The sequence below is a fragment of the Amycolatopsis sp. NPDC051903 genome (assembly GCF_044452505.1).
In the GTDB taxonomy this organism is placed as follows: Bacteria; Actinomycetota; Actinomycetes; order Mycobacteriales; family Pseudonocardiaceae; genus Amycolatopsis.
Window position 1 is genome coordinate 247,674 of sequence record NZ_JBITBT010000007.1, and the last position, 55,661, is coordinate 303,334.

Consider the following 55,661-nt stretch of genomic DNA (forward strand, 5'->3'; position numbering starts at 1 on the left):
ATCGCGCCGGTGTTTGGCTCGGGCGGTGCGATCGGCCCCCGGCCGATCCGACCGCCCGAGCCAAACACCGGCTCAAAGGCGATCTCGCCCGCCTCGGCGGAGCCGAGGCCATAAGCACAGCGATCTCGCCCGCCTCGGCGGAGCCGAGGCAGAAAATCCAGCTACGATCGCTGTCCAGCCCGGGGTGTGTGAAAGGGGAAGAGGACAGCGTGGACGTCGCCGGTGCGGCGCTGCCCGCGACCGCCGAGGGGGTTCGGTGGCGGCAGGTGGCGCTGCGGTGGAGCGCGCACGCCGCGTGGGTGCTCGTGCTCGCGGTGGCGACCGAGTTGCGCGTGGGCCGGTTCGGCTTCCACCCCACCGATCAGGGATTCATCCTCGCGCAGGCCTGGCGTGTGCTGCAGGGCGAAGTGCCGCACGCCGACATCATTTCCGCGCGCCCGCTCGGTTCGGCGATCCTGCACGTGGTCGACTTCGCCTTGCCCGGGCCGTTGTTCTTCGCGTCGAGCTGCCTCGCGATGGTGCAGATCGCGGTGACGACGATCGCGTTCGCCGCGCTGGTGATGCGCCGGCCGGTGTTGTCGTGGGGGCCGGGCCGCACGGCGCTCGTCGCGGCGACGGCTTTGCTGAACCTCAACGGGTTTCCGCTCATGGCGTGGCACACCGTCGACGGGATCACGCTCACCGCGTGCGGCGCGTGGGCCTTGGACTCGGGGCTGCGCAAGGGAAATCCGTACGCACGGCTCGGCGGGCTGGCACTGCTGGGCGCGGCCGCGTTCATGAAGCAGAGCTTCGCGCTCGCCGCGGTGATCGGGCTGGTCTGGACGCTGTGCTACCCGAACCGTTCCCGGCGCCTCGCCGGTGATCTGGCGGCGCTCGGCGCGTTCGGGATCGCTTACGTGGCTTGGGTGAGCGCGAGCGGCGGGTTCGGCGAGATGGTGAGCCAGGTCACCGGCGGCGCGCCCGCGTACGGCGAGCGGTTGCTGGATCTGTGGCTCGCGGACCCGGAGGCGCTGCTGCGGCCGCCGGTGCGGGGTCTGACGTTCTTCGTCGTGGTCTGCGTGGTGCTGCTGGGCGTGCAGTTGGCCGGTGACCGGCTCGGCGTGGCCGCGCGGTGGGCGTCGTGGCTGCTCGCGCTCGGTGGCGTGGCCGCGGTGGTGGGGACCGTGGCGGACGGGCGGCTCACCGGTTCCTCGCGCTGGGCCGACGTGCTGTGGTGGATCCTCGCCGTGGCTGTGGTGGTGCACGCGGTCGTGCGGCGGCGCGGGTCCTGGCCCGCGCTGCTGGTGCTCGCGACCGGGTTCATGGCGAGCCTGTCGTGGGGCAACGACACCCCGACGCTGCTCACCGGTTCCCTGGCGCTCACCGCGGTGCTGCTGCTCGCTTCGGTGGTGCCGGAGCTCACGCCGGTGGTGCGCCGCACGTGGCTCACCGCGACGGCGGGGCTGGTGACCGTGGCCGTGTGCGGCTGGACGGTGGTGGCGCACCACGACGAAGCCGCGTACCTCGACTTGTCGCACGACGAGCTGACGGCCGACCTCGGCACCGTCACGCCCGCGTTGACCGGGATCCGGACGAACCCGAGCACGTTCGCCTACGTCGCCCAGATCCGCGACTGCCTCCAGCGCTACCCGGCCGCGCGCACCGCCGTGCTGCCCGACAACCCGTTCGCCTACCCCGCGTTCGGGTTGCGCAACCCGTTCCCGCTGGAGTGGCCGCTGCCGCTGGAGATCGTCGGGGACGCACCGCAGCGGATGCTCGCGACGGCCGACGCGCTCAACCGCCAGGGTGGCTACCTGGTGTTGTTCGAGACCGTGGCGAACCAGACGCTCGCCACGGGCGGCCCGGTCCCCGCGCAGGTGCCGGCGGCCGCGCCGAACGTCGACTACCTGGGCCTGGAGAACGCGGTGCGCACGAGGCTGACCGGGCAGCCGGTGGTGTGCGGGAGCTTCGTCGGCAAATGGGCTCGCTGAGGTTCAGTCCAGCAGCGTGTCGTCGGGTGAACCGGCCGCCAGCGTGGCGAGCACGTCGAGCGCGGCGACGAGGATTTCCTTCGGTGGCGCGGAAACCGCGAGCCGCACGGCGTTGGGCGCGTGGCCGGGCAGCACGGCGAACGACGCGGCGGGCGAGAGCGCGATGCCGTGGCGCGCGGCCGCGGCGACGAACGTCTCGGCGCGCCACTGCTCCGGCAGCTGCCACCAGCGGTGGTACGCGGCGGGGTCGCCGGCGACGGTGAACCCGGCGAGGCACTCGTCGACGATCGCGGCGCGTTCGGCCGCGTCGGCGCGCTTCGCGGCTTCCACTTCGGCCAGCGCGCCACCGGTGATCCAGCGCGTGGCGGCCTCCATCGCGAACCGCGTGGCACCCCAGCCACCCGAGCGGATCGCGCCGGCGAGCCGCGGCGTCCAGGCGGCGGGCGGTGCCACGAACCCGGCGGTGAGGCCGGGTGCGACCCGTTTCGAGAGGCTGTCGACGAAGACCGTGCGCTCGGGCACGAGTGCGGCGAGTGGTTCGACCTCGGGCCGGAGGAACGTGTAGATGCCGTCCTCGATCACGGGCAGGTCGAGCCGCCGGACGGTGGCGGCCAGTTCGGCGCGGCGCGCGGGCGGCATCGTCGGCCCGAGCGGGTTGTGGAGCGTCGGCTGGACGTACAGCGCGCGGACGGGCGCGGCTGCGTGGGCGGCTTCGAGCGCGGCGGGCACGAGCCCGTTTTCGTCGGTTTCGATCGGCACCAGCTCGGCGCCGAGCCGCGTGGCCAGTGCTTTCACAACGGGGTAGGTGAGGGCTTCGACGGCGAGCCGCTCCCCGAGCGGCACGAAGGCCGAGATCGCGGCGGCGATGCCCTGGCGGCCGTTGCCGGCCACGAGGAGCGTCGCCGGGTCCGGCGTCCACGATCCGCGGCTCAGGAGCGTCGCGGCGGCTTCGCGGACGGCTTTCGTGCCGGCGGCACCGACGGGGTGCAGCGCGTCGGTGAACACGTCGGCACGCAGCAACGGCTCGAGCGCGTACGCGAGCTTCGCCGATTGGCTCGGCAGCACGGCGAAGTTGAGTTCGAGGTCCACGCGGGCGTCGCCGGGTTCGGCGAGCGCGGGTTCGGGCGCGGGGCGCGCGGCCCGCACGAACGTGCCGCGGCCGACCTCGCCGACCGCGAGGCCGCGGCGGATCAGCTCGCCGTACACGCGGGCGGCGGTGGAGCCGGCGATGCCGCGGTCGCGGGCGAAGCGGCGTTGCGGCGGGAGCCGGTCGCCGGGCCTCAGCCGGCCCGCTTCGATGTCGGCGGCGAGCTCGTCCGCGACGACCCGGTAGTCGTCCATCGCCACCTTCGTTCCCGCCGGAAGAACGCCCGTACCCCTCGTCCGCATGATGGCACCGGCTGGTCACGTTCGGCGAATGCGACCCACGGAACTCCCCGAACGAGGGTCACTAGGTTAGCCTAACCTGCGTGGAACAGACGATCGCGGAAGCACCGACCCGGACCGAGCCCCGTCTGCACGCCGAGGAACTGACCCTCGCCTACGACGGGCGAACCGTCGCCGAAGACCTCGGCGTCGTCATCCCGGACAAGTCGTTCACGGTCATCGTCGGCCCCAACGCGTGCGGCAAGACCACGCTCCTGCGCGCGCTCGCGCGGATGCTCAAGCCGCGCAAGGGCTCCGTGTACCTCGACGGCGCGGTGATCTCCAGCTACGGCGCCAAGGAGGTCGCACGGCGGCTGGGGCTGCTGCCGCAGAGCTCCGTGGCGCCCGACGGCATCACCGTCGCCGACCTCGTCGCGCGGGGGCGCTACCCACACCAGCGCCTGCTGCGCCAGTGGTCCCGCGAGGACGCGGCGGTGGTCGCCGAGTCGATGCGGGCCACCGGCGTCGCGGACCTCGCCGAGCGGCTCGTGGACGAGCTGTCCGGCGGGCAGCGCCAGCGCGTCTGGCTGGCGATGGCCCTGGCCCAGCAGACGGATCTGCTGCTGCTCGACGAACCCACGACGTACCTGGACATCGCGCACCAGATGGACATCCTCGACCTGTGCGCGCAGCTGCACGCCGAGCAGGGCCGCACCCTCGTCGCGGTCCTGCACGACCTCAACCACGCGGCCCGCTACGCCACCCACATGATCGCCATGCGCGACGGCCGCGTGCTCGCCACCGGCACGCCCGACGAGGTCGTGACCGCGGAGAACGTGGAGAAGATCTTCGAGCTGCCGTGCCGGGTGATGCCGTGCCCGGAGACGGGGACGCCGCTGGTGATCCCGAAGGCGGGCCGCCGGGCCGCGTAGATTGGCCACGGAGGTGCCATGACTCAAGAACTCTGGACCGCGGTCGACGACTACCTGGGCGACGCGCTGCTGCCCGCCGACCCGGTGCTCGACGCCGCCCTCGCCGACTCCGACGCGGCCGGCCTGCCGGCGATCGCAGTGTCCCCCACGCAGGGCCGCTTGCTGAACCTGCTGGCCCGCACCGCGGGCGCGAGAACCATCCTCGAACTCGGCACCCTGGCCGGCTACAGCACGATCTGGCTCGCCCGCGCCCTGCCCACCGGCGGCCGGCTCGTGACGTGCGAGTACGACCCGAAGCACGCCGCCGTGGCCCGCAAGAACCTCGACCGCGCCGGCTTCGGCCCGGACGTCGCGGAAATCCTCGTCGGCGCCGCCCTCGACACCCTGCCGCGCCTGCACGACCCCTTCGACTTCATCTTCATCGACGCCGACAAAGCCAACCTCGCCGCCTACGTGGACCACTCCCTGCGCCTCTCCCACCCCGGCACCACGATCCTCGTCGACAACGTCGTCCGCGACGGCGAAATCATCGACGCCACCACCACCGCCCCCGCCGTCCACGGCGTCCGCACCATGCTCGACGCACTGCGAACCGACGACCGCCTCGACGCCACCGCCATCCAAACCGTCGGCACCAAGGGCTACGACGGCTTCCTCCTGGCCCGCGTCCGCTGACAGCCGTCACCAAGCCAGAACGCCATCACTGCCAGGGCAGCAAAGCCACCGACGCGCCACAACTCACCAACGCAACGAGGTCACGCCCAGCCCCTGCCCGCCACCTCGACCCGCGGCCCACCACACGCACACGACACCGCCGCCCAACCACCCCACTGAGGATGCACCCAGCCCCCGCCCCGCACCCCGAACGGCGGCCCACCACACGCATACGCAACCGCCGCCCAACCACCCCACTGAGGATGCGCCCAGCCCCTGCCCGGCACCTCGATCCGAAGCCTCCACACGGCCGCCGACCCCGTGTCAAGGCACGCTTTCCCGCCTTGACACGGGGTCAGCGGCCGTAGTCACACTCAAGCTTCGGGGTGCCTACGCCCCGCAACACGCCCCCGCGCAGGACCGCATCCCCACCACAACGCAACGCAACACGCCCAGCGACGGCCAGCCCCACCCTCACCGACCACCACCCCCAGAAAACCCCTCCACAACCATCCCCCGAGAAGCCTCCACCATGAACCCCCTCCAAACATCCGCCGGCACCGAAGCCCCCACCACCTTCTTCCCCTCCGCATCGAACAACCGCCGCTCATCATCCGACCCGACCCACACCGCCGTGGCCAGCTGAGGCGTATACCCCACCGCCCAAGCATCCTGGTTGTCGGCGGAATTCCCGTGCTGGAACTCCCCCGTCCGCAACGCCGCCGGCCGCCCGTCCGGCAGGAACGTCTGCAACACGTTCGTCACCCCCGCCGCGACCTTCGCACTCACCCCCTCGTCCTCGGAAAACGCCGGCCGCGGATCGGAATCGTGCTCCCACACCACATTCCCCTCCCGATCGAGCACCTTGTCCACCAGGTGCGGCGCCACCTTCACCCCGTGATCGGCGAACGTCGCATACGCACCCGCCACGTCCAACGGCCGCAACGGATACCGCCCCACCGCGATCCCGGACCCGATCAGGTACCCGTCCTTCTCCCGCAACGTCGGCGTCCCATCGACCTCCGCCGGAATCCCCGCGTCCCGAGCCGCCGCGCTCACCGCGTCGGGCCCGAGCCGTTTCGCCAACCCGATGTACGGCGTGTCCGCACCCGACGTCATCGCCGTCCGCAGCGTGCACGTCGACGGGCATCGGGCCGGGTACGAGAAGTCCTCACCGAGGAAGTCGAGCTGCGGCGGCGCCGGCACGGGCTGGTCGGGCGACACGCCGGCCCGGAGCCCGCCCGCGAGCGTGAACGGGTAGAACGCCGACCCGAGGGCGTGAGCGGTCCCGGCGTAGTCGCGCACGCCGTTGTCGCCGCCGTCGTACGCGCGCACCGCGCCGGTCGCCGGATCCACCGACACGAGCGCGCCGCGGAACTCCTTCGGCTCGCCCTTGAGCCGGCCGGCGAGCGCCGAGCGCGCCGCGGCTTGGGCGGTGCGGTCCAAAGTGGTCTGCACGACGAGGTTTCCCTGCTGCAGCCGGGAAAGGGGGAACCCGTCCTGTTCGAGCTCGCTGAGCACCTGCTGCTTCACGTGGTATTCGTCGTACGTCACGCTCGCGCGCGTCTCCGACGGCGGCAGGATCTCCTTGCCGGGATAGGCCATCGCGGCGGCGTCGGCGCCCTTCACGTAACCGCGTGCCACGAGTTTGTCGCGCACGTACTGCCAGCGCTTGGCCGCGTGCGCGTCACCGGACACCGCCGGGTCGTGCACCGACGGCGACTGGATCATGCCGGCCAGGAACGCCGCTTCGCTCCAGGTCAGGCCGTTGTCGAGCGGGCGGCCGAAGAACGCGTTCATCGCGGCGGCCGGGCCGAACGTGCCGCGGCCGAACGAGATGATGTTCACGTAGCTGGTGAAGATCTGCTCCTTGCTCTGCTGCTGCGTGACCTTCGTGGCCAGCACCAGCTCCTGGAGCTTGCGGGTGATCGTGGCGTCGTCGTCGCCGGTCGATTTCTTGATGTACTGCTGCGTGATCCCCGAACCACCGCCGACGCCGGTGAGCAGCGCGCGGCCGATGCCGGTGGGGTCGAAGCCCGCGTTGTCCCAGAACGTCGGGTCTTCCGTGGCGATGATCGCGTCGCGCAGCTTCGCGGGCACCTTGTCGTAGGGCACGAACGAGCGGTCGCCGTCGGCGGGCAGCACCTTCAGGAGCTCGCTGCCGTCGGAGTAGTTCAGCACCACGGTTTTGTCGAGCGACGCGAGCACGTCCTGCGGGCTGCGGACGTCGAGCAGCAGGTAGGCGATCCAGAACGCGATCAGCGGCAGTCCGACCAGGACACCGAAGCAGCCGTACGCGATCCGCCGGATCTTGCGCAAGCGGCCGCGACGGCGGGCGCGGGTGGCGTCGAGCGGCTCGGGCGTGGCACTGGCTGGGTCTCCATCCGGGGCGGCGTCCGTATCGGGTTGCACGAATGGTCGACGGCCGGACGGGTGAAAAGGTTGAGAGTTCCGGTCAGAAATTCACGGAGTGCCGGTCAGGCCAGGAAGGCGCGAAGCAGCGAGGCGGTGCCCTCGATGTGCTCGGCCATCGCCTGGCGCGCCGCGACGGGGTCGCCCGCGAGGATGGCGTCGACGATGGCCGCGTGCTGGGCGTTGGAGTGCTCCAGGTTGGGCTCGAGCAAGGGGATGCGGTCGAGCAGCTGGTTCACGCGCGTGCGGGCGTCGGCCATGGCCGTGGTGAGCGAGCCCGACGCTGTGACCTCCGCGATCGCGAGGTGCAGGCGCGAGTCCTTGCGGCGGTAGTCGGTGAGGTCGGCGGCCGCGGCCTCGGCGAGCGTGCTCGTGAGGTGCCGGCGGTCGGCCGGGCTGAGCGTGCGCGCGGCGGCGGCCTCGGCGGCGCCCGTCTCCAGCACGTAGCGCAGGCAGAGCGCGTCTTCGAACGCGGCGGCGTCGACCTCACCGGTGGCGCGCTCGCCCGGCTCGGGGAGGCGCTCGTTCACGAACGTGCCGCCGTAGCGGCCTCGGCGCGACTCGACGTACCCGGCGTCCGCCAGCGCCCGGATGGCCTCCCGCAACGTCACGCGGCTGACCCCGAGGCGCTCGGCCAGCTCCCGCTCCGACGGCAGCCGCTCTCCCGCGCCGACGACCCCGAGGCGGATCGCCTGCAGCAGCCGTTCCACGGTCTCCTCGAAGGCGTTGCCGGCGCGCACCGGCCGGAACAGCGCCTCGTTCGCGCTCGCCACCGAGGTCTCCACGGGACCGAGTCTAGGCCTCCTCATTGCAGAGAACTCTTTGCAAAGAACTCTCTGCGGTCTACAGTGGTGGGCATGAGCCGCCAGGAACGCACCGAACGGATCCTCGACGCACGCACCCTGCGCGCGCTCGCCCACCCGCTGCGGATGCGCCTGCTGGGCCTCCTCGAACGCGATGGCCCCGCCACGGCGACCGGCCTCGGCAAGCGCGTCGGCGAGAGCTCCGGCACCACGTCCTGGCACCTGCGCCAGCTGGCCGACGCCGGCCTGGTCGCGGAAGAGCCCGGCCTGGGCTCAAAACGCGAACGCTGGTGGAAAGCCGCGCAGGACTCGACGACCATGCGCGCCGGCGACTTCACGGGTGACCCGGAGCTGGCCGGACACCTGTCTTCGTTCCTGCACCAGCTCGTGGTGCAGCGCTACGAAGAGGAGGCCCGGTTCGTCGCCGAGCTTCCGCGCTGGCAGGACCGCTGGGAACGGAACGCCTCGATGGCCAGCAACCAGCTCTCCCTCACGCCCGAAGAAGCCCGGCGAATGTCCGACGACATCCTCGCCGTGGTCGACCGCTACCGCCGCCCCGCCCGCCCGGGCGACGACGCCGTGGTCACCCACTGGGCCGCGTTCCCGCGCACCGCCCACCCGGAACCCGAACCCGACGCCACCGAAGAACTGGGGACACCATGATTCCGCATGACTTCACCGAACACTTCGTCCGGGCCCGCCGAGCCGACCTGCTCGCCTCCGCCGCCCGCCACCGCACGCGGCCCCCGCAGCCCGCACACACCCCGCCAACGCCTCGGCTGGCTCCTCGTCCACGCCGGCCTCCGCCTGGTGACCGCCCACGGCGACCGCCCCCAGCTCACCCTCCCCGCCTGACCCAGCACGAAAACAGGCGCCCACAACACATCGCGCGTCAGCGCGCCCCCACCAACAAACCGCCAGCCGACAACGCACCAGCGGAACCACCCAACCCCCTCGACAGCCCCCAACAAACCGCCGCCCACAACGCACCGCGCGTCAGCGCGCCCCCACCAACAAACCGCCAGCCGACAACGCCCCTCGTGGGACCGCCCAGCCCCCTCCCTGCCGCCCCGATCCGCAGCCGCCACACGTTTTGGGGCCGTTCGTCAAGGTACGCTTTCCCGCCTTGACGAACGGCCCCAAAACGTAGTCACACTCGGCTGTCGGGGTGCCGTCCCACGCCCACCCGAACCCCCACGGCCACCGCCGCCCGAACCCCCACGGCCACCGCCGGCCGAACACCACCCACTCACCGCCGGCCAAAAACCCCACAGCCAGACGACGAAACACCCGAAGTCACCACCAGGCCCAACGCCCACCAATCACCGCGACCCGAACACCCTCAACACTCGATCACGTTCACCGCAAGTCCACCCCTCGCAGTCTCCTTGTACTTCACCGACATATCAGCGCCGGTCTCCCGCATCGTCTTGATCGCCTTGTCCAGCGTCACCACATGGCTACCATCGCCACGCATCGCCATCCGCGCCGCGTGAATCGCCTTCGACGCGCCCACCGCATTCCGCTCGATACAAGGAATCTGCACCAGCCCGCCCACCGGATCACACGTCAACCCGAGGTGGTGCTCAACCCCGATCTCCGCGGCGTTCTCGACCTGAGCCGGCGAGCCACCCAGCACCTCCGTCAACCCGGCCGCCGCCATCGCCGACGCGGAGCCGACTTCACCCTGGCAGCCGACTTCGGCGCCGGAGATCGACCCGGTCTGCTTGAGGATCGAGCCGAGCGCGCCGGCCGTGAGCAGGAACGTGACGATGCCGTCGTCCGACGCGCCGCGGATGAAGCGCTGGTAGTAGTGCAGCACGGCCGGAATGATGCCCGCGGCGCCGTTCGTCGGGGCGGTGACCACGCGGCCGCCCGCGGCGTTCTCCTCGTTGACCGCCAGCGCGTACAGGCTGACCCAGTCCATGGCGTACAACGGATCGTCCGCGCCGTCTTCGGCGATCAGCTTGTCGTGCAACGCCTTCGCGCGCCGCGGGACCTTCAGGCCGCCCGGGAGCACACCCTCGTGGTGGATGCCGGCCTCGACGCACGAAGCCATCACGGCCCAGATCTCCAGGAGACCCGCACGCACCTCGGACTCGGAGCGCCACGACAGCTCGTTCGCCAGCATGACCTCGCTGACCGACAACCCCGTCGCCGCGCAGTGGCCCAGCAGGTCCGCGCCCGTCCGGAACGGGTACGGCACCGGCGTCGCGTCCTCGACGAACACCGCGTCCGTCTCGTACGACTCGTCCCGCACGAACCCGCCGCCGACGGAGTAGTACGTGCGCGAACGCACCTCCGCCGAGCCCGCGAACGCCCGGAACACCATCCCGTTCGGGTGCGCCGGCAGCGATTTGCGCCGGTGCATCGTCAGGTCGGCGTCCTCGTCGAACGCGATCTCCCGCGTCCCGCCGAGCAGCAGCCGACCCGACGCCCGGATCTCGGAGACCCGAGCGTGCACCGTCTCGGTGTCCACCGACTCCGGACGCTCGCCCGAAAGCCCCAGCAGCACGGCCTTGTCGCTGCCGTGGCCGAAGCCGGTGGCGCCGAGCGAGCCGAACAGCTCGGCCCGCACCCGCGTCACGCGGTCCAGGACGCCCTCGTCGGCGAGACCGTCCACAAAGGTCCGCGCGGCCCGCATCGGCCCGACGGTGTGCGAGCTCGACGGCCCGATGCCGATGGAGAACAGGTCGAAGACGCTGATCGCCATTGATCCGCCCCTTCTCTCTAGTGTCTGGCCAGCAGGGAGCTGGCTTCCTGCGCGGCGGGCCCCGCGGCGGCGAGGTGCGCCAGGTTTTCCGGCAGTTCTTCGCCGCGGTGGGCCTTGGTCTGGGCGTACAGGCGGCCGGCGCGGTAGGAGGAGCGCACGAGCGGTCCCGCCATCACCCCGGGGAACCCGATTGCTTCGGCGGCGTTCGCGTGCTCCACGAACTCCTCGGGCTTGACCCACCGATCCACCGGGTGATGCCGCGGCGACGGCCGCAAGTACTGCGTGATCGTCAAGATCTCGCAGCCCGCGTTGTACAAGTCGCGCATCGCCGGCTCGACTTCGTCGGGCGTCTCGCCCATGCCGAGGATCAGGTTCGACTTCGTCACCAGACCCGCCTCACGCGCCCGCGTGAGCACCTCCAGCGACCGCGCGTAGCGGAACCCGGGACGAATCCGCTTGAAAATCCGCGGCACCGTCTCCACGTTGTGCGCCAACACCTCCGGCCGCGCACCGAACACCTCCGCCAACTGCGCCGGATCCGCGTTGAAATCCGGGATCAGCAACTCGACACCGGTGCCGGGATTGAGGGCGTGGATCTGCCGGACGGTCTCCGCGTACAGCCACGCGCCGCCGTCCTCGAGATCGTCACGCGCGACACCGGTGACAGTGGAGTAGCGCAACCCCATCGCCTGCACGGACTCCGCGACCTTCCGCGGTTCGGTGCGGTCCAGGGCGGCGGGCTTGCCGGTGTCGATCTGGCAGAAGTCACAGCGCCGCGTGCATTGGTCACCACCGATCAAGAACGTGGCCTCGCGGTCTTCCCAGCACTCGTAGATGTTGGGACAGCCGGCTTCCTCACAGACGGTGTGCAAACCCTCCCGGCGCACCAAGCCCTTCAGCTCCGTGAACTCCGGCCCCATCCGCACCCGCGTCTTGATCCACGACGGCTTCTTCTCGATCGGCGTCTCGCTGTTGCGAACTTCCAGCCGCAGCAGTTTCCGCCCTTCCGGCGTGACACTCATCGCGACAGGTCCGCGTACAGCGGGTGCTTCTTGGCCAGCAGCTCCACGCGCCCGCGCAGCGTCTGGCGCACGGACTCGTCGAAGTCCGGCTTGAGGGCTTCGGCGATCACGTCGGCGACCTCGGTGAAGTCCTCCGCGCGGAAACCGCGCGTGGCCAGCGCCGGCGTGCCGATGCGCAGACCGGACGTGACCATCGGCGGCCGCGGGTCGAACGGCACCGCGTTGCGGTTCACCGTGATGCCCACGGAGTGCAGCCGGTCCTCGGCCTGCTGGCCGTCCAAAGCGGACCGGACGAGGTCCACCAGCACCAGGTGCACGTCGGTGCCGCCGGTGAGCACGCGCACGCCCGCCTCGGCGCAGTCCGAACGCGACAGCCGGTCGGCCAGGAGCCGCGCACCCTCGAGGGTGCGCTCCTGCCGCTCGCGGAACTCCTCGCTCGCGGCGATCTTCAGCGCCACGGCCTTGGCCGCGATCACGTGCTCCAGCGGCCCGCCCTGCTGGCCGGGGAACACCGCCGAGTTGATCTTCTTCGCCAGCTCCTCGCGGCACAGGATCAAGCCGCCGCGCGGGCCGCCCAGCGTCTTGTGCGTGGTGGTGGTGACGATGTCGGCGTGCGGCACCGGCGACGGGTGCAGCCCCGCGGCCACCAGGCCGGCGAAGTGCGCCATGTCCACCATCAGGCGGGCGTCGACGAGGTCGGCGATCCGGCGGAACTCCGCGAAGTCCAGCTGACGTGGGTACGCCGACCACCCGGCGACGATCAGCTTCGGCCGGTGCTCCACGGCCAGGCGCTCGATCTCGGCGAGATCGACGATCCCGGTCTCCTTGTCGACGTGGTAGGCCACGACGTGGTAGAGCTTGCCCGAGAAGTTGATCTTCATCCCGTGCGTGAGGTGGCCGCCGTGCGCGAGGTCGAGGCCCAGGATCGTGTCGCCCGGCTTCAGCACGGCGAACATCGCCGCCGCGTTGGCCTGCGCGCCCGAGTGGGGCTGCACGTTGGCGTGCTCGGCGCCGAACAGCGCCTTCGCGCGGTCGATCGCCAGCTGCTCGACGACGTCGACGTGCTCGCAGCCGCCGTAGTAGCGCCGGCCCGGGTACCCCTCGGCGTACTTGTTGGTCAGCACCGAACCCTGCGCCTCGAGCACCCCCACGGGCGCGAAGTTCTCGGACGCGATCATCTCCAGCGTCGACTGCTGGCGATCGAGCTCGGCGGCCACGGCCGCGGCGACCTCCGGGTCCACATCGGACAGGTGGGCGTCGAACGTCGTCATCAGTTCTCCTGGGTGAGCGCGGCGTACGCGGCGGCGTCGAGCAGCTCCGGGACGTCGCCCGTGAGCCGCACCTTCAGGAGCCATCCTTCGGTGTACGGGTCGGAGTTGATGACCTCGGGGGTGTCCGATGTGGCCTCGTTCACCTCCACCACCTCACCGCTCACCGGCGAGTACAGCTCGCTCACCGACTTCGTCGACTCGACCTCGCCGAACACCTCACCCGCGGTCACCGTGCCGCCGACTGCCGGCAGCTGCACGAACACGATGTCGCCGAGCGACTCGGCGGCGAAGGCGGTGATGCCCACGGTGGCCACGCCGTCGGTGACCGAGAGCCACTCGTGTTCCTTGGTGTAGGACAGGTTCTGGGGGATGCTCACGGTGCTGGAATCCTTTCAGTGCGGCGCGGCCGCTCCGTTGAAGGTGGTGGTGGGGCGGCGGCCGGGCGCTCAGGCTCGGGAGTAGAAGGGCAGGTCGACGACCTCGACGGGCTCGATCCTGCCCCGGATGTCGACGGAAAGCTTCGTGCCGGGCTCGGCGTACGCCCGATCGACGTACGCCATGGCGATCGGATAACCCAGCGTCGGCGAAAGGGCACCGCTGGTCACCTCGCCGAGGGTGGTCTCGCCGGACAGCACGGAGTAGCCGTGCCGCGGCGCCCGCCGGCCGGCGCCGCGCAGGCCGACCCGCACGCGCGGGACGTCGGCCTTCGCCAGCTCCGCCAGCGCGGCCCGGCCGACGAAATCACCGGGCTTCTCGAACTTCACCACGCGGCCGAGGCCCGCGGCGAACGGGTTCAGCTCACGCGTGAGCTCGTTGCCGTACAACGGCATCCCGGCCTCGAGCCGCAGCGTGTCGCGGCACGCGAGACCACACGGGACGAGCCCGTGGGGCTCACCGGCCTCGGTCAGGATCCGCCACAACGCGGGCGCCTCGGCCGCGGGCACGAACAGTTCGAAACCGTCCTCGCCCGTGTAGCCGGTGCGGGCCAGGAGCACGTCGTGGCCCTTCACCGCGGCAGGCACGCTCGCGTAGTACTTGAGCGCGCCCAGGTCCGCGTCGGTCACGGCGGCCAGCACGTCGGCCGCGCGCGGGCCCTGCACGGCGATCAGCGCCGTGTCCGCGGACCGGTTCTCCACGACGGCGTCGAACCCCGCCACGCGCTCGGCCAGCGCTTCGGTGACGACGTCGGCGTTGCCCGCGTTGGCGACGACCAGGTACTCCTCGTCGGCCAGGCGGTAGACGACGAGGTCGTCGAGCACCCCGCCGTCGGTGTCGCAGATCATCGTGTACCGCGCGCGCCCCGGCTTCACGCCGGTCAGGTTGCCGACCAGCGCGAAGTCGAGCACGTCCGCGGCCTGCGCGCCGCGAACGTGGATTTCGGCCATGTGCGACAGGTCGAACAGCCCGGCCGCTTCGCGCACGGCCTTGTGCTCGGCCAGCTCACTGGCGTAGCGCACCGGCATCGACCAGCCCGCGAAGTCGGTGAACAGCGCACCCAGTCCCTTGTGGACGGCGTGCAGGGAAGTCTCCTTGGACACGAGAACTCAGCCTTCGTACGCGTTGAGGGGCGGGCAGGAGCAGACGAGGTTGCGGTCGCCGCGCGCCCCGTCGATCCGCCGCACCGGCGGCCAGTACTTGTTCTTGCGCGACACGCCTGCCGGGTACACCGCGAGCTCCCGGTCGTAGTCGGCGGTCCACTCGCCCACCAGCGACTCCGCCGTGTGCGGGGCGCCGCGCAGCGGGCTCGTCTCGGCGGTCCAGCGACCGGCGGCGACCTCGTCGATCTCGTGCCGGATGGCGATCATCGCCGCGCAGAAGCGGTCGATCTCGCCGAGGTCCTCGCTCTCGGTGGGCTCCACCATGAGCGTGCCCGCGACCGGGAACGACATCGTCGGCGCGTGGAAGCCGTAGTCGATCAGGCGCTTCGCGACGTCGTCGACCGTCACGCCGGTGTCCTTCGTGATGCCGCGCAGGTCGAGGATGCACTCGTGCGCGACCAGGCCGTCCTGCCCGGTGTAGAGCACCGGGTAGTGCGGCGAGAGCCGGGCGGCGACGTAGTTCGCGGCGAGCACCGCGACCTTCGTGGCCGACGTGAGGCCGGCCGCGCCCATCATGCGCACGTACGCCCACGAGATCGGCAGGATCGAGGCCGAACCGTACGGCGCGCCGCTGATCGGGCCGACGCCGGTGGCCGGGCCGGCCTGCTCCAGCAGCGGGTGGTTCGGCAGGTACGGCGCGAGGTGCGCGCGCACCGCGACCGGCCCGACGCCGGGGCCGCCACCGCCGTGGGGGATGCAGAAAGTCTTGTGCAGGTTCAGGTGCGACACGTCGCCGCCGAACTCGCCCGGCTTGGCCAGGCCCAGCAGCGCGTTGAGGTTCGCGCCGTCCACGTACACCTGGCCGCCGCCGTCGTGCACGATCTTCGCGAGGCGCTCGATGCCGTGCTCGTACACGCCGTGCGTGGACGGGTAGGTGACCATGATCGCCGCGAGCGTGTCGCGGTGGGTGTCGACCTTGGCCTGCAGGTCCTCGAGGTCGACGTTGCCCTCGGCGGTGCACTTCACCACGACCACGCGCATGCCCGCGAGCACGGCCGACGCGGCGTTGGTGCCGTGGGCCGACGACGGGATCAGGCAGACGTCGCGCTCCGGCCGGCCGTTCGCGTGGTGGTAGCCGCGGATCGCGAGCAGGCCCGCGAGCTCACCCTGGCTCCCGGCGTTCGGCTGCAGCGAAACCTCGTCGTAGCCCGTGACCTCCGCGAGCCAGCCCGAGAGCTGCTCGACGAGCCGGTGGTAGCCCTCGGCGTCCTCGGCCGGCGCGAACGGGTGCAGGCCCGCGAACTCGCGCCAGCTGATCGGCTCCATCTCCGTGGTGGCGTTGAGCTTCATCGTGCACGAGCCGAGCGGGATCATGCCGCGGTCGAGCGCGTAGTCCTGGTCGGCGAGCTTGCGCAGGTAGCGCAGCATGGCCGTCTCGGAGCGGTGCGTGCTGAACACCTCGTGGGCCATGAAGCCGCTCTCGCGGACCACACCGGTGGGCAGCGCGGTGGCGGCGGACCACTCGGTGTCCACTCCGAACGCGCGCAGCACCTTCGCGACGGTGTCGGGGCGGGTGACCTCGTCGCAGGCCACGCGCACGTGGTCGGCGTCGACGTGGCCCAGGTTGATGCCCGCTTCGCGCGCGGCCGCGTGGATCTCGGCGGCGCGGCCCGGCACGTGCGCCACGACCGTGTCGAAGAAGGACTCGTGCACGACCTCGACGCCGCCGGCGCGCAGGGCCGCGGCGAAGCCCGCCGCCAGCTCGTGCACGCGGGTCGCGATGGCCTTGAGGCCGTCCGGGCCGTGGTAGACGGCGTACATCGCGGCGAGCACGGCCGGCAGCACCTGGGCGGTGCAGATGTTCGACGTCGCCTTCTCGCGGCGGATGTGCTGCTCCCGCGTCTGCAGCGCCAGGCGGTACGCGAGGTTCCCGTCGGCGTCCACGGAAACGCCCACGAGCCGGCCGGGCAGCGAACGCTCGAGACCGGCGCGCACCGCCAGGTAGCCGGCGTGTGGGCCGCCGTAGCCCAGCGGCACGCCGAAGCGCTGCGTCGAACCGGCGGCGACGTCGGCGCCGAACTCGCCGGGCGAGGTGATCATCGTGAGCGCCAGCAGGTCCGCGGCCACTGTGTACAGCGCGCCCGCGGCCTTCGCGGCCTCGGAGATCGCGTGGTAGAAACCGCGCCCGCGCAGCACACCCGAGGCGCCCGGGTACTGCACGACGACACCGAAGAACTCCTCCGGCAGGCCGGTGAGCAGGTCGCGCACCTGCACGTCGATGCCCAGCGCCGCGGCGCGCGTGCGCACGACCGCGATGGTCTGCGGCAGGCATTCGGCGTCGAGCACGATCACGTTCGACTGGGACTTCGACGAGCGGCGCATCAGCGTCATCGCCTCGGCGACGGCGGTGGACTCGTCGAGCAGCGAAGCGTTGGCGGTGGCCAGCCCGGTGAGGTCGGCGACCATCGTCTGGAAGTTCAGCAGCGCCTCGAGCCGGCCCTGCGAGATCTCCGGCTGGTACGGCGTGTAAGCGGTGTACCACGCGGGGTTCTCGAGCACGTTGCGGCGGATCACGCCCGGCGTGACGGTGTCGGAGTACCCGAGGCCGATCATCTGCGTCATCGGGCGGTTGAGCGCCGCGAGTTCGCGCAGCTCGGCGCTGGCTTCCTCCTCGGACGCGGCCGCGGGCAGGTCCAGGGCTCGGGTGGCGCGGATCGCGGACGGGACGGCCGCCTCCACGAGGGCGTCCAGGCTTCCGTAACCGCATTCGGCGAGCATCTTCGCCCGCTCGGCCACGGCGGGGCCGATGTGGCGGGCTTCGAACGGTGTGGAGGTGATGGGAGCTCCTCGGGCCGGGCACCGGGCGCAGCGGTGCACTGGAAGCTCCCCCTCTGTCATGGGCACCTGAGAGTTTCACCGCGCAGTCTTGTACCGACCTGCGGCTTTCACCTTGGGTGAGGCGCGGGTGCGCCTGCTTTCCAGAGTGGCCTCGCACGAAGCGGTAGTGGGTACCTGAGAGATTCCGGGGAGTTTGCTCCTTCGGTGCCCCACCGGTCTCATGGGGCTCTCCCGCTCCTGCTCGAACGGCCCGGTATTGAGTTGGTCTGCTGTGCGGCCACCGTACCCGCCGCTTCGCGAACGAGTCTACCTCGGACGGTTCACGCCACATCCGCCGAGCCGCTGGTGAAGACGGCCTGGTGACGAGCCCGCGCGGGCACGTCGACGGGGACCCCGGCGAGCCTCAGCGGACCCGCCGGCGCGAAGGGTGCTCGCCACCGGAACAGGCGGACGGTCAACCCGTCCCGGTGCCGTCGTCGCACGGCTACAGAGGAGTGACGTACGCGCCCGAGATGCCACCGTCCACGAGGAACTGCGACGCCGTGATGAAGCTGGCGTCGTCGCTCGCCAGGAAGGCGACCGCGGCCGCGATCTCCTCCGGCTCGGCGAAGCGGCCGAGCGGCACGTGGACGAGCCGCCGCGCCGCGCGTTCCGGGTCCTTCGCGAACAGTTCCTTGAGCAGGGGCGTGTTGACGGGTCCCGGGCACAGCGCGTTGACGCGGATGTTCTCCCGCGCGAACTGCACCCCCAGCTCGCGGCTCATCGCGAGCACGCCACCCTTCGACGCGGTGTACGAGATCTGCGACGTCGCCGCGCCCATGACCGCGACGAACGACGCGGTGTTGATGATCGAGCCGCGGCCCTGGCGCTGCATGTGCGGCAGCGCGGCCTTGCAGCACAGGTACACCGAGGTCAGGTTCACGCGCTGCACGCGGTCCCACGCCTCGAAATCGGTGGTGAGGATCGAGTCGTCCTCGGGCGGCGAGATGCCGGCGTTGTTGAACGCGACGTCGACCGAACCGTAGGTGTCCACGGCCGTCCGGAACAGGGCCTCGACCTGCTCGGGGTCGGTCACGTCCGCCGATACGAACAGGCCGCCGACCTCGTCGGCCGCCGCCTTCCCGGCGTCGGGCGAGACGTCGCCGATCACGACCTTCGCGCCCTCGCTCGCCAGCCGGCGCGCCGACGCGAGGCCGATGCCGCTGGCCCCGCCCGTGATCACGGCGACGCGGCCCTCGAAACGCTGCACCATCTGGATCATTCCTCCGTGCTCAGGAAAACGTTCTTGGTCTCGGTGAAGGCCGCCGGCGCGTCGGGGCCCAGCTCACGGCCGAGGCCGGACTGCTTGAACCCGCCGAACGGCGTCCAGTAGCGCACCGAGGAGTGCGAGTTGACCGAGAGGTTGCCGGCCTCGACCCCGCGCGCGACGCGGAACGCCCGGCCGGCGTCGCGGGTCCAGATCGACCCGGAGAGGCCGTAGTCGGTGTGGTTGGCCATGCGGATCGCGTCGGCCTCGTCGGTGAACGGGACGACGGCCACGACCGGGCCGAAGATCTCGTCGGCGGCCAGCGGATCGGCCAGGCCCGGCGGCGTGACGACGGTGGGCGCGAACCAGTAGCCGGGCCCGTCGGGCGCGCTGCCGCGGAACGCCACGGGGGTGTCGCCCGTGACGTACGAGGAGACCTTCGCGTGGTGGGCCGCGGAGATGAGCGGGCCCATCTCGGTGGCTTCGGCGCCGGGATCGCCGACCACCACGCCCTTCACGGCGGGCTCCAGCAGCTCCATGAACCGCTCGTGCACGCTGCGCTGCACGAGGATCAGCGACCGGGCGCAGCAGTCCTGGCCGGCGTTGTCGAACACGCCATACGGCGCGGTCGCGGCGGCCTTCTCGAGGTCGGCGTCGGCGAACACCAGGTTGGCGTTCTTGCCGCCGAGCTCCAGCGTCACGCGCTTCACCTGCGCCGCGCAGCCGGCCATGATCCGCTTGCCGACCTCGGTCGAGCCCGTGAACACGACCTTGCGGACCAGCGGGTGGTCCACGAACCGCTGCCCCACGACCGCGCCCTTGCCGGGCAGGACCTGGAACACGTCCTCGGGGATCCCCGCTTCCCGCGCGAGCTCCGCGAGCCGCAGGGCCGTGAGCGGCGTCAGCTCGGCGGGCTTGAGGACCACGGTGTTGCCGGCCGCCAGCGCGGGCGCGAACCCCCAGCCGGCGATCGGCATCGGGAAGTTCCACGGCACGATCACGCCCACCACGCCGAGCGGCTCGTGGAAGGTCACGTTCAGCCCGCCCGGCACCGGGATCTGCTGGCCGATCAGGCGTTCCGGCGCCGCGGAGTAGTAGTTCAGGACGTCGCGGACGTTGCCGGCTTCCCAGCGCGCGTTGCCGATCGTGTGGCCGGAGTTGGTGACCTCGAGCCGGGCGAGGTTCTCGACGTCCGCCTCGACGGCGTCGGCGAAGCGGCGCAGCAGCCGCGCGCGGTCGCCGGGTGCCACGGCTCGCCACGCTCCGAATGCCGCGTGGGCCCGCGCGATCGCCGCGTCGGTCTCTTCGGCGCTCGTGAGCGCGACCGTCCGCACCACCTCCTCGGTGGCGGGGTTGATCACGTCGACCGTGCTCGTCACTGGTGCTCCTTCGCTGCTTCGACGAGGGCCCGGAACAGGCGGACGTCCTCGATGTCCTGCTCGGGGTGCCACTGCACACCGAGCACGAACCCGGCACCGGGCAGCTCCGCGGCCTCGACGGTGCCGTCGGGCGCGTGCCCGGACGCGACCAGCCCCGCGCCGAGCCGGTCGATGGCCTGGTGGTGGTAGCACTGGCCCTTCGTCTCGGGCCCGAGCAGCTGGGCCGCGCGCGTGCCGTCGACCAGGGTGATGCTGCTGGTGCCGAACGTCGCGGGCGCCGGCTGGTGCGCCGTGTCGCGGAGTGAATCGGGCAGGTGCTGCGTGAGCGTGCCGCCGAGGGCCACGCTGATCACCTGCAGCCCCCGGCACACGCCGAGCACCGGTTTGCCGGCTTCCCTGGCCGCGGCGAACACGCCGAACTCGAAGGCGTCGCGGTCCGCGCGCGTGTACGTGGCGGCATGCGCCTCGGCGCCGTAGCGGTGCGGTTCGACGTCGGCGCCACCGGTGAGCACGAGCCCGTCGACGCGGTCGACGAGGCTCGCGTACGCGTCGGTGACCGGCGGCAGCAGCACCGGGATCCCGCCGGCGGCGACCACGCAGTCCGCGTAGCCGCGGTGCAGCAGCGTCGCCGGCGTGTCCCAGGCGAGGAACTTCGCCTGCTCGACGTAGGTGCTCAACCCGATGACGGGCCGGCTGCCGGGTGGCTCAGAGGCGTTCGAAGCCACGGATCAGCTCCCAGTCGGTCACGGCCTTCTCGAACGCGTCGCGCTCCACGCGGGCCGCGTTCAGGTAGTGGTCGACCACTTCGTCGCCGAACGCCTCGCGCGCGAGGCGGCTGTCCGCCAGGACGTCGGCGGCTTCACCCAAAGTGGTGGGCACGGTCGGCTTGTCGGAGGTGTACGCGTTGCCGGTGAACTCCGGCTCCAGCGGCAGGTCGTTCTCGACGCCGTGCAGGCCGGCGGCGATCAGCGCGGCGACGGCGAGGTACGGGTTCACGTCGCCGCCCGGCACGCGGTTCTCCACGCGCAGCGAATCGCCGTGGCCGACCACGCGCAGCGCGCACGTGCGGTTGTCCGTGCCCCACGCGACGGCCGTGGGCGCGAAACTGCCGCGCACGAACCGCTTGTAGGAGTTGATGTTCGGCGCGAAGAAGTAAGTCAGCTCGCGCAGCGCGGCCAGCTGCCCGGCGAGGAAGTGCTGCATCAGCTTCGAGAAGCCGTGGTCACCGTCGCCGGGGAGCACCGCCTTGCCGTCGGTGGCGCGAAGGCTGAGGTGGATGTGGCAGGAGTTGCCCTCGCGTTCGTTGTACTTCGCCATGAACGTGAGGCTCTTGCCCTCCTGCGCCGCGATCTCCTTGGCGCCGTTCTTGTAGACGCTGTGGTTGTCGCACGTGGTGAGCGCCTCGGCGTAGCGGAAGGCGATCTCCTGCTGGCCGGGGTTGCACTCGCCCTTGGCCGATTCGGGGTAGAGGCCGGCGCCGGCCATCTCGTTGCGGATGCGGCGCAGCAGCGGCTCGATGCGGGCGGTGCCGAGCATCGAGTAGTCCACGTTGTACTGGTTGGCGGGCTTGAGGTCCCGGTAGCGCTTGTCCCACGCGGCTTCGTAGCTGTCGTCGAAGACGATGAACTCGAGTTCGGTGCCGACGAACGCCTGGAGGTCACGTTCGGCGAGCCGCTCGAGCTGGCGGCGCAGGATCTGCCGCGGCGACACCGTGACGGGCCCGCCGCCGTCCACCCGCTCCACGTCGGCGAGCACCAGCGCGGTGCCCTCGTGCCACGGCAGCCGGCGCAGGGTCGTCAGGTCGGGGCGCAGCACGAAGTCGCCGTAGCCGGCCTCCCACGAGGAGATCGCGTAACCGTCCACGGTGTTCATGTCGACGTCGACGGCGAGCAGGTAGTTGCAAGCCTCGGTGGCGTGGCCGACCACCTCTTCGAGGAAGTACTCCGCCGAGCAGCGTTTGCCCTGCAACCGGCCCTGCATGTCGGTGATCGCGACGAGCACCGTGTCGATCGAACCCGCCTCGACCTGCTCCCGGAGCGCGTCGAGCGTGAGCAACCCTCGCCTGCCTGCCATCGCACCGCCCAAAGGTTTGGCTGGGATCCTTTGCGGGTTCTTCCTACCTGCCCTGGGCTCGCGCGGTCAATCCAGCCAAAGGTATTTTTCTGAACCTTTGCGTTAACGCCGCGTATGTCCGGGTTGCCCGGCTGAGAAGAATCTGTGAATCGTGGGGTTGCGGGACCAAACCGGCCAGGACGAACGTTGGACTGGCAAGAGAGGTGAGAGGGATGACAGAAGCATTCACGCAGAGCAGGTTCAGCCAGCAGCAGGCGCGGCCGCAGTTCCCGACCCCGCCCACGGGCTGGCCGATCGGCTCCTACGACTCCTACGAGCAGGCTCAGGCCGCCGTCGACCACCTCGCGAGCACGGACTTCCCCATCGCCGACGTCACCATCGTCGGTGTCCAGCCGATGCTCGTGGAGCGCATCGCGGGCCGCATGAGCTGGGGCAAGATGCTCTCCAGCGCCGCCATGTCGGGCGCCGTGTTCGGCCTGTTCCTCGGCCTGGTGCTCAGCCTGCTCAACCCCGGCGCGGGCCTGCTGTCGATCGTGATCGGCCTCGTCGCCGGTGTCGCCTTCAACCTGCTGTTCGGCGCACTGGGCTACGCGGCCAACCGCAACAAGCGCGGTTTCGTCTCGCAGAGCCAGCTCGTCGCCCAGCGCTACGACGTGCTCTCGCAGCCCCGCAACGCGGAGAAGGGCCGCGCCCTCCTCGCCGACCTCGCGGCGCGCTCGGCGTTCGGCCACTGACCGAGCACCTGACGACGTAGCTCCCGAAGCTCGGGCGCCTGGATCTCGAATCCGGGCGCCCGAGTTCATTTCGTGGCCACCCGGGTCCGGCGGGGACTACTCAGCGCTCCACGCCCGACAGGGCTCCAGCCGGCCGGCTCTTGCTCCCGCCGGTTCGGCTCGCCGAGCCTCGGGCGTCCCCGTACACAGCTTGTCGAGACCAGCCGATCTTCACCCGGCGGCCGTAGCCGGACAGCGCTTTCGATGTGCTCGCCGGTGTCCCTGACGCGCGGAGGAGACGGGGAAGCAGCCCCGACCTCTGCTCCCCCGCCCCGCGCGGCTCTACCTCGTGGGCGGAGCGGGACTGGACGTCGTCGGCTTCGCGGCGGAGCTCGAGTTCGACGGCGGAGCGGACGACGACGGAGTGGCCGGCGCGGACGACGTCGGCTTCGGGATGGCCGCCGCGAAGGGGACGCCGGTTTCTTCGTGGCAGTAGGCGCGGTAGCCGTTGTAGCCGTCGCGGTTGCCGCGGTCGTCCTGCGTGCCCTGGACGAGCTGCGGGCGCGGGAAGCGGTTGTCCTCGCCGACCCGGGACTGCGAGCCCGTGTCGGCTTCGCAGCCGTAGCGCGTGACGGTAAGCGGGCGGCCCTGGTCGTCATACAGGTAGATGTCCGTGAGCGGCTTGCCGGCAGCGTCGAACGCGTACACGTTCTGCAGCTCGCGGTCGCCGTAGCGCAGTTGCTGGTTGCCGTAGTTGTCGGTCGTCGGCGAGGAGTACGACGTGGTGTTCGCGTAGTACGACCGGTGCGTGATCAGGTCGATCGCCGCGCCGAAGCCGCCGAACGCGCCGCCGATCACGAACGCCGACACCGGCACCGCGACCCACAGCAGCCGCCGGTCGGTGCGCGCCTTCGGGCCGGCCCAGACCACCGCGACCGCCGCCGCGATGAGGAACGGCAGCAGCAGCGCCGCGTACGTGTGCCGCACCATCAACAGCAACCCGAACGCGAGCAGCACCACCGCGCACACGATCCACCACGCCGGCTTCAGCGAACGCAGGTACGCCATCGCCTTGTCGTCCTCGCGCTCGGCGCGCCAAGACCGCACCGACTCGCGCACCCGCACCACCTCGGGCAGCTCCAGCACCGCGGAAACCCCGCGGCGCAACAGGAACACGAGGCTCAGCGCGAACACCGGCACCAGGATCAGCAGTCCCAGCAACGCATCCGGGTCGAGCTGCACCGCGGCCGTGAACGCGAACAGCGCGAGCCCCAGCGCGCAGAACACCAAGCCCCACAAGGCAAACCGCGCGCCGAACAACCCCGGCTTCTTCTCCGGCGCCAGCACGACCGTCGCCGCCTCCCCCGACGAAGGCGGCGCCGGGTAACCCCCGGACGCCCGCAGCTCGGCCGCGTAGCTCTCCGGCGTGCCGAGCCGTTCGATCAGAGCCTCGACCCGCGCGTCGGCCCCCAGCTCGGACTCCATCTCGGCCAGGTGCGGCCGGACGTCCTCCAGGATCTCCTCGATCTCCCCCGCGGGCAGATCGGCGAGCGCGGTGCGGACCCTCGCCAGGTACACCCGCACGGCGGTGGGCTTCTCCGTACTCATGCTGCCTCTCCCAGTAACACGTTCATCGTCGACGCGAAGCTGTGCCACGTCTTCCCCGACTCGGCGAGCCGCGCCCGCCCCGGCTCGTTAAGGCTGTAGTACTTGCGGTGCGGTCCCTCTTCGCTGGGCACCACGTACGACGTCAGCAGGCCGGCTTTGAACAGCCGCCGCAACGTGCCGTACACGGAAGCGTCCCCGACTTCCTCCAGGCCCGCGACGCGAAGTCTTCGGAGCACGTCGTAGCCGTACCCGTCCTCTTCGCGCAGCACGGCCAGCACCGCCAGGTCCAGCACTCCCTTGAGCAGCTGACTGATCTCCACGGCACCCTCCAGTCTTGCGCTTGGAACGGTACCACGCATTGCGCAGTAGTGTGCACGGCGGACGGCCATTCGGTGCAATCCGGTGGCGCCGGACGCCCGGCGGTGCCCGGCGTCGCGCGGCGATCAGGCGAAGAACGCGGTGAGTTCCCGCACGAGTCCGTCCGGCCGTTCCTCGGCGAGGTAGTGGCCCGCACCCGCGAACTCCACGAAGCGCGCGTCGGCCGCTTTCCCTTGCAGCAGAAGGGGAACGAACGGGTAGTAGATCCCGCCGAGCCCCAGCAGCGGCATGGTGAGCACGCGGTACTCCGCCGCGTCGGCGATGTCCTGACCGAACGCCTGGTACCAGCCGTTCGAGGCCCGGATCGCCTCGGGTGTGTCGTACGCGGCGGCGTAGACCGCACGCGCCTGTTCGTCGATCGCCGCGGGGTCGGTGGCCTGGTAGTCGATCAGCCAGTCGACCAGCACCCGGTACCGGCCTTCGAGCAACCGCTCGGGCAACCCGTCGAGCTGGTTGAACGCGAACCACCACGGCGCCGTCGGCCGGCCTTCCTGCGGCAGCACGCGCAGGTCGTGGAACGGTTCGGCGGGGTGGCCCACCTCCCAGAGCGCGACCCTGCGCGTCGCTTCGGGGTGGTTCGCGGCGAAGCTATACGCGACCATCGACCCGATGTCCTCACCGGCGACGTCGACCTGTGCGTAGCCGAGCGCTCGGACGAGTTCGTAGACGTCGCGCGCCATGGTCTTCTTGTCGTAGCCGCCGGGGGGGGCCGGACTCGCCCATGCCGCGCAGGTCCACTGCGATCACGCGGTGGCGCCGAGCGAGCAAGGCCCGCACGCTCGCGCCCACCCTGCTGGCCGGCGGCCCCGTGCTGCCGCGGATCCGCGCCGTGCTGCTCGGCTGGATCGAGCTGGCCGCGGAGCAGGACGAGCCGCGCGGTTGCCTGATCGCCAACACCGCCGGCGAGCTGCTGCCACGGGATCGTGAAGTGGCGGACGCCGTGCGCGAAGTGCTGTCCGTCGTCGAGGACGGGTTCCTGCAGGGGTTGCGGGCGGCGGCCCGCACCGGCGAGGTGCCCGACAGCCTGGACCTGCCCGCGTGCGCCGCGATGCTCACGATGCTGCTGGAAGGGCTGCAGGTGCTCATGAAGGCCGATCCCGACCCCCGGCGCTTCGTGCGGGCCGTCGACACCGCGCTCGCGTCCATCGCGGCGCGAGCCTGATCCGTCAGGCGAACACGCCCAGCTCGCCGTGGGTTTCCCGGCGCACGGCGGCGACCACGGCCGAGTGCCGCCACGCCCGCGTGACCTCGACGAGCCACGCGGCTTCCGCGCGGACGTCCGCGGGGACCGCCCCGGCGGACGGTGCGTCCGCGTCGTCAGGCTGGTAGCGGTGGCCCGCGTCGCGCGCGACGAGAGCCGCGGCGAGGGTGGCGGCGTCGACGGTTGCGGCGACCGACCGGGCGGGGACGCCGGACCGCCGGGCGCGGTCCGCCACGCGCCCGGGCAGGCCCGGGTCGAAATACGGCCGCAGGGCGAGGTGCCCGTCGCGGATTTCGATGACGCGGCGGTAGAGCGCGAACTCCGCGCCGCCCGCGAGGCCGCGCGCCGGGTCGAACGCGATGCCCGGCACGGCCTCGCGCAGGACCGTCCACAATGGCTCGATCCGGCGGTAGGCCCGGTACGCCCGCAGCCAGCGCAGGGGCGCCGCCAGCAACGGTCCCCACACCGACAGCGTCGAGCCCGCCACCGCGAGCACCACGCACGCGGCCCCGAGCGCCGCGGCCGGCAGGTCCTCCGTCGCCTCGACGCCGCCGGTGGACAGGAGCGACGCGACGTCGTCGAGGTCCCACAGCGTCCACGCGACCGCGGCCACCACACCCGCGAAGATCAGCCACAGCCCGGTGCGCAGCGAACCCGCCCGGGCGCGCACCGCGAACCGCGCGAAGAACACCGCGACCAGCACCAGGCTCAGCACGCCGTACGCGATGAACACCAGCTCGTACGCGACGAAGAACGGCCGCCCCGCCGCCGGGACCACCGTGTCCTCCCCGGACCGGCGCGGCCGGGCGAGCACGAACAGCACGACCTCGGTCGCGATCACGCCCCACGACAGCACCGCGTGCCGGCCCAGCCGAGCGGCCGCGCCGAAGCGCATCGAGCGCGTGAACGCGACCGTGAAGCCGATCGCGCCGAACTTGGCGAGGTCACCGGCCAGCGGCGAGTAGTCCGCGTACCAGCGCTCGTCGCCGGCGAGCGCGTCCATGGCCGGCATGCCCTCGGCGATGCCGAACGCGATGCAGATGCCGAACCCGGCGAGGTACCACAGCGTCCGGGCCGGCTGATCGCGCCCGGCCTCCAGCAGCTTCACCCCGAAGCCGGCGAACCCGAGCACGCAGGCCAGGTACGCCAGCGTCTCGATCACGGGTTCCGCCGGCGGGAGCGGCCGCCGAACATGTCGTCCACGCGCGCCATGCCGCCGTCGGGCTCGGCGGGCCGCGGCGCCTGCGCCCGCGCCACGCGCTGCGCGATGAGCGACGCGACGAGCTCGGCCTCCTGCTCCTCCACGGCGCTGTACGTGGTGCGCCCGAGCACGCGGCGGACGAGCTCCGGCGAGAGGTTCGGCATCAGCGCCCGGCTCACGGCGGCGTCGATGGCCGCGCCGTCGGCACCGGCGTCGGAGCCGACGTGCCCGCACAGCAGGTGCCCCACCTCGTGCAGCAGGATGTGGCGCCGGTGCAGGGCCGTGGTGTTCGTGGGGTACAGGATGTAGTCGGCTCGCGCGGTGCTCATCAGCAGACCGCACGGCCCGCCGGACGGTGCGTTCACCGGCATCAGCTCGATGGGCCGGCCGCGGTCGGCGGCGATGCCCGCCACGAACACCTCGGCGTCGAACGGCTCGGGCAGGACCGGTGCCCCGGCCAGGCGGCGGCACCGCCGCCACAGCTCGCGCCGCCGGTCCGCCACGGGTCAGTCCTCCCTCTTCACGCCGCTCTTGGCGGCCTCCCTCCGCGCGATCGCGTCGATCATGTCGCTGATCGTGTCGAGCCCGTCGGGCGAGAGCGTGACCGCGCGCAGCGCCACGTCGCGGACGCCCGCGTCGCGCAGCGCACCGAGCAGGGCCAGCTCCTCGGCGATCTTCGCGCTCTGCCCGTCGTCGAAGAAGTATGCCGGAGGAACGCCGAAGAACTGCGCGAGCGCTTCGAGATGACGCTTCGTGGGATTGTCGCGACGGCCGGTGCGCAGCTGCCAGAGGTACGTGGTCGAGAAGCTCTCGCCCGTGGCCTCACGGCACGCGCGGGCGACCTCCTCGTGGCTGTACTGCTCGCGGTCGGGCCGTCGCACCACGTGGAACAGCTGGTCGATCTTGTCGGCGAGCGACGACTCGCCCGGCTCCGTCATGCGTCTCCTCTTCCGCCGCGTTCATCCTAGTTGACCGCCTCCGGAGAAGCATCAACGCGAGCTGCGGGGCCGGGGCTGGCACTTCGGGCACGAATAGGACGAGCGGTTCATGAACGGTTCCCGCCGGATCGCGGTCCCGCACCGGCGGCACGGTAGTCCCTCTTGGCCGTACGCGTCGAGGGATCGGGAAAAGTAGCCGGATTGGCCGTTCACGTTGACGTACAAGGCGTCGAACGACGTGCCGCCCACCTCGAGCGCGGCCGTCATCACGTCGCCGGCCGCGGCCAGCAGCGCCCGGCCCTGCGCGGCGGTGAGCTTCTCGGTGAGCCGCGTGCCGTGCAACTTGGTGCGCCACAAGGCTTCGTCGGCGTAGATGTTGCCGACGCCGGACACGAGCGTCTGGTCGAGCAGCGCGCGCTTCACCTCGGTCCGGCGCGACCGCAACGCCTTCACAGCGGCGTCGGGGTCGAACCGCGCGTCCATCGGATCGCGGGCGATGTGCGCGATGGTGCCGGGCAGCAGGTCGCCTTCGACGTCGAGCAGGTCGTCGAGCGCGAGGCCGCCGAACGTGCGCTGGTCCACGAACCTCAGCTCGGGCCCGTCGTCGTCGAAGCGGACGCGCACGCGCAAGTGCTTCTCGTCGGGCGTGCCTTCGGGCTGCACCAGCATCTGGCCGCTCATGCCGAGGTGCGCGAGCACAGCCTCACCGTGCGAGAGCTCGAGCCACAGGTACTTGCCGCGCCGGCGCGCCCCGGCGATCTCGACGCCGGCGAGCCGGCCGGTGAAGTCCTCGGCGCCGAGGGTGTGCCGGCGGATCGCGCGCGGGTGCAGGACCTCGACCTTGCTGACGGTGCGACCGGCGACGTGCGCTTCGAGACCGGCGCGGACGACCTCGACCTCGGGAAGTTCGGGCATGCCGTCCATTCTGCCCGCGCGGTACGACAATCCGGACCGCGGCGGGCGTCAGCCTTCGGACTTGGCGTCGCCCGAACCGCCGGAGCCGTCACCCAGCTCTTCGGACAGGGCGCGCCACGCCGTCTCGGCGGCCTTCTGCTCGGCTTCCTTCTTCGTGGTGCCGGAGCCGCGGCCCAGGTCCCGCCCCGCGACGAGCACCGTGGCGGTGAACTCCTTGCGGTGGTCCGGACCGGTGTCCTCCACGCGGTATTCGGGCACGCCGAGGCCCGCGGACGCGGTGAGCTCCTGCAGGCTGGTCTTCCAGTCGAGGCCCGCACCCCGCAGGGGCGCCTCGGCCAGCAGGCCGTCGAAGAGGTGGTGCACGAGCTTGCGCGCGACCTCGATGCCGTGGGCGAGGTAGGTCGCACCGATCACGGCCTCGAGACCGTCGGCGAGGATGCTCGCCTTGTCCCGGCCGCCGGTGAGCTCTTCGCCCTTGCCCAGCAGCAGGTGCGCCCCGAGCCCGCCTTCGCCGAGCCCGCGGGCGACGCCCGCCAGCGCGTGCATGTTGACGACGCTGGCGCGCAGCTTCGCGAGCTGGCCCTCCGGCAGATCGGGGTGCGTGGTGTACAGGTGGTCCGTGACGACCAGGCCGAGCACTGCGTCGCCGAGGAACTCCAGCCGCTCGTTGGGCGGGAGCCCACCGTTCTCGTACGCGTACGAGCGGTGGGTCAGCGAAAGCCGAAGGAGCTCGGGGTCGAACTCGACCCCGAGCGCCTCGAGCAGTTCTGTGGGATCGGCCGCGGGTCCCCCGGCGGACTTACCCCCCATGATCGGCTGCCCGATCAGGCGGGCTCGACGACCTGGCGGCCGTTGTGCTGGCCGCACGTCGGGCACGCAACGTGCTGGAGCTTCGGCTGGCGGCAGGCGCGGTTGGAGCAGGGCACCAGCTGAACCGGAGCCGCCTTCCACTGGCTGCGGCGGGCGCGCGTGTTGGATCGCGACATCTTCCGCTTCGGGACGGCCACGAGTAGATCTCCTTCAAACTGTCTGCTCGCGGTCGCGAGCCGAACTGACTTCTCCCGGATCGAGCTGGACGCTCGTCAGGCTTGCTCTCCGGAGCCGTGCGCAGGCTTTTCGCCCGCGTTCTCGTCGAATCGCTCGACCAGCGCGGCCCACCGAGGGTCTATCTTCTCATGCCCGTGTCCGGGCTCGAGATCGGCCCACTTGACACCGCATTCGGTGCACAGCCCGGCGCAGTCCTCCTGGCAGAGCGGCACCAGCGGGAGGGCCAGGACCACGGCGTCGCGGACGATCGGCTCGAGGTCGATGCGGTCGTCGACGAGCCGCGGGATCTCGTCCTCCTCCGTGGTCTCCTCGGTGGCGGAGCCGGGGTAGGCGAACAGCTCGGTGAGCTCGACCTCGACGTCCTCGGTCAGCGGGTCGAGGCAGCGCGAGCACGTGCCGGTGGCCGTGGCGCTCGCGGTACCGCTGACCAGCACGCCTTCGACCACGGATTCGAGGAGCAGGTCGAGCTCGATCGTGGAGCCGGCCTCGATGGCGATCACGTCGGGCACACCGAGCGCGGCTTCGACCGGCACGGTGCGGTGCACCTCGCGGCTCAGGCCGGCGTGGCGGCCGAGCTCACGGGTGTCGACGACCCACGGGCTCTTGTCGTCGAGCTGCGCGGGGCGGGTGTTCGGGGCGGGGTTCTCGGACATCGCTCACCAGGGTACGCAGGGTGCGCCACCTCTTTCGAGCTGGTGCCGAGCGTCACTCCCGCCGGTGGACCCCCGCCGGGTGCCGGCCACCGCCGCCGGGGAGAACTCCCAGGTCAGACCTGGTAGTCGTACAGCGTCGAGCGTCCGCCGCCGCTACCCCCGAGGTTCATCGGGGACCGCAGGTGGTTGCGGCCGGAGTCGACGGTGCGCAGGGTCGTCGCCAGCAGCTCCGAGAACTCGGCCAGCTTGCCGTCCACGTACGCGTCGCAGTCGGCGCGCTGGCGGTCGGCCTCGGTGTGGGCCTCGTCGACGATGCGCGCGGACTCGGCGTGGGCGGCCTGGACGACCTCGGTCTGCGAGACGAGCCGGGCCTGCTCGGCGCGGGCGTCCTCGATGGCGCGTTCGTAGGCGTCGCGGCCGGCCTGGATCATGCGCTCGGACTCGGCGCGCGAGCGGTCGGTGAGGTTCTGGTACTCGGCCTGCCCGGCGGCGACCATGCGCTCGGCTTCGTTGTGGGCGTCGCCCATCATCTGCTCGGCGCGGGCGCGCGCGTCGGCGAGGATCCGCTCGGCCTCCGACGTCGCGTCGGTCACCGTGCGCTCGGCCTCCTCGTTGGCGCCGGCAACGGTTTCGCCCGCCTCCTTGCGGGCGGCGTGCAGCAGGTCGTCGCGCTTGTCGAGCACGTCCTGGGCGTCGTCGACCTCGCCGGGCAGCGCGTCGCGGACGTCGTCGAGCAATTCGAGGACGTCGCCGCGCGGGACGACGCAGCTGGACGTCATCGGCACCCCGCGGGCCTCTTCGACGATCGTGACGAGCTCGTCGAGCGCCTCGAAAACCCGGTACACGGCCACTCCCTCAAGCATTGATCCCCGTTCCCTACCGATCAGTCTGCCCGCTTCCCAGCCTGAACCGGTGAACGCGCGCCGGATTGGGCGTGTCCTCTCGCGAACACCTCATGACGCAGCGTGCCGCCCCACCCGGGCGGGGTGGAGCGGCACGGAACGGGCGAAGGTGCTCAGGAGTTGAGGTCGATCGCCTTGAAGGTGGCGTAGTGGTCCGGCGTGTAGGCCAGCTCGCCGCTCTTGCCCTTGATCACGCGGTCGTCGGTGCCCACCGGGAACAGCTGGTAGTAGCCGGAGGCGCAGGCCGGGAGAACGCCCTCGCGGTTCTCGTAGGTCTGGCCCGTCGCGCCGCTGCGCGCCTGGTTCACGACCGACTTCGCGGCCGAGGACAGGGACGAGTAGCCGATCTTGGCCAGGCCGGAGAGGTCACCGCAGGAGCTGGTGCCGCCACCGCCGCCGTCGACGTCGATGACCTTGAAGGTGGCGTAGTGGTCGCCGGTGTAGAAGTACTCGCCGCCCTCACCGGTGATGATCCGGCGCGTGCCGCGGTTGCTCGCGCCGGGCGTGGGCACCGTGTACTCGTGGTAGTAGCCGGATGAGCAGGAGGGCAGGATGCCTTCCCGGTTGTCGAAGACGACGCCGTCGTTCTTCGGGTACGGGAAGGGCCCGCCCTGCTGGATCAGGTTGTAGGTCGTGGTGGCTTCGGCGGGCAACGCGGACAGCGTCGTGTGCGAGAAGCCGGACAGGTTGCCGCAGGAGTTCTGCAGCACGGAAGCCCCAGCGGCCGGGACAGCGGGTGCCGCGACCGCGGCGGTGCCGAACCCGAGGAAACCGACCATCAGGGCGAACAGAACCGCGGTCAAGCGCGAACGGTGGTTGGCCATTTTCGGACCGTAACCCGATGGGGTGGTCCTGAGGCGGCCGCCAAGTGAACAGCTTTCAGCATCGGCCGAAGTCCCGACGATGGTCGCCACCCGTTCGGGCGAATGCGCCGATTGGACGTGCGGAAGCGGCCGGTCAGCCGTGGTGCGGGAAGACCTTCTTGAGGCGTTCGAACACGACTGGCGGCACGAGCCGCTCGACGTCGCCGCCCAGGGCCGCGACCTCCTTCACGAGCGAACTGGAGACGAAGCCGTAGGCCGGGTTGTTGGCCATCAGCAGCGTCTCGAGCCCGGTGAGCTCGCGGTTCATCTGCGCCATCTGGAGTTCGTAGTCGAAGTCGCTCACCGACCGCAGGCCCTTGGCGACGGCCGCGATGTCGTTGTCGCGGCAGTAGTCCACGAGCAGGCCCTGCCAGGAGTCGACGCGCACGTTGGGCAGCTTCGCGGTGATCTCGCGCAGCATCTCCATCCGTTCCTCGACGCTGAACAGGCCCTTCTTGTTCTTGTTCACCCCCACGGCGACCACGACTTCGTCGAAGAGGAGGGACGCCCGCTCGATGATGTCGAGGTGCCCGTTGGTGGCCGGATCGTAGGAACCGGGACAGACCGCACGCCGCATGGGCGGACGCTACCAAGCCACGACAGCCCGCGCGCGCTTCGTGACGACTGCGTCACACCTGTGATCGACGTGTGTACTCGGCCCAGTGCAGCGCGGTGTCGCCGTACTTCTTGTCCCGCGTCGGGGTGAACGCCGCCGGCCAGTCCGGTGCGCCGTCGCGAGCGGCCCGTTCGATCACCACGAGGGCCCCGTCGGTGAGCCAGCCGCCCTCGTCGAGCGCGGCCAGGACCTTGCCGAGACCGGCGGCGTCCACGGCGTACGGCGGGTCGGCCAGCACGAGGTCGAACGCGGCCGCCGCGGGCGCGGTCACCACGGCCTCGACGGGCGCGGCGCGCACGGTGCCGCCCAGGCCCAGCGCGCCGACGTTGCCGCGCAGCACGTCCGCGGCCTTGCGGTCGGCTTCGACGAACCACGCGTCGGCGGCACCGCGGGAGAGGGCTTCGAGACCGAGCGCGCCGGAGCCGGCGTAGAGGTCGAGCACGCGCACACCCTCGAGCTCGCCGGCCACGTCGAGGGCGTTGAACAGGGCTTCGCGCACCCGCTCCGACGTGGGCCGGGTGCCCTTCGGCGGCACTTTCAGCCGACGGCCGCCCGCCTTCCCCGCCACGATCCTCGTCACCCCGTCATCTTCGCCGACGTCCACGATGTGGCGTTGGGCAGGACTTGCTGAATCTCCCGCACACGGGCGCGTAGAGTCGTTCTTCGCCCTCCAGAGGCGGTCGAGCTGTTTAGGGAGAGTTTGGTGTCGGAACCCCGGGTGCGACAGGCGGAGATCGCCGTCGAACAGGCCCACGTGGATCGGGTCTACACCCGGCTCGCCGAGCTGCGCGAACAGGCCGAGGCGATGCGCACGAAGGGCTACGAGATCGGTCAGGGCGCGCAGCGCGAGGCCATCTTCGAGCAGGCGTCGATGCTGTTCGAACGCGACATGATGGTCTACCACGCGAACCAGACCCTGCAGACGCTCGACGCCGAGTACGAGGGCCTGGTCTTCGGCCGGCTCGACCACCTCGACCGCGAGCACATCTACGTCGGGCGCCTCGGCATCCGCGACAACGAGTTCGACAACCTCGTCACCGACTGGCGCGCCCCGGCGGCCGCGGCGTTCTACCAGGCCACGGCGGAAGAGCCGATGGACGTGGTGCGCCGCCGCGTGATCCGCTGCTCCGGGCAGACCGTGCTGGACGTCGACGACGACGTGCTGATCCCCGACGCCGTGCCCGAGGACATGCAGGTCGTCGGCGAGGGCGCGCTGATGGCCGCGCTGGGCCGCTCGCGCGGCGAGAAGATGCGCGACATCGTCGCCACGATCCAGAAGGAGCAGGACGAGGTCATCCGCGCGCCGTGGCGCGGGGTCACCGAGATCACCGGCGGGCCGGGTACCGGGAAGACGGCCGTCGCCCTGCACCGCGCGGCGTACCTGCTCTACCGCCACCGCCGTCAGCTCGGCGGTGCGGGAGTGCTCGTGATCGGCCCGTCGGGTGTGTTCACCACGTACATCTCGCGCGTGCTGCCGTCGATGGGCGAGACGAACGTGGAGCTGCGCGCGCTGGGCGAGGTGCTCGACGGGCTCGCGGCCACGCGCCAGGACAACTCCGAGCTGGCCGCGATCAAGGGATCGCTGCGGATGCGCAAGGTGCTGCTGCGCGCGCTGCGCGACACCCCGCCCGAGGCGCCGCAGGAGATGAAGATCGTCTACCGCGGCGAAGTGCTGAAGCTCTCGGCGCGTGAGCTGGAGAAGGTGCGCCGCAAGGCTCACACACAGGGCGCGCCGCCGAACCGGGCGCGCGTGCGCGCCGCCGAGCTGCTGCTGGCGGCGCTCGCCGACAAGGCCGAGGAGTACGCGAAGGCGGACGGCAAGGAGTTCGACCGCGCGGAGCTGATCACCGATCTCGGCGAGCGCATCGAGTTCCACCGCTTCCTCGTGGTGTGGTGGCCGGTCCTCTACCCCGCGCAGATCCTCAAGTGGCTCGGCACCGAGAAGCGGCTCGCCGCCGCGTCGAAGGGCATCCTCAACCGCCACGAGATCACCGCGCTCGCCGCCGACTTCGCCGACCGCTCGCGCGGCTGGACCGTCGCCGATGTGGCCCTGCTGGACGAGCTGCGCGTGCTCGTCGGCCCGGAGCCCAAACGGCGCCGGCGCCAGCAGGTGATCGAGGCCGCCCCGGAGCGCGGCAGCACCGGCGGCGCCCCGCACCGGCCCGAGCACTACGACGAGTACTCGCACGTCGTCGTCGACGAATCGCAAGACCTCTCCCCGATGCAGTGGCGCATGGTCGGGCGCCGCGGCAAGTACGCGAGCTGGACCGTCGTCGGCGACCCGGTGCAGAGTTCGTGGCCGGATCCCGAAGAGGCCGCCGCCGCGCGCGACCAGGCCTTCGGCCCGAAGACGGCCAAGCGCCGCTACACGTTGCGCACCAACTACCGCAACTCCGCGGAGATCTTCGACCTCGCCGCGAAGGTCGTCGCCGGCCACGCCGAGCCCGGTGAGCTGCCCAAGGCGGTCCGGACCACCGGCATCGAACCCGAGGTGCGGCCGGTCGAAGCCGACGCGCTGGAAGGCGCGACGCAGGCCGCGGTGAAGGAGCTGCTCGGCGCCGTCGAGGGCACCGTGGGCGTGATCACGGCCATGGACCGCGTGCCGGAGGTCGGGGGCTGGTTCGCGGACCAGACCGACGAACGCCTCAAGATCGTCGGCAGCCTCGACTCCAAGGGCCTCGAGTACGACGCCGTCGTGCTGGTCGAACCCATGGACCTCGTCACGGAGTCCTCCACCGGACGGCGCGTGCTGTACGTCGCGCTGACCCGGGCGACGCAGCAGCTGATCGTGCTCGCGTCCGATCCGGACTGGATCCCGCAGAGCTGACCCGCTCACACCGGCGACGCGCCGGGAAGGGAACAGCGGGCCCGTGCGTTACTGCTGACCGTGAGTTCCCTGTCTGACGTGCCGCTGTCCGTGCTCGACCTCGCGCCCATCTCGGAGGGCCACGGGGTCGGCGACGCCCTGCGCAACACCATCGACCTGGCCCGCCACGCGGAGCGGCTGGGGTACCGCCGCTACTGGCTCGCCGAGCACCACAACATGCCGGGCATCGCCAGCTCGGCGACGGTGGTGCTGATCGGCTCGGTCGCCGGCGCCACGGAGTCCATCCGCGTCGGCTCCGGCGGGATCATGCTGCCCAACCACGCCCCGCTCGTGGTGGCCGAGCAGTTCGGCACCCTCGAAGCGCTGCACCCGGGCCGCATCGACCTCGGCATCGGGCGCGCGCCCGGCACCGACCAGCGCACGGCGCTCGCTCTGCGCGGGCCCGGCGGGCTCACCGCCGAGAACTTCCCCGAGCAGCTGATGGAGCTGCTGGAGTACTTCGAGCGCGACCCCGCGCGCGGCGTCAACGCCGTGACCGCCGAAGGCAACAAGCCGCCGCTGTGGCTGCTGGGTTCGTCCGGCTTCAGCGCGCAGCTCGCCGGACGGCTCGGGGTGCCGTTCTCGTTCGCGCACCACTTCGCGTCGGAGAACACGCTGCCGGCGGTGCAGCTGTACCGCGAGAACTTCCGCCCGTCGGAGGTGCTGCAGGAGCCGTACGTGATGCTCGGCGTCGCCGTCGTGGCCGCCGAGACCGACGAGCGGGCGCAGTTCCTCGCCGGGCCGAGCGGGCTGTCGTTCCTGTCGCTGCGCCGCGGCCGTCCGGTCGCGCTGCCGACGCCGGAGGAAGCCGCCGAGTACCCGTACACGGAGACGGACCGCGCGTTCCTCGCCGACCGTTTCGGTTCGAGCGTGATCGGCTCGCCGGAGACCGTCCGCAAGGGACTCGAGCAGCTGCTCGCCGACAGCGGTGCGGACGAGCTGATGATCACCACGCAGGTGCACGGCCACGAGGACCGCGTGCGCTCTTACGAACTCGTGGCGAGCCTCAAGAATTGACCTCGGGCAGAAAGAAATCCCGGTCTGCGCGGCCGGGATTTTTCTTTTCCGCCGTTTCTGCGCCATTCGCGTGCTGAATCCGGGGATGCGTCGCGGTGGTCAGTTCTGCGTTGTCCATTGCGGACTCCGGCGCGGCGACGGCAGCACCTCGGGCGAGAGGAACGGTCCGGGCCACGGGCCTGCGGCCGGGCGGCGCGGGGCGGTCTGGCGCAGGACCAGCTCCATTTCGAAGCGGGCGGCGGGATCGCGCAGCCGGTCACCCAAGGTGGCCTGGAGCTGGCGCATGCGGTAGCGGACGGTCTGCGGGTGGATCTGCAGGCGGTCGGCGATTTCGACGATGTTGCCCTGGCTGTCGAGCCACGCTCGGAGCGTTTCGAGGAGCCGTTCCTGCTGTTTGTCGGTCATGCCCGCCAGTGGCGCGAAGAGGCGGGAGCGCAGCACGTCGACCAGCACTGCGTCGGAGTTCACCAGCAGGTCGGCGAGGTGATCCTCGGCGCGGAGCACGCGGCGGGGCGTGACGCGACCGCGATCGGCGAGTGTCAGCGCGGCGCGGGCCCAGCGCAGCGAGTCGCCGAGGCGGCCGAGCAGGACACACGGCCCGAGCGAGAGCCGGTGGTCCGGCAACGCAGCCTGCAGCGTCGCGAGGCCCGCGCTGTCCACGGCTCCGGGCACGACGATGCGCGGCTGCGCACCCTCCAGTTCGAACAACAGCTCGGGGTCGAGCGTGACGGGCCGGCGCAGGTGCGCCACGGTCATCGGCTGCACCGCGATCGGCGACGCCGTCTCGGGCACCGTCCAGCCGGTGAGCTGCGCGAGATCGCCGATCGCCTTCGCGGGTGCGGCGGGCTGTTGCAGCACCAGGTCGAGCAGGCGGCGCCGCCACATCTCGAGCGCGCCGGCCGTGCGGGCCTTCGCTTCGAGGTACCCGTCGAGCGCGACGGAGGCCAGCTCGTCCATGAACGCCAGCATCGCGTCGGCCAGCTGCGCCACCACCGGCGACGACAGCCCGCTCCGCCGCCCGACGCCCATGATCCGCCGCCACGACACCCGCGCGCCGACGCGGTAGGCCGACTGCACCGTGTCCAAGCTGCGCCCCTCGCGCATCTCGTTCTGCCCCAACCGGTGGTGCACCTGGTGCGACTGCTCCTTCGACGCCGCCGGGTCCGCGAGCTGCTCGACGAACACCTTGATCGCGTACTCGACGCCCGCCCGGATCGATTTCCCGCACGGCCCGTCCAGCAGCCGCGCATACACCGGAATCGTCGCCCTGATCTCGTCGACGATTTCCGTGGCCAGACTGGCGAGCTCGGGGCGCAGGATTTCCGCCACCCTCCGCGGCGACCCCGCCGACGGAACAGTGCGCTCGAATCCCCGCTCCACCGACATCGCAGCTCCTTTGCCCCGTCCCGGTTCCCGGCTATCGACACCCCAGCGGCTGCCCCCTCGGCAGCCGCTGGGGTGACACCGGACACATCGGAAAAACCACGCCGGATGTGTCACGTTTCGCGGAAGAAAAAGATTTCTTATCACCAGCGTGACAAGTTCCCGCCGCCCCACGCACAAACTCCGGCAACGTACCGCCGACCGCACCGGAAAACGCGTACGAACGGACGAGCACGCCACACCGTTCCCGAGCACACCGAAAGCACCGCGGTGCGCCACTCGGCAACCGCGCGATTTTGGTGGCGCCGGGTGCGCCGGACGCGCCACAAAAGGAGCGGCTCCGGTGGCTGGCGGGCCGGAGCACACCTCGCGCACCTGCCGAGTGCCTGTTGGCCGACCGCGCCCCGATCACCCCGAAACAGCTCGGGGCACCACACGACGGCCACACCATTTGACGGCACCGGGCAGGCCAGGCGCGCCACAAAGGAGCGGCTCCGATGACTCGCGGGCCGGCGCACACCTCGCACACCTGCCGAGAGACTGTTGGCCGACCCCGCCCCGATCACCCCGAAACCAGCTCGGGCACCACACGACGGCCGCGCCATTCGGCGGCGCCGAGCGCACCGGACGCACCCCAACGGAGCGGCTCCGATGACTTGAGGGCCAGGGCACACCACGCGCACCTGCCGAGAGACTGTTGGCCGACCCCGCCCCGATCACCCCGAAACCAGCTCGGGGCACGGCGGGCGCGCGGTGGCGGCGCCGGGCGGGCCGGACGTACCGCAACGGAGCGGAATCGATAGCTGGCGCGGCGGGCGCGCTCGTCGAGCACCTGTCCGAACGGCCGCTGGCCGACCTCGGCCCGACCGCACCGAAACCAGCGCCTAGCACCATCGGACGACCGCGCCGTTGTGGCGACGCCGGGTCGCCCGGACACGCCACGAAGGATCGGAATCGCTGGCGAGCCAGGGAGCGCACCTCGCGCGCCTGTCCGAGCGGCTGCTGGCCGACCTCGTCCCGATAAGCCCGCGCCGCGGCGAGGGCGCCCAACGTCCACTGTGACGCGCGATCCGGTCGAGGACACCACGGTGGACGGCGGCCACCGACTTCACCACCACGGCGCGCGCCGATCTGCGCGGCGGCCGCCCATCTTGTACCATCCGTTTGATACAAGATGGGAGTGCGTGTCATGGACCTCGGCTCAGCCCTCGGTGTCGCGCTGGTTGGCGGACTGTTCGGTCTGGCGATCCTGATCGTGTTGTGGCCCGGGGAGCGGCAGGGCGCGCGCCTGCTCGCCAAGTGGGGCCTGCCGCGCGCGACGCCGGAGCAGGTGGGCGTCGCGGTGCGGTACTTGCGGCGCCGGCGGTTCTGGTATCCGTGGCTGTGGGTCGGCCTCCCCCTGATTCCGGGCGCGTCGGGCCTGGCGGACTCGTCCGGGCTCGGCACGATCGTCACCGTGCTGCTCCTCGGCGGGCTCATCGCCGAGGTGCTGGCCCAGCGGCCGGCCCCGGGCCCGCGGCGCGAAGCCGTGCTCGCGCCCCGCGGTGTCCTCGACTTCGCTCCCCTGTGGGCGATCGTCGTCGCCGGGCTGGCCGCGGTCGCCGCCGCGGTGCACCTGGCGGTGATCGGCGAGTGGGTGCTGTTCGCCGTGACGGTCGCGTCCGCCGCTGTCGCGTGGGGCGTGGTCTTGCTCGCCGTGCGGCGCCCGGCCACGGGTGACCCCGACGTCGACCTCGCGCTGCGCTGCCGCAGCGCCCGCGTCGCCCTCGGGCTCGCCACGGCGGCGTGCGCCGTCACCGCCTGGCCCGGCGGCACGTTGCCGTCGTTCCTGGCGTTCGTGGTGACGCTCGCCGCGTTCATCGCCATCGCCTCGCCGCCGCGGAGACTGCCCGCGCCGGCAACGGCGAAGTAGATGCCGCTGCGAGTGGTCGTCGACGCCGACAACGGGATCGCCCCGTGGCGCCAGGTCCACGACCAGATCGTCCTCGCGATCAGCACCGGCACCCTGCCCGTCGACGCCCGGCTCCCGCCCATCCGCCAGCTCGCCCGCGACCTCGGGCTGGCCTCCGGCACGGTCGCCCGCGTCTACCGCGAGCTCGAAGCCGCCGGCTGGGTCACCACCGCCCGCGCCCGGGGCACCGTCGTCGCCGGCGCCACCGAACGACCCGACCGCGCGGCCCTGCTTCGCACCGCCGCCGCCGACTACGCCCGGCGCGTCCGGGAACTGGACGCCGACGCGGCCGAAGCCGTCGAAGCCGTGCGCACGGCGCTCGCCGAGACCCAGCCCTGAGCCGCACTCTCCGACCTGGTGCGCGGCACAGCGAGGGGGTTAGCCTCGCATCAGCACCCTCCCCACCGCGGTGAGCACGGGCTCCAGCGCCTCGAGCTCCGTGCCCACGCACTCCGTGATCCCCGCGCCGATGACGTCCACTTCGGACAGTCCGGCGATCGCCTCGACGAGCTCGAAGATCTTCAACCCACCGGGTTCGGGGTAGTTCACGCCGCCGAACTCCCCCGGATCCAGCACGTCGAGATCGACGTGGAGGTACACCGACTCCGCGCCGGCCCGCCGAAGCGCACCAGCGACGTCCTCCGTCGGCACCGCCAGCCCGCGGCGAACGGCTTGCTCCTCCGCGGCGTCGAAGACCCGCGTGCCGAACAGAGCCACCCGCCCCGGCTCGATCGCGGGGCTCGCCGCGAACTCCTCGTCCCCCTCGCCCAGCAACGACCGCAGCACCATGCCGTGGAACGCGCCCGAGGGAGACGATTCGGCCGTGTTCAGATCCGGGTGCGCGTCGAACCACGCGACGCCCAGCCCGGCGCCGTGGCGGTAGCGCGCGACACCGATCGGCACCAGCTCCACACCGCAGTCACCACCGATCGTCAGGACCGGGCCGCCGGGTGCTTCGAGCGCGGCGAGCTGCGCCGCCCGGTTGGCGCCGGTCAGCACCGCGCGGTTGGCGACGCCCGCGCTCACCTCGCTGGTGGCCGGTTCCTGGTGGATGTGGTGCACCGGCAGGCCCAGGACGTGCCCGGCCAGCTCGGAAAGCGCGAGGCAGCCCTCGATCAGTCCCCGGGCCCGGGGACCGACCGCGCCCTGCCACTGCGGCACCGCGTTGATCAGCATGCGCCCGACGGTAGCGCGGCCTGCCCCGCCGAGACGAGCCCGAAGCGGCGCGAACGGCCCACTCGCGCCGAAATGGCGCGAGTGGGCCGTTCGCGACACCGGAAACTGGCGCCCCGCCGCGCTACTCGAGCACGATGAGGAGGTCCCCGCCCTCGACCTGCTGCACGGAGGTGATCGCCAACCGCCCGACCTTGCCCGCCGCCGACGCGGTGATCGAAGCTTCCATCTTCATGGCCTCGATCGTCGCCACGGTCGCGCCGGCCTCGACCTGGTCGCCTTCCGCCACCTGCAGCGTCACCACACCAGCGAACGGCGCCGCGATCTGCTTCGGGTTGCCCTTCTCGGCCTTTTCGGTCACGGGGACGTCCGAGGCGATCGAGCGGTCGCGGATCTGGATCGGCCGCAGCTGGCCGTTGAGCGTCGACATCACGGTGCGCACACCGCGCTCGTCGGCCTCGCCGATCGCTTCCAGCTCGATGAGCAGCCGGACACCGGGCTCCAAGTCGACCGAGTACTCCTCACCCGGGCGCAAGCCGTAGAAGAAGTCCTTGCTCGACAGCACGCTCGTGTCGCCGTAGGCCTCGCGACGGGTTTCGAACTCCTTCGTCGGCCCGGGGAACAGCAGCCGGTTCAAGGCGCCGCGCCGGTTGTCGGTGAGGTCCTTGCGGTCCTCTTCGGACAGTTCCGCGACGGGCTTGGCCGCCGACCGGCCTTCGAGAGCCTTGGTGCGGAACGGTTCCGGCCAGCCACCCGGCGGGTCGCCGAGCTCGCCGCGGAGGAAGCCGATCACGGAGTCCGGGATGTCGAACTTGTTGGGCTCCGCCTCGAAGTCCGCGGGGGAAACACCCGCGCCGACGAGGTGCAGCGCGAGGTCGCCGACCACCTTGGACGAAGGCGTGACCTTCACGAGGTGACCGAGGATCTTGTCGGCCGCGGCGTACATGGCCTCGATGTCCTCGAAGCGGTCGCCGAGCCCCAGCGCGATGGCCTGCGTGCGCAGGTTGGAGAGCTGGCCGCCCGGGATCTCGTGGTGGTACACGCGGCCGGTGGGCGAAGCGAGGCCGGCTTCGAAGGGAGCGTAGATCTTGCGCACGCTCTCCCAGTAGGGCTCGAGGTCACCGATCGCCTGCAGGTCCAGGCCCGTGGTGCGGTCGGAGTGGTCGGTCGCCGCGACGATCGACCCGAGCGACGGCTGCGACGTGGTGCCGGCCATGGACGACACCGCGCCGTCGACGGCGTCCGCGCCCGCCTGGATGGCGGCGAGGTAGGTGGCCAGCTGACCGCCCGCGGTGTCGTGCGTGTGGATGTGCACGGGGAGGTCGAACTCCTTGCGCAGCGCGGTCACGAGCTTCGCGGCGGCCGGTGCGCGGAGCAGGCCCGCCATGTCCTTGATCGCGAGGATGTGCGCGCCCGCTCCGACGATCTGCTCGGCGAGCTTCAGGTAGTAGTCGAGCGTGTAGAGCTTTTCTCCGGGATCGGAGAGATCGGAGGTGTAGCAGAGAGCGACTTCGGCGACGGCAGTGCCGGTTTCGCGGACCGCGTCGATGGCCGGGCGCATCTGCTCGACGTCGTTGAGCGCGTCGAAGATGCGGAAGATGTCGATGCCGGTGGCGGCCGCTTCTTCGACGAACGCGTGCGTGACCTCGGTGGGGTACGGCGTGTAGCCCACGGTGTTGCGGCCGCGCAGCAGCATCTGCAGGCAGATGTTCGGCACGGCCTTGCGCAGCTGTTCGAGGCGCTCCCACGGGTCCTCGGCCAGGAAGCGCAGCGCGACGTCGTAGGTGGCGCCACCCCAGCACTCGAGGGAGAGCAGCTGCGGCACGGTCGCCGCGACGACCGGGGCGACGGCCAGGAGGTCCTTCGTGCGCACGCGCGTGGCGAGCAGGGACTGGTGGGCGTCGCGGAACGTGGTGTCGGTGACGCCGAGCAGCGGCGACTCCCGCAGCCAGCGGGCCAAGCCGACCGGGCCCAGCTCGGTGAGCTTCTGCTTGGAGCCGTCCGGCGGCACGAGATCGGCGGGCAGCTTCGGCAGCTTCGTCGTGGCGTCGGGCGTGCGTGGACGTTCACCGTGCGGGCGGTTCACCGTCTGGTCGGCCAGGTAGGTGAGCAGGCGCGTGCCGCGATCCGCCGAACTGCGGGCGGTGAGCAGGTGCGGGCGCTCCTCGATGAACGACGTCGTGACGCGGCCTTCGCGGAAGTCCGGGTCGTCGAGCACCGCCTGGAGGAACGGGATGTTCGTGGCGACACCGCGGATGCGGAACTCCGCGACGGCACGCCGGGCCCGGCCCACGGCGGTCTTGAAGTCGCGGCCGCGGCAGGTGAGCTTCACGAGCAGCGAGTCGAAGTGGGCGCTGATCTCCGTGCCGGAGAACGCGGTGCCGCCGTCGAGGCGGATGCCGGAGCCGCCGGGCGAGCGGTAGGCGCTGATCATGCCGATGTCGGGGCGGAAGCCGTTGGCGGGGTCTTCCGTCGTGATGCGGCACTGCAGCGCGGCGCCGCGCAGGTAGATCTTGTCCTGCGCGAGGCCGAGATCGGCGAGCGTTTCACCGGAGGCGATGCGCATCTGCGACTGCACGAGGTCGACGTCGGTCACCTCCTCGGTCACCGTGTGCTCGACCTGGATCCGCGGGTTCATCTCGATGAACACGTGGTTGCCGTCGCGGTCGAGGAGGAACTCGACGGTGCCGGCGTTGCGGTAGCCGATCTGGCGCGCGAACTTCACGGCGTCGGCGCAGATGCGGTCGCGCAGCTCGGGGTCGAGGTTCGGCGCGGGGGCCAGCTCGACCACCTTCTGGTGGCGGCGCTGCACGGAGCAGTCGCGCTCGTAGAGGTGGATGATGTTGCCCTGGCCGTCGGCGAGGATCTGCACCTCGATGTGGCGCGGCTCCACCACGGCCTTCTCGATGAACACCGTCGGGTCACCGAACGCGGATTCGGCCTCGCGCGCGGCGGCCTCGATGGACTCGCGCAGGTGGGCCGGGTCCTCGACGCGCCGCATGCCGCGGCCGCCACCGCCGGCGACGGCCTTGACGAACACCGGGAAGCCGAGCTCCTCGGCCCCGGCCACCAGCGCGTCGATGTCGCTCGAGGGCTCCGACGAGCCGAGCACCGGCACGCCGGCCTCGCGCGCGGCCTTGACGGCGCGCGCCTTGTTGCCGGTGAGCTCCAGGATCTCGGCGCTCGGGCCGACGAACGTGATCCCGGCGTCCTCGCACGCGCGCGCGAGATCGGGGTTTTCGGACAGGAAGCCGTAACCCGGGTAGACCGCGTCGGCGTCCGCCTTCTTGGCGGCCTTGACGATCTCCTCGACGGAGAGGTACGCGCGCACCGGGTGACCGGGTTCGCCGATCTCGTAGGCTTCGTCGGCCTTCAGCCGGTGGAGCGAGTTGCGGTCTTCGTGCGGGAACACGGCAACCGTGCCCGCCCCCAGTTCGTAGCCGGCGCGGAACGCTCGGATCGCGATCTCACCGCGGTTGGCCACCAGTACCTTGCGGAACATGCCCGGTCCTTCCCGTTTCGGATCGGTAGTGAAGGCACGTTACCCGGTTTGTCTCGCTCTCCGGGAGGCAGATTCCACGTGATGGACATCATTCGCGCCGACCTGCGTGCATGATGCGGGGAACTCGGGCTCCCCGCAACAGTCAGGAGGCCTGAGCGGGCAGGGTGCACAGCAATCGGTTGGCTGTGCCCGAAGGCACGTTTTTCAGCGCGTTCGGTGTCGCTGCCTGCACCAACGCCTTGTCGACGTCCGCGGGAGCGGCGTCCGGGTGCTGGGACCGGTAGACGGCGGCGGCGCCCGCCGCGACGGCCGCGGCCATCGAGGTGCCCGATAGCGGGCCGGCGTTCGACGAACCCGCGAGCGGCGCCGGGACGTCGACGCCCGGTGCGTAGAGGTCGACCGGCGTCCCGAAGTCCGAGAAAGTCGCCACCTGGTCTTGCACGTCGCTCGCCGCCACGGTGAGCGCGGCGGGGACCCGCGCCGGCGAAACCTGGCTGTCGTCTTCGCCGCCCTCGCCCGCCGGGACGACGACGGGCATCACCGCGGCGAGAGCGGCCACCGCGTCGTCGAGCTGCTGGTTGGCCACGCCCCCGATGCCGAGGTACGCCACGGCCGGCTGGTGCGCGTTCTGCGCTACCCAGTTGAGGCCCGCGAGGATGTTGTCGGTGCTGCCGCCGCCGTCCTTGTCGAGCACGCGGACCGGGAAGATCTGCGCGCCCTTGGCCACGCCGTAGCTGCGGCCGGCGACGATGCCGGCGACGCGCGTGCCGTGCCCGTTGGTGTCGGACGTGTCGGCGCCGCCGGTGAGGAAGTCCTTGCCCGGCTGCACCCGCCCCTGGAAATCGGGGTGCTTCGCGTCGACGCCGCTGTCGATCACGTACACGGTGACGTCGGAGGCATCGCTTTCGTAGCGGTACTTCTGGTCGAGGCCGGTGCGCTGGTCGATCCGGTCGAGCGCCCAGCTCGGCGGGTTGTCCTGCGTGCCGCCGCCGGCGGCCGCGAGGGCGGGCGAATTCGCCGTCGCCACGAGGAGGATCGTCATTGTCACCGGAAGAAGCCCACGGATCCGCATTCCTGCGTGGTATCCCGGCCGCGTGCGGGCGGCAACTCGACATCACCCGATGGGCTGGTCCGTGTTTCGGCCGGAAACCTTTCGCCCCCGACCGGCCTCTCCCAGACAGTGATCAAGAACCGGACCAGGGGGAATGATGAGTGAGAAACCATACGTCGCCGTTGTCCTTTACGAGGCGACCAGTGATTCACCCGCGTACGAGCCGCTGCACCGCGAAGACTTCGTCCTCGTCCACGCGGCGAGTGAAGACGAAGCGCGCGACACCGTCCGCCGTCGCGCGGAAGCCGCGTCGGGCAGCCACCGCAACGAGCGCGGTGAGCTGATCACGTGGCGGTGCAAGCACGTGGTCGACGTCGCGCAGGCCCTCGACGAGGACCTCACGCGCGACGCCGACCTGTCTGCCCGGCACTTCCACGGCTACGACTCCTACCGGCGGTTCGAGCCGTTGCTGTCGGGGTGAGCTCACTCCGCCGGGACGTGGCCGCTGACCGACATCGCCGGGAGGTAGACGAGCGCGTCGAAGGCCCGCACGACGTCGACGGAGGTGAACAGGTGAGCGTGGCGCATGCTCTTCGGCCCGGCCACACCCTTCGCGCGGTTGGCGCGGAGGTCGACCAGGCACGGCCCGGACTCGGCGAGCGCGGCTTCGACGCTGCCGCCCTCGGCCGGCGGTAGCTCGTCGGCGTGGACGCGGAAGCCGAGGCGCGCGTTCTCGTCCGGGGTGAGGCCCGTGGTGGTGCCGGTGCCGGCCGTGAGGCCGAGGGTGAAGTAGTCGTCGCCGAACTCGGCGGCCAGGTGCGTGCCGGCCGAGGGGAAGACCATGCCCGGCGCGGGCGCGAACGGCACACGCTGCAAGTGTCCGTTGTGGACCATCACGACGATCTTCGCGCCCTCGCCGTGCAGCCGGCGAAGCAGCTTCACCGTCGACGCCAGATACGTGTCACGGGAAGAACTCTGCATCGACGGCGCGACGCCCGCCATCATCGCCGCCAGCTCACGCTGGTAGGCGTCGAGGCGGAGCGCTCCGAGCGCGTGGTGTTCGGCGATGGCGTGCGCGGTCGGGGCCCGACGCTGCTGGTACACGGGCGCCAGGGCACGCAAGTGTGCGAGGAGGGTGCTGAACGCGGCGGTGGCCGCGTCGCGCGCGGGCGCGGCCATCGCCGCGTAGCGGCCGGGCGCGATGGCGCTGCTGACCGACGCGTACGGCTCCGAAGCGGTGAGGCCGGCGTCGACCAGCGGGACGACATCGGGGTCGACGTCTTCGAGGTAGCGCCGCACTGCTTGCAGCGCCGGGGCGGGTGAGCCGCCGGAGCTGGGGACGTCGAGGCCCGCGTAGCGGACGCCGCCGTGCTCGCGCAGCCAGGCGAGCATCTCGTGCACCTCGGGTGAGTCGCCGAGGGAGAAGGTGAAGCCGTCGCGGCCGATGTCGGCGACGTCGCCGGGCGCGCCGCGCAGCCAGCCGTCGACCAGCTCGCCCTCGGCGAACCCCGATTCGAAGCCGAGCACGGTGAAGCCGCGTTCCTCGACGAGGTGGCGCAGCAGCCGGTTGCGCAGCCGGCCGAACTCGCGGATGTGGTGGTTGTTCTCCCCGATCGCGACGATGCGCGCGTCGCCGATGAGGTCCGCGATCGGCGTGACGTCGTCAGGCGAGAAGGGCGTTCGGAAGTCGAGGTCTGGCATACTGGGCACACTAACGCAACAGGAGTAGCACTTGGCAAGTGAAACGGCCGGAACCCGCCGACCGGGCGGGCGCACCGAACGCACGCGCATCGCGGTGCTGCAGGCGACGCTGGACTTGCTCGCCGAGCGGGGTTTCACGAACCTGACGGTCGAGGCGGTCGCGGAGCGCTCGGGCGTCCACAAGACCACGATCTACCGCCGCTGGGCTTCGACGGACGGCCTTGTCGCCGCGGCCCTGCGCATGGGCACGGAGCAGCCCTGGACACCGCCCGACACCGGCTCGCTGGCGGGCGACCTGCGGGAGGTGCTGCTGGAACTGGTGCGCTACTTCACCGAACCGGACCTGCGGGAGCTCCCGACGGCGTCGGTGCTGGCGGCCTTCCACTCGGAATCCGCGGCGGAGGCGCTGCACGCGTTCTACCAAGACCGGCACGAGCGCTCGGCGGTGCTCGTGACCCGCGCAGTGGCGCGCGGCGAAGTACCGGCCGGCACCGACCCCGACGAAGTGATTCGCGTGGCGAGCGGCCCGATCTTCTACCGGCTGTTCATCTCGCGCGAACCGCTCACGCCTGTGGACGCCCGGACAGCCGCCGACGCGGCGGCGGCAGCTGCGGAGGCGGGGGTGTTCGTGCGGAAAGGAAGGGGTGGCGACATCAGGGGTTGACGCCGCCTCGCAGGCGTGGGAGCCAGAAGCCGGCCGGCACCGCAGGGAGCCGGCACTGAAGTGCTTCGGCATCACGCGCCACCGGCACTCGCGCCGAGCGCCACCACGCGGCGGGTTCCCGGTGACCGCCGCGGGGTCAGCGGAGGGCGAGCCGGTACCGGACCTCTTCCAGCGTCACCGCGCCGTCGGCCACTGATTCGACTTTGGTGCGGCCGTCGAGGGCCCAGCCGGCGTGTTCGTAGAACGTGCGAGCGCGCGTGTTGGTCGTGAGGACCCACAGAGTCGCGGTCGAGAACTCCGCGGTGAGGGCGGCGACGGCGGCCGCGTGGAGGAGGCGGCCGACACCGCGGCTCCACTGCGAGGGAAGAAGGTAGAGGGAAGCGAGCTCGCCCGTCTCGGCGGTGGCGTCCTCGTCGCGGCCGGGGTTGGTGGCGGCGAAGCCGGCGAGGGAACCGTCGGGCGTCACGGCGACCAGGATCGTCTGGTGCGCGGGCAGATCCGCGAGGTTCCGGGCCCAGAAGCGCTCGCGGGCGTCGACCGAAAGACCCGACAGGAACTCGGCGGGCAGCAGTCCGTCGTACGCGGCTTGCCAGGAAGCGACGTGGACGTGGGCGATCGCCGGAGCATCGGAGACGACCGCCGGCCGGACGGAGGCGGGGGCGGCAGCCGTCAACTCTTCTCCAAGTACTCCGCGCGTTCCATGTCCACGACGTCGGACACCATCTGGGCCAGGCCAGGATAGGAGGACAGCGAAGGGTCACGCACCACGATTTCCTGGGCCTGCGCGCGGGCTTCGGTGATCACCTCCTCGTCGCGCAGCAGGGACAGCAGCTTGAGCCCCGAGCGCTTGCCGGACTGGGCGGCGCCGAGGATGTCGCCCTCGCGGCGGAGTTCGAGGTCCAAACGGGACAGTTCGAAGCCGTCGGTGGTGGACTCGACGGCCGCGAGGCGTTCGCGGGTCGAGGTGCCGTCGAGGGTTTCGGTCACCAGCAGGCACAACCCCGGCACGCTGCCCCGGCCGACGCGGCCGCGCAGCTGGTGCAGCTGGCTCACGCCGAACCGGTCGGCGTCGAGGATGACCATCGCGGTGGCGTTGGGGACGTTCACGCCGACCTCGACGACGGTCGTCGCCACGAGGACCTGGATCTGGCCGGCGCCGAAGGCACGCATCACCGCGTCCTTCTCGTCGGCCGGCATGCGGCCGTGCAGCGCGGCGACCTTGAGCCCCTTCAACGCCCCGCCCGCCAGGTCCGGCGCCACGTCCAGCACGGCCAGCGGCGGGCGCTTGTCGCTCTTGTCCGACGGCGGTTCGTCGCCGATGCGCGGGCACACGACGTACGCCTGGTGTCCCTTGGCGACTTCCTCCTGCACGCGCTCCCACACGCGGTCGAACCACGCGGGCTTCTCCGCCACCGGCACCACGGTCGTCTTGATCGGCGACCGGCCCACGGGCATCTCGCGCAGCGCGGACGTCTCGAGGTCGCCGTACACGGTCATCGCGACCGTGCGCGGGATCGGCGTCGCCGTCATCACCAGCACGTGCGGCGAAGTGCCGTCCGCCCCGCGCGAGCGCAATGCGTCGCGCTGCTCCACGCCGAACCGGTGCTGCTCGTCGACGACCGCGAGGCCGAGGTCCGCGAACTGCACGTGGTCCTGGATCAGCGCGTGCGTGCCGACGACGATCCCGGCCTCGCCGCTCGCCGCCTCCAGCAGCGCCTTCTTGCGTTCCTTCGCACCCAGCGAGCCGGTGAGCAGCGTCACGCGCGTGGCGTTCTCCGCCGCGCCCAGCTCCCCCGCCATCCCCAGTTCGCCGAGCATCTCGCGCAGCGAACGCGCGTGCTGAGCGGCGAGCACCTCGGTCGGGGCGAGCAGCGCGGTCTGCCGACCGGAGTCGATGACCTGCAGCATCGCCCGCAGCGCGACCACGGTCTTGCCCGAACCCACTTCGCCCTGCAGCAGGCGGTTCATCGGGTGCTCGGTCGACAGGTCGCCGGCGATCTCATCGCCGATCGCGCGCTGGCCGGCCGTGAGGTCGAACGGCAGGCGCTTGTCGAACGCGTCGGCCAAGCCGCCGTCGGTGTGCGGGCTGGCCTTCGCCGGTCGCGACACCGCCGAGTGGCGCCGCTGCGCGAAGATCAGCTGCACGGCCATGGCCTCGTCCCACTTGAGGCGGTGGCGCGAGGTCTCCAGGTGCGCCCAGTCCTCGGGCCGGTGGATGCCGCGCAGGGCGCGCTCCAAACCCGGCAGGCCGTGGCGCTTCAGCAGCTCTTCCGGCATCGGATCCGCGGGCACTTCCAGCACGTCCAGCACCTGCCGCACGCACTTCGCGATCGACCACGTCGGCATGCCCTGGGCCGCCGGGTACACGGGGATGATCTCGGCCAGGAAGTTGTCGACGGCCTCGGCTTCGCGCTCGGCGTCGAGCAGCTCGTACTCCGGGTTGGCGAGCTGCAGCGTGTCGCGGAACGCCGTCACCTTGCCCGCGAACAGGCCCGTCTTGCCGGGCACGAGTTCCTTCTCGCGCCACGCCTGGTTGAAGAACGCACAGGCCAGCCGCCGTTTTCCGTCGGTGATGACCATGTCGAGGATCGTGCCGTTGCGCGACTTCATGCGGCGCTTGCTGATCTTCTCGATCCGCGCCAGCACGGTCGCGTGCTCGCCCAGCTCCAGGCCGGCGATGTCGGTGAGCTCGCCGCGCTCGGCGTACCGGCGCGGGTAGTGGCGCAGCAGGTCGGAGACGGTCTCGATGCCGAGGGAACCCGACAGCGCCTTCGCCGTCTTCGCCCCCAGCAGCAGTGGCAGCTTGTCGCGCAGCCCGGCCATGTCTATTCGACCCCCATCAGCAGGACGGCTCCCGCCTGGCCACTGGCATAACTCGTCAACTCCACTTCGGGGTGCTCGTGCCGCAGCTGTTCGGCCAGTTCGCCGGTCAGGCCCGGCGGGACAGCCTCCCCGCTCAGCACCGTGACCAGCTCGCCGCCGAGCGCCAGCATGCGGTTGAGCACGCTCATCGCGGCCGCGACGAGGCTCGTCTCCGAGGCCGGCGCCGGTTCGATCAGCACCACCTCGTCGTCGACCAGGCCGATCACGTCACCGGACTGGGCCCGGCCCACCCAGGTTAGCGACTCCTCGGTCGCGATCCGCAGCTCGCCACGCCTGGTGGCCGCGGCGGCTTCGGCCATCGCCACGACGTCGTCGTTCACGCGGCGGCCCTCGTCGTGCACGGCGAGGGCGGCGAGCACCTGCACCGGCGACGCGCACGGGATCACCACCACGTCGCGGTCGCCCGCCATCGGGTGCCCGGCCGCGGTGTCGGCGGCGGCCGTGAGGTCCAAGCTGCCGGGCAGCACCGTCACGTGCCGGCCCGCGGCCTCGTTGAACAGCCCGATCATGTCCTCGACGCCGGGGGTCTCGTCGTCCGGCACGGCCAGCACGGCGACGCCCTCGGCCCGCAGCAGCTCGGCCAGCGCCCCACCGTGGACCACGGCCACCACCGACCGGTCCAGCCCGCCTCCGGGCTCGATCGGCGTCGGCGTGAGCAGCGGCTCGACGCGGATCCGCCGCGGCCGCCCGAGCTCCAGCCCGGCTTCGATCGCCGCGCCGATGTCGGCGCAGTGGACGTGCACGGCGTGGCTGCCCGACCCGTCGCCGGCCACCGTGACGCTGTCGCCGAAACCGCTCAGCTCCTTGCGCAACGCCGGCAGCCGCGCTTCGTCGACACCATCCAGCAGGTACATCACTTCCCACGCGTACGGCGCGGGTTCGGCGGTGGACAGCTTGATCGTCAGCGCCAGCTCGTGGTCGCGCTCCGGTGCCGTGTCGGTGACGACGCCGGCCAGCGCGTCGAGCACCGCGACGAGCCCGCGTCCCCCGGCGTCGACGACGCCCGCCTTGGCCAGCGCGGGCAGCTGCTTGGGCGTCTCTTCCAGCGCGGAAGCGGCAGCCGCGGCGACGGTCGCGGCGACTTCACCGAGCGATCGCGTGTCCCCTTGCACGGCGGCGGCCACGACGTGCAACACCGTCAGCATGGTCCCCGCGACGGGCCGGCTGACCGCTCCCGTGGCGACCCGGTCGGCGTGCCCGAGAGCTTCCGCGAGCCCCGCGCCGTCGAGGTCGGCGCCGCCGGCCGCCCAGTCGGCGATCCCCCGCACGACCTGGGAGATGATCACGCCCGAGTTGCCCCGCGCGGCGGCAACGGCGCCCCGGGCCAGCACCGCCAGCGCACCCGCCGCGTCGGCCGGGTCCGCGGCCGCCAGCGAATCGTGTGCCCCGGTCATCGTGTGCAGCAGGTTCGAACCCGTGTCGGAGTCGGCGACGGGGTAGACGTTGATGCCGTTGATCTCCGGCCGGAGCACCGCCAAGCTGCGCACGCACGCCGCCGACCAAGCCGACACCGTCGCCACGTCCAGCACCCGCACCCCGTAACCTCCTCGCCGGTTCCCGCGAGGGTATCGACCCCGTGACGACCCACCCGAAACCACTCGTTACTATGGTCGAGTTGCCCAGCGAGTCTGGGCGCCATTCTTTGTCCCAGATCCAGAGGAGTTCGACGTGGCTGCCGTGTGCGACGTCTGTGGCAAGGGACCCGGCTTCGGCAAGTCGGTCTCGCACTCCCACCGGCGTACCAACCGCCGGTGGAACCCGAACATCCAGACTGTGCACGCCAAGGTCGGCGTGTCCCAGCGCAAGCGCCTCAACGTGTGCACCTCGTGCATCAAGGCCGGCAAGGTCGTCCGGGGGTAAGGCGAAAGCTTGGGGTGGCGAGTGCTCGTGGAGAGCACTCGCCATTTTTTTCGCCTTACCGGCGCCTTCTGGGGGTCGAACCCCCAGACCCCCGCCAGGGGGCAAGCCCCCTGGACCCCCACGCGTGGTCACCACTCGAGGTAGAGCGCCATTTTGTCACTTCAGGAAGTCCGTCAGCACGGAACGCAGTGATTCGGGCGCGTTGAGCACGCTGTGATCCTGCCCGGGGATCAGTTCGTACCGGGCGTGCGGCACGGTCTCGGCGACAGCCCGCGCCGAAGCACCCATCCAGGCCTCCCCCGCACCACCCGACATCACGAGCACGGGCACGGTGATGGCGGCCAGCCGGTCGGCGGGCAGCCGGCCGCCGGGACCGGTGACGGTGGCGTCGTAGGGCAGCGTGTGCGCGTAGCCCACGAACCAGTCCCACACGGGCTGCCCCTTCATGGCGGCCACGCCCTCGGCCGGCACGGAGACGCCCTCGGTCAGGAACAGCTCCACGGCGCCGTCGCGATCACCGTCGGCGAGCAGGGCGCTGAGGCGCTCGGCGAGGTCGTCGCCGGGCCGCGGGCGCTCGCCGTCGACGATGAACGGCGGCTCGTACGCCGCCACCTTGCTCACTGGCAGGCCGCGGGCCGCCGCTTCCAGCGCCAGGATCGCGCCCGACGAGTGGCCGAACAGCGCGGCCGAACCGCCGACGGCTTCGATCACGGCCGTCAGGTCGTCCAGTTCGCGCTCGACGCTGTAGACGAGCGCGTCCCCGCTGTCGCCGCGGCCCCGCCGGTCGACGGCGACGGCCTGGAACCCCGCCTCCGCCAGCACGACGGCGAGCGCCGCCACGGTCGTCCGATCGTTCACGGCGCCACCGACGAGCAGTACGGGTGCACCGGTGCCGTAGGTGTCGAACGCGATGGACGTGCCGTCGGCGGAAGTGACGGTGGTGGTCATGGTTTTCCTCCCAGGGTCGGGCTCAATCCTCACCCCGGAGTCGGAGCCGGACCACCTGACCGGACACCGCGACGGCGAACCGTCAGGGCAGTTTCCAGTCCACCGGCGCCGCGCACTGGTCGGCCAGCAGCTTGTTGGCGCGGCTGAACGGACGCGAACCGAAGAAGCCGTTGTGCGCGGAAAGCGGGCTGGGGTGCGCCGATTCGATGCACGGGACGTCGCCGAGCATCGGGCGCAGGTTGCGGGCGTTGCGGCCCCACAGGATCGCGACCATCGGCTCGTCGCGCGCGGCGAGCGCCTTGATCGCCTGCTCCGTCACCTGCTCCCAGCCCTTGCCCTGGTGGGAGTTCGGCTTGCTGGGCTGCACCGTCAGCGCGCGGTTGAGCAGCAGGATGCCCTGGTCGGCCCACGGCGTGAGGTCACCGTTGGCCGGCAACGGGTAGCCGAGGTCCTCGGCGTACTCCTTATAGATGTTGACCAGGCTCTTGGGCAGCGGCCGCACGTCGGGCGCGACCGAGAAGCTCAGGCCGACCGCGTGCCCCGGCGTCGGGTACGGGTCCTGGCCGACGATCAGCACCCGCACGTCGTGGAACGGCTGTTTGAACGCGCGCAGCACGTGTTCGCCGGCCGGGAGGTACTTGCGGCCCGCCGCGATCTCCGCGCGGAGGAACTCCCCCATCGCGGCGACCTGCGGCGCCACGGGCTCGAGGGCCTGCGCCCAGCCTGCTTCGACGATCTCGTTCAGCGGTCGTGCGGTCACGGCCCGCGAGCCTAGCGCGGCGTGTGCGACGTCACCGGGGCGGGTCGAGCCGCCGCAGCTGTTCGCGGAACCGCGCGCCGCGCCGCACGTACGAGTCGACCACCATCGCGATCTGCTCGGCGGAGAACGATTTGTTCGGCCGCACCTTCGCCGGTACGCCCAGCGCGATCTCGCCGGGACCCACGTGCGAGTTGTACGACAGGACCGCGCCCGCGCCGACCATCCCGCCGTCTTCGATCGCGGTTCCGTTGAGCACCACCGAACCCGACGCGATGAGGCAGCCGGTGCCGATCGTCGCGCCTTCGACGTGCACGGCGTGGCCGATGGCCGACGACGGCCCGAGGATCGTCGGGTGCTTCGAAGTGCAGTGCAGCACGCAGCCGTCCTGCACGTTGGACCGTTCGCCGATCTCGATGTACCCGTGGTCGCCGCGCAGCACCGTCTGCGGCCACACCGACGCGCGCGGGCCGATCCGCACGTCGCCGATCACGGTCGCGTCGGGGTGGACGTAGGCGTCCGGGTGGATCGAGGGGACGAGGTCGCCGAGCGCGTAGATCGCCAAAACCGTCTCCCGTTTGGTCACACGAGGTTCTTGCCGAAGTACCGGCTCTCGGGTTCGTCCTTGTACACACCGAAACCCGGGATCGCGGT

At 71.4% G+C, this 55,661-nt stretch carries 53 protein-coding genes, 1 pseudogene and 1 riboswitch (1 of these 55 only partly in view); of the genes and pseudogenes, 14 read left to right on the forward strand and 40 right to left on the reverse strand.

What is annotated here, in order from left to right; translation table 11 throughout:
• The first annotated feature begins 188 nt into the window (after positions 1 to 188).
• A complete protein-coding gene (locus ACIA77_RS19355) occupies positions 189 to 1,970 on the forward strand; it encodes a hypothetical protein (RefSeq protein WP_395887261.1) in 1,782 nt (593 codons plus the stop codon).
• A 3-nt stretch (positions 1,971 to 1,973) separates the two neighbouring features.
• Here ACIA77_RS19355 and ACIA77_RS19360 read toward each other — a convergent pair whose 3' ends face one another.
• Positions 1,974 to 3,311: a PLP-dependent aminotransferase family protein gene (locus ACIA77_RS19360; RefSeq protein WP_395887262.1), complete on the reverse strand. Its 1,338-nt coding sequence runs from the start codon at positions 3,309 to 3,311 to the stop codon at positions 1,974 to 1,976.
• 128 nt (positions 3,312 to 3,439) lie between these two features.
• Between ACIA77_RS19360 and ACIA77_RS19365 the strand changes: the two genes are divergently transcribed.
• Together ACIA77_RS19365 and ACIA77_RS19370 are read left to right on the forward strand one after the other, a co-directional pair.
• A complete protein-coding gene (locus tag ACIA77_RS19365) occupies positions 3,440 to 4,267 on the forward strand; it encodes an ABC transporter ATP-binding protein (RefSeq protein WP_395887263.1) in 828 nt (275 codons plus the stop codon).
• Between the two features lie 18 nt (positions 4,268 to 4,285).
• Entirely contained in the window at positions 4,286 to 4,942 is a 657-nt protein-coding gene (locus ACIA77_RS19370; protein ID WP_395887264.1) for an O-methyltransferase, read from the forward strand.
• 453 nt (positions 4,943 to 5,395) lie between these two features.
• On the opposite strand, the gene ACIA77_RS19375 is transcribed toward ACIA77_RS19370, so the two are convergent.
• Together ACIA77_RS19375 and ACIA77_RS19380 are read right to left on the reverse strand one after the other, a co-directional pair.
• A complete protein-coding gene (locus ACIA77_RS19375; RefSeq protein ID WP_395887265.1) occupies positions 5,396 to 7,333 on the reverse strand; it encodes a transglycosylase domain-containing protein in 1,938 nt (645 codons plus the stop codon).
• A 65-nt stretch (positions 7,334 to 7,398) separates the two neighbouring features.
• Positions 7,399 to 8,142 carry a FadR/GntR family transcriptional regulator gene (locus tag ACIA77_RS19380; protein WP_395887266.1) on the reverse strand — a complete coding sequence of 248 codons (744 nt, stop codon included), beginning with the start codon at positions 8,140 to 8,142 and terminating at the stop codon, positions 7,399 to 7,401.
• Positions 8,143 to 8,190: 48 nt separating this feature from the next.
• Here ACIA77_RS19380 and ACIA77_RS19385 point away from each other — a divergent pair, with 48 nt between their 5' ends.
• Positions 8,191 to 8,799, forward strand: a complete 609-nt coding sequence (locus tag ACIA77_RS19385) for a helix-turn-helix domain-containing protein (RefSeq protein WP_395887267.1) — start codon at positions 8,191 to 8,193, stop codon at positions 8,797 to 8,799.
• Positions 8,800 to 8,805: 6 nt separating this feature from the next.
• A complete protein-coding gene (locus tag ACIA77_RS19390; RefSeq protein WP_395887268.1) occupies positions 8,806 to 8,991 on the forward strand; it encodes a hypothetical protein in 186 nt (61 codons plus the stop codon).
• A gap of 487 nt (positions 8,992 to 9,478) precedes the next feature.
• On the opposite strand, the gene ACIA77_RS19395 is transcribed toward ACIA77_RS19390, so the two are convergent.
• From ACIA77_RS19395 to ACIA77_RS19440, 10 genes are all read right to left on the reverse strand, one after another.
• Positions 9,479 to 10,849 carry an L-serine ammonia-lyase gene (locus ACIA77_RS19395; RefSeq protein ID WP_395887269.1) on the reverse strand — a complete coding sequence of 457 codons (1,371 nt, stop codon included), beginning with the start codon at positions 10,847 to 10,849 and terminating at the stop codon, positions 9,479 to 9,481.
• A 17-nt stretch (positions 10,850 to 10,866) separates the two neighbouring features.
• Positions 10,867 to 11,871 (reverse strand): lipoyl synthase, encoded by a 1,005-nt coding sequence (lipA, locus tag ACIA77_RS19400; RefSeq protein WP_395887270.1) that lies wholly within the window; start codon positions 11,869 to 11,871, stop codon positions 10,867 to 10,869.
• Positions 11,868 to 13,142: a serine hydroxymethyltransferase gene (glyA, locus tag ACIA77_RS19405; RefSeq protein WP_395887271.1), complete on the reverse strand. Its 1,275-nt coding sequence runs from the start codon at positions 13,140 to 13,142 to the stop codon at positions 11,868 to 11,870. The genes lipA and glyA overlap by 4 nt, the downstream gene beginning before the upstream one ends.
• On the reverse strand, positions 13,142 to 13,519 hold the full coding sequence (gene gcvH / locus ACIA77_RS19410; protein WP_395887272.1) for a glycine cleavage system protein GcvH: 378 nt from the start codon (positions 13,517 to 13,519) through the stop codon (positions 13,142 to 13,144). The genes glyA and gcvH overlap by 1 nt, the downstream gene beginning before the upstream one ends.
• Positions 13,520 to 13,588: 69 nt before the next feature.
• Positions 13,589 to 14,680, reverse strand: a complete 1,092-nt coding sequence (gcvT, locus tag ACIA77_RS19415; RefSeq protein ID WP_395887273.1) for a glycine cleavage system aminomethyltransferase GcvT — start codon at positions 14,678 to 14,680, stop codon at positions 13,589 to 13,591.
• A gap of 6 nt (positions 14,681 to 14,686) precedes the next feature.
• On the reverse strand, positions 14,687 to 17,518 hold the full coding sequence (gene gcvP / locus ACIA77_RS19420) for an aminomethyl-transferring glycine dehydrogenase (RefSeq protein ID WP_395887337.1): 2,832 nt from the start codon (positions 17,516 to 17,518) through the stop codon (positions 14,687 to 14,689).
• A 151-nt stretch (positions 17,519 to 17,669) separates the two neighbouring features.
• A riboswitch (glycine riboswitch) is annotated at positions 17,670 to 17,762 on the reverse strand.
• A gap of 240 nt (positions 17,763 to 18,002) precedes the next feature.
• Entirely contained in the window at positions 18,003 to 18,770 is a 768-nt protein-coding gene (locus ACIA77_RS19425) for a 3-oxoacyl-ACP reductase (RefSeq protein ID WP_395887274.1), read from the reverse strand.
• Positions 18,771 to 18,775: 5 nt separating this feature from the next.
• On the reverse strand, positions 18,776 to 20,143 hold the full coding sequence (locus ACIA77_RS19430) for an aldehyde dehydrogenase family protein (RefSeq protein ID WP_395887275.1): 1,368 nt from the start codon (positions 20,141 to 20,143) through the stop codon (positions 18,776 to 18,778).
• The gene (locus ACIA77_RS19435; protein ID WP_395887276.1) at positions 20,140 to 20,868 is read right to left on the reverse strand and encodes a gamma-glutamyl-gamma-aminobutyrate hydrolase family protein; all 729 of its coding nucleotides are present in this window, start codon (positions 20,866 to 20,868) and stop codon (positions 20,140 to 20,142) included. The genes ACIA77_RS19430 and ACIA77_RS19435 overlap by 4 nt, the downstream gene beginning before the upstream one ends.
• A complete protein-coding gene (locus ACIA77_RS19440; RefSeq protein ID WP_395887277.1) occupies positions 20,849 to 22,216 on the reverse strand; it encodes a glutamine synthetase family protein in 1,368 nt (455 codons plus the stop codon). Before ACIA77_RS19440 ends, ACIA77_RS19435 begins: the two co-directional genes overlap by 20 nt.
• 212 nt (positions 22,217 to 22,428) lie before the next feature.
• Here ACIA77_RS19440 and ACIA77_RS19445 point away from each other — a divergent pair, with 212 nt between their 5' ends.
• Positions 22,429 to 22,950 carry a general stress protein gene (locus ACIA77_RS19445; RefSeq protein ID WP_395887278.1) on the forward strand — a complete coding sequence of 174 codons (522 nt, stop codon included), beginning with the start codon at positions 22,429 to 22,431 and terminating at the stop codon, positions 22,948 to 22,950.
• Between the two features lie 321 nt (positions 22,951 to 23,271).
• On the opposite strand, the gene ACIA77_RS19450 is transcribed toward ACIA77_RS19445, so the two are convergent.
• The 3 genes and pseudogenes from ACIA77_RS19450 to ACIA77_RS19460 all read right to left on the reverse strand — a co-directional run.
• The gene (locus ACIA77_RS19450) at positions 23,272 to 24,537 is read right to left on the reverse strand and encodes an HAAS signaling domain-containing protein (protein ID WP_395887279.1); all 1,266 of its coding nucleotides are present in this window, start codon (positions 24,535 to 24,537) and stop codon (positions 23,272 to 23,274) included.
• Complete coding sequence (locus ACIA77_RS19455) at positions 24,534 to 24,857, reverse strand: PadR family transcriptional regulator (RefSeq protein ID WP_204090794.1); 324 nt, start codon at positions 24,855 to 24,857, stop codon at positions 24,534 to 24,536. The genes ACIA77_RS19450 and ACIA77_RS19455 overlap by 4 nt, the downstream gene beginning before the upstream one ends.
• Before the next feature lie 123 nt (positions 24,858 to 24,980).
• Positions 24,981 to 25,619, reverse strand: a pseudogene (locus tag ACIA77_RS19460) (alpha/beta fold hydrolase); the annotation flags it as partial.
• A gap of 17 nt (positions 25,620 to 25,636) precedes the next feature.
• Between ACIA77_RS19460 and ACIA77_RS19465 the strand changes: the two are divergent.
• The gene (locus ACIA77_RS19465; RefSeq protein WP_395887280.1) at positions 25,637 to 26,077 is read left to right on the forward strand and encodes a TetR family transcriptional regulator C-terminal domain-containing protein; all 441 of its coding nucleotides are present in this window, start codon (positions 25,637 to 25,639) and stop codon (positions 26,075 to 26,077) included.
• A 4-nt stretch (positions 26,078 to 26,081) separates the two neighbouring features.
• Here the strand turns inward: ACIA77_RS19465 and ACIA77_RS19470 are convergent, their stop codons facing one another.
• From ACIA77_RS19470 to rsmD, 11 genes are all read right to left on the reverse strand, one after another.
• The gene (locus tag ACIA77_RS19470) at positions 26,082 to 27,278 is read right to left on the reverse strand and encodes an MAB_1171c family putative transporter (RefSeq protein ID WP_395887281.1); all 1,197 of its coding nucleotides are present in this window, start codon (positions 27,276 to 27,278) and stop codon (positions 26,082 to 26,084) included.
• A complete protein-coding gene (locus ACIA77_RS19475) occupies positions 27,275 to 27,820 on the reverse strand; it encodes a hypothetical protein (protein ID WP_395887282.1) in 546 nt (181 codons plus the stop codon). The genes ACIA77_RS19470 and ACIA77_RS19475 overlap by 4 nt, the downstream gene beginning before the upstream one ends.
• 3 nt (positions 27,821 to 27,823) lie before the next feature.
• Entirely contained in the window at positions 27,824 to 28,255 is a 432-nt protein-coding gene (locus ACIA77_RS19480) for an XRE family transcriptional regulator (RefSeq protein WP_395887283.1), read from the reverse strand.
• Between the two features lie 51 nt (positions 28,256 to 28,306).
• Positions 28,307 to 29,170: a bifunctional DNA-formamidopyrimidine glycosylase/DNA-(apurinic or apyrimidinic site) lyase gene (mutM, locus tag ACIA77_RS19485; RefSeq protein WP_395887284.1), complete on the reverse strand. Its 864-nt coding sequence runs from the start codon at positions 29,168 to 29,170 to the stop codon at positions 28,307 to 28,309.
• 48 nt (positions 29,171 to 29,218) lie between these two features.
• Positions 29,219 to 29,980: a ribonuclease III gene (gene rnc / locus ACIA77_RS19490; protein WP_395887285.1), complete on the reverse strand. Its 762-nt coding sequence runs from the start codon at positions 29,978 to 29,980 to the stop codon at positions 29,219 to 29,221.
• Between the two features lie 14 nt (positions 29,981 to 29,994).
• Positions 29,995 to 30,177, reverse strand: coding sequence for a 50S ribosomal protein L32 (gene rpmF, locus ACIA77_RS19495; RefSeq protein ID WP_204090800.1), 183 nt, complete (start codon positions 30,175 to 30,177; stop codon positions 29,995 to 29,997).
• A 75-nt stretch (positions 30,178 to 30,252) separates the two neighbouring features.
• The gene (locus ACIA77_RS19500) at positions 30,253 to 30,870 is read right to left on the reverse strand and encodes a YceD family protein (RefSeq protein WP_395887286.1); all 618 of its coding nucleotides are present in this window, start codon (positions 30,868 to 30,870) and stop codon (positions 30,253 to 30,255) included.
• A 113-nt stretch (positions 30,871 to 30,983) separates the two neighbouring features.
• A complete protein-coding gene (locus ACIA77_RS19505; RefSeq protein WP_395887338.1) occupies positions 30,984 to 31,715 on the reverse strand; it encodes a DivIVA domain-containing protein in 732 nt (243 codons plus the stop codon).
• Positions 31,716 to 31,885: 170 nt separating this feature from the next.
• Positions 31,886 to 32,596 carry a ribonuclease domain-containing protein gene (locus ACIA77_RS19510; RefSeq protein WP_395887287.1) on the reverse strand — a complete coding sequence of 237 codons (711 nt, stop codon included), beginning with the start codon at positions 32,594 to 32,596 and terminating at the stop codon, positions 31,886 to 31,888.
• Positions 32,597 to 32,729: 133 nt separating this feature from the next.
• On the reverse strand, positions 32,730 to 33,212 hold the full coding sequence (gene coaD / locus ACIA77_RS19515) for a pantetheine-phosphate adenylyltransferase (protein ID WP_395887288.1): 483 nt from the start codon (positions 33,210 to 33,212) through the stop codon (positions 32,730 to 32,732).
• A 52-nt stretch (positions 33,213 to 33,264) separates the two neighbouring features.
• Positions 33,265 to 33,831 carry a 16S rRNA (guanine(966)-N(2))-methyltransferase RsmD gene (rsmD, locus tag ACIA77_RS19520; RefSeq protein WP_395887289.1) on the reverse strand — a complete coding sequence of 189 codons (567 nt, stop codon included), beginning with the start codon at positions 33,829 to 33,831 and terminating at the stop codon, positions 33,265 to 33,267.
• 123 nt (positions 33,832 to 33,954) lie between these two features.
• Here rsmD and ACIA77_RS19525 point away from each other — a divergent pair, with 123 nt between their 5' ends.
• Together ACIA77_RS19525 and ACIA77_RS19530 are read left to right on the forward strand one after the other, a co-directional pair.
• The gene (locus tag ACIA77_RS19525) at positions 33,955 to 36,078 is read left to right on the forward strand and encodes a HelD family protein (protein WP_395887290.1); all 2,124 of its coding nucleotides are present in this window, start codon (positions 33,955 to 33,957) and stop codon (positions 36,076 to 36,078) included.
• A gap of 60 nt (positions 36,079 to 36,138) precedes the next feature.
• Positions 36,139 to 37,134 carry an LLM class flavin-dependent oxidoreductase gene (locus tag ACIA77_RS19530; protein ID WP_395887291.1) on the forward strand — a complete coding sequence of 332 codons (996 nt, stop codon included), beginning with the start codon at positions 36,139 to 36,141 and terminating at the stop codon, positions 37,132 to 37,134.
• On the opposite strand, the gene ACIA77_RS19535 is transcribed toward ACIA77_RS19530, so the two are convergent.
• Both ACIA77_RS19535 and ACIA77_RS19540 read right to left on the reverse strand, forming a co-directional pair.
• Entirely contained in the window at positions 37,124 to 37,252 is a 129-nt protein-coding gene (locus ACIA77_RS19535) for a hypothetical protein (protein WP_395887292.1), read from the reverse strand. The two genes, ACIA77_RS19530 and ACIA77_RS19535, sit on opposite strands and share 11 nt — an antisense overlap.
• Positions 37,234 to 38,520: a helix-turn-helix domain-containing protein gene (locus tag ACIA77_RS19540; RefSeq protein ID WP_395887293.1), complete on the reverse strand. Its 1,287-nt coding sequence runs from the start codon at positions 38,518 to 38,520 to the stop codon at positions 37,234 to 37,236. Before ACIA77_RS19540 ends, ACIA77_RS19535 begins: the two co-directional genes overlap by 19 nt.
• A gap of 1,171 nt (positions 38,521 to 39,691) precedes the next feature.
• Between ACIA77_RS19540 and ACIA77_RS19545 the strand changes: the two genes are divergently transcribed.
• Positions 39,692 to 40,429, forward strand: a complete 738-nt coding sequence (locus tag ACIA77_RS19545; RefSeq protein ID WP_395887294.1) for a hypothetical protein — start codon at positions 39,692 to 39,694, stop codon at positions 40,427 to 40,429.
• The gene (locus ACIA77_RS19550) at positions 40,430 to 40,807 is read left to right on the forward strand and encodes a GntR family transcriptional regulator (protein ID WP_395887295.1); all 378 of its coding nucleotides are present in this window, start codon (positions 40,430 to 40,432) and stop codon (positions 40,805 to 40,807) included. It begins immediately after the preceding gene.
• A gap of 39 nt (positions 40,808 to 40,846) precedes the next feature.
• Here ACIA77_RS19550 and ACIA77_RS19555 read toward each other — a convergent pair whose 3' ends face one another.
• From ACIA77_RS19555 to ACIA77_RS19565, 3 genes are all read right to left on the reverse strand, one after another.
• A complete protein-coding gene (locus ACIA77_RS19555) occupies positions 40,847 to 41,644 on the reverse strand; it encodes an arginase family protein (RefSeq protein ID WP_395887296.1) in 798 nt (265 codons plus the stop codon).
• Positions 41,645 to 41,765: 121 nt separating this feature from the next.
• On the reverse strand, positions 41,766 to 45,143 hold the full coding sequence (locus tag ACIA77_RS19560; protein WP_395887297.1) for a pyruvate carboxylase: 3,378 nt from the start codon (positions 45,141 to 45,143) through the stop codon (positions 41,766 to 41,768).
• A 142-nt stretch (positions 45,144 to 45,285) separates the two neighbouring features.
• Entirely contained in the window at positions 45,286 to 46,185 is a 900-nt protein-coding gene (locus tag ACIA77_RS19565; RefSeq protein WP_395887339.1) for a S8 family peptidase, read from the reverse strand.
• A 166-nt stretch (positions 46,186 to 46,351) separates the two neighbouring features.
• Between ACIA77_RS19565 and ACIA77_RS19570 the strand changes: the two genes are divergently transcribed.
• The gene (locus ACIA77_RS19570) at positions 46,352 to 46,675 is read left to right on the forward strand and encodes a DUF4288 domain-containing protein (protein ID WP_395887298.1); all 324 of its coding nucleotides are present in this window, start codon (positions 46,352 to 46,354) and stop codon (positions 46,673 to 46,675) included.
• A gap of 2 nt (positions 46,676 to 46,677) precedes the next feature.
• On the opposite strand, the gene ACIA77_RS19575 is transcribed toward ACIA77_RS19570, so the two are convergent.
• Positions 46,678 to 47,895, reverse strand: coding sequence for an erythromycin esterase family protein (locus ACIA77_RS19575; RefSeq protein WP_395887299.1), 1,218 nt, complete (start codon positions 47,893 to 47,895; stop codon positions 46,678 to 46,680).
• 31 nt (positions 47,896 to 47,926) lie between these two features.
• Here ACIA77_RS19575 and ACIA77_RS19580 point away from each other — a divergent pair, with 31 nt between their 5' ends.
• A complete protein-coding gene (locus ACIA77_RS19580) occupies positions 47,927 to 48,559 on the forward strand; it encodes a TetR/AcrR family transcriptional regulator (RefSeq protein ID WP_395887300.1) in 633 nt (210 codons plus the stop codon).
• Positions 48,560 to 48,695: 136 nt separating this feature from the next.
• Here the strand turns inward: ACIA77_RS19580 and ACIA77_RS19585 are convergent, their stop codons facing one another.
• Genes ACIA77_RS19585 through ACIA77_RS19595 form a run of 3 tightly spaced genes read right to left on the reverse strand, consistent with a single transcriptional unit; the run spans position 48,696 to position 52,977 of the window.
• Positions 48,696 to 49,232 (reverse strand): GNAT family N-acetyltransferase, encoded by a 537-nt coding sequence (locus ACIA77_RS19585; RefSeq protein WP_395887301.1) that lies wholly within the window; start codon positions 49,230 to 49,232, stop codon positions 48,696 to 48,698.
• Positions 49,229 to 51,382: an ATP-dependent DNA helicase RecG gene (gene recG, locus ACIA77_RS19590; protein ID WP_395887302.1), complete on the reverse strand. Its 2,154-nt coding sequence runs from the start codon at positions 51,380 to 51,382 to the stop codon at positions 49,229 to 49,231. Before recG ends, ACIA77_RS19585 begins: the two co-directional genes overlap by 4 nt.
• A 2-nt stretch (positions 51,383 to 51,384) precedes the next feature.
• Positions 51,385 to 52,977, reverse strand: coding sequence for a DAK2 domain-containing protein (locus ACIA77_RS19595; protein WP_395887303.1), 1,593 nt, complete (start codon positions 52,975 to 52,977; stop codon positions 51,385 to 51,387).
• Between the two features lie 133 nt (positions 52,978 to 53,110).
• Between ACIA77_RS19595 and rpmB the strand changes: the two genes are divergently transcribed.
• Positions 53,111 to 53,302 (forward strand): 50S ribosomal protein L28, encoded by a 192-nt coding sequence (gene rpmB, locus ACIA77_RS19600; protein WP_003091970.1) that lies wholly within the window; start codon positions 53,111 to 53,113, stop codon positions 53,300 to 53,302.
• 156 nt (positions 53,303 to 53,458) lie between these two features.
• On the opposite strand, the gene ACIA77_RS19605 is transcribed toward rpmB, so the two are convergent.
• The 4 genes from ACIA77_RS19605 to ACIA77_RS19620 form a co-directional block, all read right to left on the reverse strand.
• Positions 53,459 to 54,250, reverse strand: a complete 792-nt coding sequence (locus ACIA77_RS19605) for an alpha/beta fold hydrolase (RefSeq protein ID WP_395887304.1) — start codon at positions 54,248 to 54,250, stop codon at positions 53,459 to 53,461.
• Between the two features lie 82 nt (positions 54,251 to 54,332).
• Positions 54,333 to 55,010, reverse strand: a complete 678-nt coding sequence (locus tag ACIA77_RS19610; RefSeq protein WP_395887305.1) for a uracil-DNA glycosylase — start codon at positions 55,008 to 55,010, stop codon at positions 54,333 to 54,335.
• Positions 55,011 to 55,041: 31 nt separating this feature from the next.
• Positions 55,042 to 55,572 carry a gamma carbonic anhydrase family protein gene (locus ACIA77_RS19615; RefSeq protein ID WP_395887340.1) on the reverse strand — a complete coding sequence of 177 codons (531 nt, stop codon included), beginning with the start codon at positions 55,570 to 55,572 and terminating at the stop codon, positions 55,042 to 55,044.
• A 17-nt stretch (positions 55,573 to 55,589) separates the two neighbouring features.
• Positions 55,590 to 55,661: the 3' portion of a GNAT family N-acetyltransferase gene (locus tag ACIA77_RS19620; RefSeq protein WP_395887306.1), read on the reverse strand. 402 nt of this gene lie beyond the right edge of the window; only the last 72 of its 474 coding nucleotides appear in the window; its start codon lies beyond the right edge, outside the window; the stop codon is at positions 55,590 to 55,592.

What these genes read in the sequence shown, in the direction of transcription:
- ACIA77_RS19560 (WP_395887297.1), bottom strand. Translation starts at nt 45,143, where the DNA reads ATGTTCCGCAAGGTACTGGTGGCCAACCGCGGTGAGATCGCGATCCGA.
- ACIA77_RS19565 (WP_395887339.1), bottom strand. Translation starts at nt 46,185, where the DNA reads ATGACGATCCTCCTCGTGGCGACGGCGAATTCGCCCGCCCTCGCGGCC.
- ACIA77_RS19605 (WP_395887304.1), bottom strand. Translation starts at nt 54,250, where the DNA reads ATGACCACCACCGTCACTTCCGCCGACGGCACGTCCATCGCGTTCGAC.
- ACIA77_RS19555 (WP_395887296.1), bottom strand. Translation starts at nt 41,644, where the DNA reads ATGCTGATCAACGCGGTGCCGCAGTGGCAGGGCGCGGTCGGTCCCCGG.
- ACIA77_RS19390 (WP_395887268.1), top strand. Translation starts at nt 8,806, where the DNA reads ATGACTTCACCGAACACTTCGTCCGGGCCCGCCGAGCCGACCTGCTCG.
- recG (WP_395887302.1), bottom strand. Translation starts at nt 51,382, where the DNA reads ATGGCCGGGCTGCGCGACAAGCTGCCACTGCTGCTGGGGGCGAAGACG.
- ACIA77_RS19500 (WP_395887286.1), bottom strand. Translation starts at nt 30,870, where the DNA reads ATGTCCGAGAACCCCGCCCCGAACACCCGCCCCGCGCAGCTCGACGAC.
- ACIA77_RS19440 (WP_395887277.1), bottom strand. Translation starts at nt 22,216, where the DNA reads ATGGCAGGCAGGCGAGGGTTGCTCACGCTCGACGCGCTCCGGGAGCAG.
- glyA (WP_395887271.1), bottom strand. Translation starts at nt 13,142, where the DNA reads ATGACGACGTTCGACGCCCACCTGTCCGATGTGGACCCGGAGGTCGCC.
- lipA (WP_395887270.1), bottom strand. Translation starts at nt 11,871, where the DNA reads ATGAGTGTCACGCCGGAAGGGCGGAAACTGCTGCGGCTGGAAGTTCGC.
- rnc (WP_395887285.1), bottom strand. Translation starts at nt 29,980, where the DNA reads ATGGGGGGTAAGTCCGCCGGGGGACCCGCGGCCGATCCCACAGAACTG.
- ACIA77_RS19535 (WP_395887292.1), bottom strand. Translation starts at nt 37,252, where the DNA reads ATGGACAACGCAGAACTGACCACCGCGACGCATCCCCGGATTCAGCAC.
- coaD (WP_395887288.1), bottom strand. Translation starts at nt 33,212, where the DNA reads ATGCGGCGTGCGGTCTGTCCCGGTTCCTACGATCCGGCCACCAACGGG.
- ACIA77_RS19540 (WP_395887293.1), bottom strand. Translation starts at nt 38,520, where the DNA reads ATGTCGGTGGAGCGGGGATTCGAGCGCACTGTTCCGTCGGCGGGGTCG.
- ACIA77_RS19450 (WP_395887279.1), bottom strand. Translation starts at nt 24,537, where the DNA reads ATGAGTACGGAGAAGCCCACCGCCGTGCGGGTGTACCTGGCGAGGGTC.
- ACIA77_RS19550 (WP_395887295.1), top strand. Translation starts at nt 40,430, where the DNA reads ATGCCGCTGCGAGTGGTCGTCGACGCCGACAACGGGATCGCCCCGTGG.
- ACIA77_RS19425 (WP_395887274.1), bottom strand. Translation starts at nt 18,770, where the DNA reads ATGGTGCAGCGTTTCGAGGGCCGCGTCGCCGTGATCACGGGCGGGGCC.
- ACIA77_RS19395 (WP_395887269.1), bottom strand. Translation starts at nt 10,849, where the DNA reads ATGGCGATCAGCGTCTTCGACCTGTTCTCCATCGGCATCGGGCCGTCG.
- ACIA77_RS19510 (WP_395887287.1), bottom strand. Translation starts at nt 32,596, where the DNA reads ATGGCCAACCACCGTTCGCGCTTGACCGCGGTTCTGTTCGCCCTGATG.
- ACIA77_RS19385 (WP_395887267.1), top strand. Translation starts at nt 8,191, where the DNA reads ATGAGCCGCCAGGAACGCACCGAACGGATCCTCGACGCACGCACCCTG.
- ACIA77_RS19570 (WP_395887298.1), top strand. Translation starts at nt 46,352, where the DNA reads ATGAGTGAGAAACCATACGTCGCCGTTGTCCTTTACGAGGCGACCAGT.
- mutM (WP_395887284.1), bottom strand. Translation starts at nt 29,170, where the DNA reads ATGCCCGAACTTCCCGAGGTCGAGGTCGTCCGCGCCGGTCTCGAAGCG.
- ACIA77_RS19445 (WP_395887278.1), top strand. Translation starts at nt 22,429, where the DNA reads ATGACAGAAGCATTCACGCAGAGCAGGTTCAGCCAGCAGCAGGCGCGG.
- ACIA77_RS19465 (WP_395887280.1), top strand. Translation starts at nt 25,637, where the DNA reads ATGCCGCGCAGGTCCACTGCGATCACGCGGTGGCGCCGAGCGAGCAAG.
- ACIA77_RS19380 (WP_395887266.1), bottom strand. Translation starts at nt 8,142, where the DNA reads ATGAGGAGGCCTAGACTCGGTCCCGTGGAGACCTCGGTGGCGAGCGCG.
- ACIA77_RS19360 (WP_395887262.1), bottom strand. Translation starts at nt 3,311, where the DNA reads ATGGACGACTACCGGGTCGTCGCGGACGAGCTCGCCGCCGACATCGAA.
- ACIA77_RS19545 (WP_395887294.1), top strand. Translation starts at nt 39,692, where the DNA reads ATGGGAGTGCGTGTCATGGACCTCGGCTCAGCCCTCGGTGTCGCGCTG.
- ACIA77_RS19370 (WP_395887264.1), top strand. Translation starts at nt 4,286, where the DNA reads ATGACTCAAGAACTCTGGACCGCGGTCGACGACTACCTGGGCGACGCG.
- ACIA77_RS19480 (WP_395887283.1), bottom strand. Translation starts at nt 28,255, where the DNA reads ATGACGGAGCCGGGCGAGTCGTCGCTCGCCGACAAGATCGACCAGCTG.
- ACIA77_RS19575 (WP_395887299.1), bottom strand. Translation starts at nt 47,895, where the DNA reads ATGCCAGACCTCGACTTCCGAACGCCCTTCTCGCCTGACGACGTCACG.